The sequence below is a fragment of the Streptomyces sp. NPDC003943 genome (genome assembly GCF_053605265.1).
The window spans coordinates 1-57,374 of sequence record NZ_JBSGIW010000035.1; the positions used below are offsets into that span (position 1 = coordinate 1).

Here is a 57,374-nt window from a genome sequence, read left to right on the forward strand (position 1 = left end):
ACCTCCCACCCCCGCCCCCCCCCCCGTTTTTCCCCCCCCCCGCCCCCCCCCGCGGGGGGGGGGGGGGGCCCCCCTGGGGCCCCCCCCCCGCCCTCCGGGGCGGCCACTGCTCGCCGTGCCACCACCGACGGCGTCGCCGTCCCCCGGCGTCGGCCACTTCGCGTAATTCCGTTGCCCATCCGGGGCGGGCGGCGGAACATGGGCCCGCTCACCGCGACCCCGCCATGACTCCGCTATCGACAGGCGCACAGTTGACTCCGCACGACGAACAACGCCAGACCTTCGCCGCCCCCGACGGCCGGCCGGTGCTCACCTACCTCCCGGGCACGCGCGACGGCCATCCCTGGGCCGACCTCGCCGAGGTGGTCGGCCCCGACCCGGTGCCGGCGATCCTCGCCGGGATGTCGGGCTGGGCCGTGTCGGGATCCGTGGAACTCGGCGAGGAGCTGATCCGGCACGGCGCGCGCACCATGCGGCACGCCCACAGCATGCGGCGCGAGCTGGTCGCGGCCGAGCTGCCGCCCGAGTGGGCGGACGCCCGGCTGCCGGACGGACTGCGGGCCGTGCCCTGCGGCCGGCCGGCGCCTGAGCTGTTTCCGGCCTGGCGCGCCGCCTTCGCGGCCGGCCATCCGGACCACTTCCCGGGAGCCGACGAGGAGGCCCTGGCGACCCAGCTCGTCCCGCTGCTGACCGGCGACATGCTGGGTCCGGTGCTGCCGTGCAGCGCGCTCGTGGTCGACGCGGAGGACCGGGTGGTCGCCGGTGTCGTCGCCACGGACCGGGGCGGGCTGCCGTGGATCGCGACCGTGTTCCGGCTGCCGGAGGCCGGCCGCGCCGGCCTGGGCTCGGCGCTGCTGCGCCGGATGCTGGCGGACGCCGCGTCCGACGGTCTCACGGAGATCGAACTGGCCGTGAGCGAGGGCAACCCGGCGCGTCACCTGTACGAGAAGCTCGGATTCCGGATCACCCACACGTCGCTCACCGTCGTCGTGCCCTGACGGCGCCCGGCCCCTGACCGGGCCCGACCGCACTCGCAGCCGTCCGCCCTCCGCCCTCAGCCCTCAGCCCTCAGGACGACTCCCGCACCACCAGCTCCGTCGGCAGCACATACCGCTCCCGTTCCGCCGCCTTCGCCGCATCCCCCGCGCCCGCCGGTCCGGCGATCTCGTCGAGGAGCATCCGCGCCATCGTGCGGCCCATCTCCTCGATCGGCTGGCGGACGCTGGTGAGCGGCGGGTCCATCAGGCGGGCGACGGCCGAGTCGTCGACGCCCACGAGGGCGACGTCGTCGGGGATGCGGCGGCCGGCCTCGCGAAGGACGCCGCGGGCGCCGGCCGCCATGACGTCGGAGGCGGCGAAGACGGCGTCGAGGTCCGGGGCGCGGTCGATGAGCTCGCGCATGGCGCGGCGGCCGCCCTCCTCGGTGAAGTCGCCCGTGGCGACGAGGAGTTCGTCGGGGCTCAGGCCCGCCGCCGCGACGCCCTCGCGGTAGCCGTCGAGGCGGGCGCGGGCCACGTACATGTCGAGGGGGCCGGTGATGGTGGCGATCCGGCGGCGGCCGCGCGCGGCGAGGTGGGCGACGGCGGCGCGGCCGGCGCCCTGGTTGTCGGAGTCGACGAAGGCGGCGGACTCGTCGGCGCCGCGGCGGCCGCCGAGGACGACGGGGAGGCCGAGCTCGCGGACCCGGTCGGGCAGCGGGTCGTCGGCGTGCACGGAAGCGAGCAGCACGCCGTCGACCCGGCGGGCGGCGAGGTACTGCTCGAAGCGCAGGCGCTCGCGTTCGGTGCGGACCAGGGTGAGCAGCAACTGCTTGTCGGCTTCGCCGAGTTCCACACTGACCCCGCGGATGAGGTCGAGGAAGTACGGCTCGGCGAAGAGCCGGGACTCGGCCTCGGGGATGACGAGCGCGATGGCGTCGGTACGGTTGCCGGCCAGCGCCCGGGCGGCCAGGTTCGGCACGTAGCCGAGCTCCTCGACGGCCCGGTGGACCGCCGCGCGGGCCTGATCGCTCACCCGGGGCGAGCCGTTGATGACGCGGGACACGGTGCCCCGGCCGACCCCTGCCCGGGCCGCGACCTCTTCCAGTGTGGGTCTGCCCCTGTGCCGTCCGCTCACGCCCCTCGTTCTCCCCTCGTGCGGCCTCGCCTCGCCCGTGCGGCGACCTGGTCAAGATAGGCCACGATCCCACTCCCCTCCGAAGCGCCGTTCTGAGACGCAAACGCTTGGGAGCGCTCCCACAGTATCGGATCCGAAGTCGGACCGGCCCGCCGACGCACCTTTCGACGAATCCGTGTTCATGTCTTGACACCGCCGCCCGCCAGGCAGGAACCTTCCGGCAACGACGACGTGGGAGCGCTCCCATCCGTGTCCCCCAGAGGAGAGTGGAATGCGCACTACCAGCAGCAGACGGGCCGCCGGCCGCGGCCGTCCCACCGCACTCGCGGTCCTGGCGACCCTGACGGCCGGAACGCTCCTGCTCACCGGCTGCGGCAGCGGCGACGATGACGGCGGGGACGCCGGCGGCACGATCACGCTGCGGGTCGGGACCTTCGGTTCCTTCGGGTACGACAACAAGACCGGCGCCAAGCTCTACGCCGAGTACGAGAAGTCCCACCCCGGCATCAAGATCGTCGAGTCGAACGTCGCCGACGGCCAGAAGTACTGGGACACCCTCAAGCTGCGCCTCTCGCGGGGCAGCGGCCTCGCCGACATCCAGGCGATCGAGGTCGGCTACATCGCCGAGGCCACCGGCCCGTCGATGGCCGGAAAGTGGGTGGACCTCGGCAGGACGGGCGGCGCCGACACGAGCGCCTTCCTCGACTGGAAGGTCAAGCAGGCCACCACCGGCGACGGCAAGGTGATCGGCCTCGGCACCGACATCGGCCCCATGGCCATCTGTTACAACAAGGAGCTCTTCGCCAAGGCCAAGCTGCCCACCGACCGCACCGAGGTGGGGAAGCTCTGGGCGGGCGACTGGGCGAAGTTCCTGGAGACCGGCAGGACGTACCAGAAGAACGCCCCCGAGGGGACCTTCTTCCACGACTCGGCGAGCGGCCTGTTCAACGCCGTCGTCAACAGCGAACCGGAGCAGTACGCCGACGCCCAGGGCCAACTGGTCTGGGAGACCAGCCCCGGCGTGAAGAAGGCATGGGACACCGCCGTCGCCGCCGCGCAGAGCGGCATCACGGCCAAGCTGCGCCAGTTCGACGAGAAGGGCACCTGGAACGCCGCGTTCAAGAACTCGAAGTTCGCCACGGTCGCCTGCCCGAGCTGGATGACCGGAATCATCAAGGACCAGGCGGGCGCCGCCAACCAGGGGAAGTGGGACATCGCCGCCCCGCCGGTCGCCGGCAACTGGGGCGGTTCCTTCCTGGCCGTGCCGAAGTCCGGCAAGCACGTGAAGGAGGCGGCGGAGCTGGCCGCCTGGCTCACCGCGCCGGCCCAGCACGCCAAGGTGTTCGCGGTCAACGGCAACATCCCGTCCACGAAGCAGACCCTCACCTCCCCGGCGGTGACCGGCGCCAAGCTGCCGTACTTCGGCGACACCCCGGTCGGCGAGATCTACGCGGCCGCCGCGGCGAACATCCGGCCGGCCCCGATCAGCCGCTGGGACGGCCAGGTCAAGACCTTCCTCACCGACAACGGGATCCTCGACATCGAGCAGCGCGGCACCGACCCGGCCAAGGCATGGGAGAACGTCAAGAACCTGGTCGACGACAAGATCGACCAGTAGCGGGAGGCGGTGGGGCCCGCTCCCTGCCGGCGGACCCCACCGCGGCGCCCTCGCGACGCCACCACCACCCCGTTCCCTCGTATCCACTTCCTCCGCACACCTCCGGAAGGACGCCCCGTGGCCACCGCCCGGCGCTCCCGGCTCTACCGCTGGGACCTGAAGGCGACGCCGTACGTCTTCGTCGCCCCCTTCTTCATCACCTTCGCCGCCTTCGGGCTCTTCCCGCTGCTCTACACGGGCTGGCTCTCGCTCAACCGGGTGGAGCTCGGCGGCGATCCGCAGTGGAAGGGCCTGGAGAACTACACCGACCTGGCCGGCAGCGAGTTCTTCTGGAACGCGCTCGGCAACACCTTCACCATCGGCGTGATCTCGACCGTCCCGCAGCTGCTCATGGCACTCGGGCTCGCCCATCTGCTCAACTACCGCCTGCGCGGCCGCGGTTTCTTCCGGGTCGCGGTGCTCGCCCCGTACGCGACCTCCATCGCCGCGGCCACCCTGGTGTTCGCCCAGCTGTTCAACACCGACTACGGGCTGATCAACTCGGCGCTCGGCTGGGCGGGTTTCGACCCGGTCGACTGGGAGTCGTCCAAGTGGCCCGCGCAGATCGCCATTTCGGTGATCGTGACCTGGCGTTGGACCGGTTACAACGCGCTCATATACCTCGCGGCCATGCAGGCCGTGCCGCAGGACCTCTACGAGGCGGCGGCACTCGACGGGGCCTCGCGCTGGCGCCAGTTCGTCAGCGTCACCATCCCGTCCATCCGTCCGACGATCCTGTTCACCGTCATCGTCTCCACCATCGGCGCCACCCAGCTGTTCGGCGAGCCGATGCTGTACGGCGGCAGCGTGGGCATATCCGGCGGCAGCGGCAACCAGTACCAGACGCTCAGCCTGCTGATGTACGAGAAGGGCTGGGTCACCGGCGCCCTCGGCCAGGCGTCGGCGATCGCCTGGGTGATGCTGCTGCTCCTGCTCCTCATCGGCGGCGTCCAGTCGCTCGTCGCCCGCGCCGACCGCAGGAAGTCCGACCGCAAGAAGCTGGGGGGCTGAACCCGTGCGCACCCGTTTCCGCCCGTCGGCCGGCCGTCAGCACCACGCGGGGCCGCTGACCTACGTCCTGCTCGGCCTCGCCGCGCTGGTCTCGCTCTTCCCGCTCTACTGGAACCTGGTCGCCGCCTCGCACACCGGCGAACGCGTGGTCACCGCGCCCGCGCCGCTGCTGCCCGGCCCGCGCCTCCTCGACAACCTCTCCTTCGCCTGGAACCAGGTCGACATGGGCGAGGCCCTCGTCAACACGACCGTCGTGGCCTCGCTCGTGGCGCTGTCCACGGTCCTGTTCTCGACACTCGCCGGCTTCGCCTTCGCCAAGCTGCCGTTCAAGGGCCGCAACGTGCTGCTGACGCTGGTGGTGGCGACGATGACGATCCCGCCGCAGCTCAGCGTCATCCCGCTGTACCGGATCGTCACCGACCTCGGCTGGGTCGACCAGCTCCAGTCCGTGGTCCTGCCGTCGCTGGTCGCCGCGTTCGGCGTGTTCTTCATGCGCCAGTTCCTGATCGAGGCGCTGCCGGTCGAGCTCGTCGAGGCGGCCCGGATGGACGGGGCGCACTCGCTGCGCGTCGTCTGGCACGTGGTCTTCCCGGTCGCCCGGCCCGCCATGGCCGTCCTCGGCATGCTGGTCTTCGTCCAGGCGTGGAACGACTTCTTCTGGCCGTTCATCGCGCTCACCCCCGACGGCAATCCCACCCTCCAGGTGGCCCTCGCCGGCCTCGGGGCCGGCGACCACACCGTCGACCAGGCCGTGGTGCTGACCGGCGCGCTGATCTCCACGGTGCCGCTGCTGCTCGTCTTCGCGGTGCTCGGCAAGCACATCGTCGGCGGCATCACCGCGGGCGCGGTCAAGAGCTGACGCCCCGCCCCGTCCCCTCGACCGCCCTCGGTTCGTTTCCCGTACGGCAGTCAACGCCTCAGTCCTTCGTTCTCCGTCCTTATCTGTGTGGGGAGTGCCCTTCCATGACCGCGTCCGACACCCGGCCGCTCACCGCCGTCCGCCGTTTCCCGCCCGAGTTCCTGTGGGGCGCGGCCACCGCCGCGTACCAGATCGAGGGGGCGGTGGCGGAGGACGGCCGTACGCCGTCGATCTGGGACACCTTCTCGCACACGCCGGGGAAGGTCTTCCAGGGCCACACCGGTGATGTCGCCGTCGACCACTACCACCGCTTCCGCGAGGACGTCGCGCTGATGTCGGAGCTGGGGCTGAACGCCTACCGCTTCTCGGTGTCGTGGTCCCGGGTGCAGCCGACCGGGCGTGGCCCGGCGATCCAGAAGGGCCTCGACTTCTACCGGCAGCTGGTGGACGAGCTCCTCGCGGCCGGGATCGAACCGGCGCTGACGCTGTACCACTGGGACCTGCCCCAGGAGCTGGAGGACGCGGGAGGCTGGCCGGAGCGGGCGACGGCGGAGCGGTTCGCGGAGTACGCGGCGCTGGTCGCCGACGCTCTGGGCGACCGGGTGAGCCGTTGGACGACGCTCAACGAGCCCTGGTGCAGCGCGTTCCTCGGGTACGGCTCCGGGGTGCACGCCCCGGGGCGTACGGAGCCGGTGGCCGCGCTGCGCGCCGCGCACCATCTGAACCTCGGGCACGGGCTCGCCGTGCAGGCGCTGCGGGCGGCGCTGCCGGCCGGGGCGAAGCTCGCCGTGTCGCTCAACCTGCACGAGGTGCGGCCGCTGACCGCGTCACCGGCGGACCGGGAGGCGGCCCGCCGGATCGACACCGTCGGCAACCAGGTGTGGCTGGGCCCGATGCTGGAGGGCCGCTATCCCCGGGAGCTGTTCGCGGACACCGCGCGGCTGACCGACTGGGGCTTCGTCCGGGACGGGGACGAAGCGACGGCCGGGCAGCCGCTGGACTGGCTGGGCATCAACTACTACACCCCGACGGTCGTCTCGCGGGTCGGCGAGGGCGAGGTGAAGCCGCAGGACGACGGGCACGGCGACAGCGCCTTCTCGCCGTGGCCGGGTGCGGACGACGTCGCCTTCCACCAGGCGGACGGGGAGCGGACGGCGATGGGCTGGCCGGTCGACCCGTCGGGCCTGCGGGACCTGCTGACCCGGCTCTCGGTCCGCTACCCCGGGCTCCCGCTGGTGGTCAGCGAGAACGGGGCGGCCTACGAGGACGAGGCGGCGGCGGACGGCTCGGTGCACGACCCGGAGCGGGCGGCCTACGTCCACGCGCATCTGGAGGCGGTGCACGGGGCGATCGAGGCGGGCGCCGACGTCCAGGGCTACTTCCTGTGGTCGCTGCTCGACAACTTCGAGTGGGCGTACGGCTATGCGAAGCGGTTCGGTGCCGTGCGCGTGGACTACGACACGCTGCGGCGCACGCCGAAGTCCAGCGCGCGCTGGTACGCGCGGGTGGCCGGATCCGGTGAACTGCGCGCCCCCGGCGCGGACTTCTGACCGAAGATCGTCAGGAGGTACGGTGCGAGGGCGGCCCACCCGCACGTGGACCGGAGCGTACCGTCACGGAGGAAGTGCACAAGGATGTCTGTCATTCACAGGACCACCATGGCTCCGACCAAGCTGGAGCTCCTGACGGCCTGGCTGCCGGCCCGCCCCTGGTACCGGGGCGGAGCCGACGCCGTGCCCGAGCTCGAGCGGGCCGGCGGGTTCCGGCTCGACGACCCGGAGGGCGAGGTGGGCATCGAGTTCATGGTGGTCACGGACTCCGCCGGCGACGAGGTCCACTCCTACCTGGTGCCGCTGACCTACCGCGGCGCGCCGCTGGAGGGTGCCGAGCGCGGGCTGATCGGCACGTCCGAGCACGGGGTGCTCGGTACGCGCTGGATCTACGACGGGGCGCACGACCCGGTCCTGGCGGGCGAGTTGGCCGCCCTCCTGGAGGGCCGGGCGGTGCCGCAGGCGCAGAGCGTGTCGGACACCCCGGACCCGACCGTCGAGGCGTCCTTCGACGGCACGGGCTCGTGGGACGCGTCGGCCACGCCGGTCGTGGAGGAGGGTGCGTACGGCACGGACGTACGGCTCGGTGCCGGCGCGCCGGTGCTGCGCGTGGCCCGGGTGCTCGACCCGAAGGCCACGGGCGCGCGGGGCCAGGTGATCGCCGGCTGGCGGATGCCGGACGGCGAGGAGCGCCGCGCGGCATACGTCCTGGTCTTCGACTCGGCGGTCTGAGCCTCCGCGCCGTGGCTAGCCGGCCCTGACCGGCCCTCGCGGGGGATCCGGTCAGGCCCCCTCGCGGAGGATCCGGTCAGAACACGGACAGCCCGGTGATCGTGGTGAACCGGTCGAGGGCGGTGACGCCCGCGACCGAGTTCCCGCGTTCGTCCAGGCCGGGGCTCCACACGCACAGCGTGCAGCGGCCCGGGACGACCGCGATGATGCCGCCGCCTACTCCGCTCTTGCCGGGCAGTCCGACCCGGTAGGCGAAGTCGCCGGCGGCGTCGTAGGTGCCGCAGGTGAGCATGACGGCGTTGATCTGCTTGGCCTGGCTGCGGGTGAGCAGCCGGGAGCCGTCGGCGCGGATGCCGTGCCGGGCGAGGAAGCCGGTGGCGAGGGCGAGGTCGGCGCAGGACGCCTCGATGGAGCACTGGCGGAAGTACTCGCGCAGCAGGGTCGGCACCGGGTTGGCGATGTTGTCGTAACTGGCCATGAAGTGCGCGAGGGCGGCGTTGCGGTCGCCGTGCGCGCTCTCGGAGGCGGCGACGTCGCGGTCGAAGTCGAGGTCCTGGTTGCCGCTCTCGGCGCGCAGGAAGTCGAGCAGCACGCCGGAGGCGTCGCCGGTGATGCGGTGCAGCTGGTCGGTGACGACGAGGGCGCCCGCGTTGATGAACGGGTTGCGCGGGATGCCGTTCTCGTACTCCAGCTGGACCAGCGAGTTGAAGGGGTTGCCGGACGGCTCCCGGCCGACGTGGTCCCACAGCGGATCGCCCTTGCGGGCGAGGGCGAGTGCCAGGGTGAACACCTTGGTGACCGACTGGGTGGAGAAGGGCTGCTGCCAGTCCCCCACGCCGTACACGGTCCCGTCGAGCTCGGCGACGGCCATGCCGAAGCGGCCGGGGTCGGCGGAGGCGAGGGCCGGGATGTAGTCGGCGGGCCGGCCGCGCTCGGTGAGGCCGGCGATCTCCTCGGCGATCCGGTCGAGGACGGGTTCGAACGTCAACAGCATGATCACATCATGCGACGACCGGTCACCGGGCGCTGCCCCCACCCCCCTCTGGCGGGGCCTTCGGTGGAAGCGTCAACCATCCGTTGCATCGCTTCCGGGGCCTGCCTAGCGTGGAACCAAGGGGAAGCAGTTCTCCGGAGGAGCACATCATGTCATGGAGCATGTCCGGCAATTATCTGGCCGGTTGTTCGTGTGCGCTGCTCTGCGGCTGCGCGGTCGACGCGCAGCCCCGGGACAAGGCAGGCAATGAGCAGTGCGTGGGTGTGGGCGTCTTCCACATCGCCGAGGGGCATCTGGACGAGACGGACCTGTCGGGGGTCGACTTCGCGCTCTACAACCAGTTCCCGAGCCATCTGACGGCGGGTGACTGGAAGATCGGCATCGTGGTCGACTCGGGCGCCACCGACTCGCAGGCGGAGGCGGTCGACACCATCGTGTCCGGGCGCGAGGGAGGTCCGTTCGAGCAGCTCTCGCAGTTCTTCGGCGACTACATGGGCATGGAGCGCGCGGAGGTCGGCATCTCGGACGGTGACAAGCCCAGGCTGTCCGTGGGCGGCCGGTCCGAGATCGAGGTCACCGCGCTGACCGGCCCCGACGGGGGCCCGACGACCGTGAAGAACGCCATGTTCGGGTTCGCGCCGGAGTTCACGCTCGGCACCGCATCGGGCAGCTCGGAGGCGTTCGGGCTGACCTTCGAGGGCTCGTACGGAGAGATCGGCGACTTCGCCTTCGCGAGCGATCAGGCGGAAGGCGCCGCCACCGGCCGCGGATGAACCGAGCGGCACGGGGAAGTCAGGGCGCGCCCGTCCCGCTCATCGGGGCCATGGGCGCGCTCGGTGCCGTGAGGCCGGGCAGCAGCCAGTCCTGCGCCGGGCCGACGAGGCAGAGGACCGCGAGGACCAGGAAGGCTATCCCGGCCACCCGGCTCAGCGCCGGGCCGTGACGCCACAGTTTCTCCAGGAAGATCACGCCCGCGACGGCGGCCATCGCCGCCACGTTCATCACGCCGAGCGGGATGAGCACGATCATCAGGCCCCAGCAGCAGCCCAGGCAGTACATGCCGTGGTGCAGGCCGACCCGGAAGTCGCGGGCGCGGGGGCGGTAGCCGGCGTAGGTGATCAGCTGGGACATCGGGCTGCGGCAGTGCCGCAGGCAGACGTTCTTCAGCGGCCCGAGCTGTTGCAGCCCGGCGAGCGCGAACGCCGTGGCGCCGATCCACCGGCCGGCGCCGGGGTGGTCCTGGACGAGGTCGCCGGTGAGGGCGAGCAGCCCGTAGGCGACGAGGCCGAAGGCTGTCCAGACGACCAGGTAGCCGGAGACGAAGGCGGTGGTGCGGCCGGCGCGGACGAGTCCGGTGGACTGGCGGGCGATGCCCTTGGCCCAGGTGATGGCGACGGGCGCGACGGACGGGAACATCATCGCGATCATCATCACGAGCCACAGCGCGAGGAAGAGCGGCACGGCCAGGCCCATGGTCCCGGGTTCCACTCCCATGTCCCTCGCCTGGGCCACGGTCAGGGTCCAGGCGAGGGCCGCGAGGACGACCATCAGGAGCCAGGCGACGGCCAGGTCCCGGGCCGGCAGCAGCGCCGGGGCGCGGCCGGAGGTACGTGTCTCGCCCACCCCTCCAGCACAGCACACCCTGCGGCCGGGTCAACTCGTGGCGCGGCCCCGGGCACCCGCAAGTGGCGAACCCGGGCCGTCCGGGCGAGGGTGGCTCGTGGGGGCCCGTACTGGTGGTGAGTGAGGTGAGCCGGGTGCCGTTGAGCGCGGATGAGCCGGGCGCGCCGTGCTGGCTGAGTCTGGCGGTGCGTGACCTCGGCGCGGCGGAGGAGTTCTACGGGGCCGTCCTCGGCTGGACGTTCCGGCACGGCCCGCTGGGCCAGGGTTTCTCGGTCGCCGAGCGGAACGGCGTCCCGGTGGCCGGGATGGGCGAGGTGGCCGAGCGGATGGCGGTGCCGGTGGCGTGGACCTCGTTCTGGGCGGTCGCCGACGCGGACGCGGCGGTGGCGCGCATCCAGGAGCGCGGCGGCACGGTCGGCGTGGGCCCGGTGGCGTATCCGCCGCGCGGCCGGGCCGCGCTCGCCACCGATGTGGAGGGCGCGGCCTTCGGCGTCTGGGAGGGCCGGATCTCCTCCCGCTGGCGTCTTGGCGAGTACCACGCCCCGGTCTGGCTGGAGCTGCACACCCGCAACGCCTTCGACGCGGCGCTCTTCTACGGCGGCGTCCTGGAGTGGCTCGACAACGGGGAGGACGACAGGCCGCAGCGCTTCGAGGTCTCCTACGAGGACGAGCAGGTGGTGCTGCGCCGCCACGGCGAGGCGCTGGCCCGGCTCAACAGCGGCCCGGTCGAGGCGTCCTCGTCGCAGCCGCAGTTGCGCCCGCGCTGGCTGGTCCACTTCCGCGTCCCGGATCTGGCGCAGGCGACCGCCACCGTCCTGGCGCACGGCGGCTCCCTCGTTCCCGAGGCCGACCAGGGCTGGCGCGCCCCTTCGGGGCAGCGGGCGACGGTGCGCGACCCGCAGGGCGGCCTCTTCACGCTGGACGAGGCGCCGGGCGTCTGAGGCCCGTGCCCGCAGCGGCCCGGCACGGCCGGCCGGCCCTTACTCCCCCTGCTCCGGCGCCTTCAGCCCCAGCTCCCCCGCCGCGCGCGGTGCGAACCAGCGCTCGGTGTCCTGCTCGGTCACCTCGGCGAGCGTGGCCGGGCTCCAGTGCGGGTCGCGGTCCTTGTCGACGACCTGGGCGCGGATGCCCTCGACCAGGTCGGGCGAGGCGAGGGCGGCGCAGGAGAGGCGGAACTCCGTGTTCAGGACCGCTTCCAGGCTGTCCTGTGCGCGGGCGCGGCGGAGGGCCGTCAGGGTGGCCTTGAGGGCGGTGGGCGAGCGGGTGAGGAGGACGGTCGCGGTCTCCTTGGCCTCGGGGATGCCGGAGTCGGTGAGCCGCCCGACGACGGCTTCGACGGTGTCGGTCCCGTCGGTCTCCGCGTAGCAGTCGTCGATCCAGGCACGGCGCCCGGCGAGCTCGCCGGGCGGGGCCGGGCGGGCGAAGCGGGCGACGGCCTCGGCGGCGGGCTCGCGGGTGAGGGCGGCGGCGAGCGCGGGCAGGTCGGCGGAGGGCACGTAGTGGTCGGCGAGGCCCGCGAGGATCGCGTCGGCGGCGCCGGCCTGCGCGCCGGTGAGGGCGAGGTGGGTGCCGAGTTCGCCGGGCGCGCGGCTGAGCAGATATGTCCCGCCGACGTCCGGTACGAAGCCGATGCCGGTCTCCGGCATGGCGATCCGGGAGCGTTCGGTGACGATCCGGACCGAGCCGTGTGCGGAGACGCCGACGCCGCCGCCCATGACGATGCCGTCCATGAACGCCACGTACGGCTTGGGGTAGCGGGCGATCCGGGCGTTGAGCCGGTACTCGTCGCGCCAGAAGTCCGGGGTGGCGGTGCCGCCGGCGCGGGCGTCGTCGTGGATGGCGCGGATGTCGCCGCCGGCGCACAGGCCCCGCTCCCCCGCGCCGCGGATGACGACCGTCTCGACGGCCGGGTCGTGCTCCCAGGCCGTGAGCGCCTCGTCGACGCGGCGCACCATCGCGTGGGTGAGGGCGTTGATGGCCCGGGGCCGGTTGAGGGTGAGGAATCCGGCGCGGCCCTCGGTGTGGACGAGGACCTCGGGCTGGGGCCCGGAGTCGGGCGCGGGGAGGTCGGCGGTGACCGACATGCTGTTTCCTTCCGGCGTACGGAGTCGGCCTGCGCGGGGCCCGGGGTGCGGCCCCGGCTCGGCCGGCGAAACGATCTTCCGTCCACCGTAACCGGCGGGACGCCCCGCGCACAGGGCCTTCGGTCGGCTAACGTACCCGCCGGTAACACGACGAGCGGGGCAGACCGAGGGGAGCGGACGTGGCACGGCAGTGGAGTCTGGAGGAGTCGGTACGGGTGGAGGGCGCGGATCCGGCCGCCCTGTACGGCCTGGTGGCGGACCTGCGGAACATGGGTCGCTGGAGCCCGGAGTGCCGGCGGGTCCTGGTGGGGCGGCCACCGGTGCGCACCGGCACCCGGTTCATCGGCCTCAACAAGCGCGGCCTCTTCCTCTGGTTCACCACCGGCCGGGTCACCACGGCCCGCCCGGGCGAGGAGTTCGTCTTCGACGTCGGCGTCTTCGGGCTGCCGATCGCACGCTGGGGTTACCGCTTCGAGGCCGAGGCGGACGGCGCCGGGACCCGGATCACGGAGAGCTGGCAGGACCTGCGCAGCGGCCGCGGCTCGAAGCTGACGACGCTCCTCGGCACCGTGTTCGCGGGCACCTCCCCCGAACGGCGGATCGCCGTGAACCGGCAGGGAATGCGCACGACGCTCGCCCGTATCGCGCAGGCGGCCGGCCGGCGGGCCTGACGGCCCGCGCCCGCAGTACCTCGCCGTCCGGTCCGCGCCGCGCCCGCCTTCCTCTCCCGCGCTTTCCGCGCGTTCCCGGTCGCCCTCCGTGCCCGTCCCCGTTTCCCCTGCCCGGGGCGGCGGGGGCAGCATGGAAGGAAGCCCCGGCGGCGCGGCCCCGGCCATCAGCCGCCGGAGCGGCCCTCGGGCGGGAAGGAGGCGGCGTGGCGCGAGGCGCGGACCGGTCGGCCGGTGGCAAGCGGCGGCGGCCCTCCGGGCTGCGGAGTCTGGCGGGGCAGGTCTTCGCGCTGCAGGCGATCGTCGCCCTGCTGATCGTCGCGGCCGCCGCGCTGGCGCTCGTCCTCCAGGGCGAGTACGACAGCGAGCGCGACGCCCGCAACCGCTCGCTCGCCGTCGCCGAGGCGTTCGCCCACTCGCCCGGGATGGCGGAGGCGCTGCGCTCGCCGGATCCGACGGCGGTGCTCCAGCCGCGCGCGGAGGCGGCCAGGGCCGGCTCCGGTATCGACTTCGTGGCCGTGCTCGCCCCGGACGGTGCCCGCTACACGGACTCCGACCCGTCGCTCATCGGGCAGCGGGCCAGCGGCGACATCGCGCGGGCGCGCAACGGCGAGTCGTTCACCGAGATCTACCACGGGGCGCCGAAGGACGCCGTGCGCGCCGTCGTACCCGTCCGGGACGCCCACGGGACCGTGGTCGGCATGGTGAGCAGCGGCATCGAGGTCGAGACCGTGGGCCAGGCCGTGCGGGGCCGGCTGCCGCTGCTGCTCGGCGCGGCTGCGGTCGGCGTGGCGGTCGCGGTGGGCGGCACGGCGCTGGTGAGCGCCCGGCTGCGGCGGCAGACGCACGGCCTCGGCCCGGCGGAGATGACCAGGCTGAAGGAGCACCACGAGGCGGTGCTGCACTCGGTGAAGGAGGGCGTCGTCATCGTCGCGGGCGACGGGCGGCTGCTGCTCGCCAACGACGAGGCGCGCCGGCTGCTCAAGCTGCCGCCGGACGCGGAGCGGCTGCACGTCCAGGAGCTGGGCCTCGATCCGCGTACCACCCATCTGCTGCTGTCCGGGCGGGCCGTGACCGACGAGGTGCACCCGGCCGGGGACCGGCTGCTCGCCGTGAACGTCCGGCCGACCGGGGACGGCGCGGCCGACGGCGGCGTCGTCATGACGATGCGCGACACGACCGAGCTCGCCGCGCTCACCGGCCGGGCCGAGGTGGCGCGGGGCCGGCTGCGCCTGCTCTACGAGGCGGGGACGCGGATCGGGACGACGCTGGACGTCGTACGGACGGCGGAGGAGCTGTCGGAGGTGGCGGTCCCGCGGTTCGCCGACTACGTGACGGTGGAGCTGCTCGACCCGGTGGTGCGGGGGGAGGAGCCCTCGGGCGCGTTCACCGAGATGCGGCGGACGGCGCTGAGCGGGGTGCGGCCGGAGACTCCGCTGCAGCCGGTGGGCGATCTGATCCGGTTCGTGGTGCCGACCACGCCGATGGCCTCGGCCCTCGACGAGGGGCGGGCGGTGATCCAGCCGGACCTGGCCGCGGCGCAGGGCTGGCGGGAGCAGGACCCGGAGGGCGCGGCGCAGGCACTCGCGTACGGGCTGCACTCGCTGCTCACGGTGCCGCTGCTCGCCCGCGGGGTGGTGCTGGGGATGGCCAACTTCTGGCGCGGGACGGACACCCCTGAGCCGTTCGGCGAGGAGGACCTGTCGTTCGCGGAGGAGCTGGCGGCGCGGGCCGCCCTGGCGATCGACAACGCGCGGCGGTTCACCCGCGAGCACTCCATGGCGGTGACGCTGCAGCGCAGTCTGCTGCCGCGGGTGCTGCCGGAGCAGAACGCCATGAAGGTCGCCTTCCGCTATCTGCCGGCGAAGGCCGGGGTCGGCGGCGACTGGTTCGACGTGATCCCGCTGCCGGGGGCTCGGGTCGCGCTGGTGGTCGGGGACGTGGTGGGGCACGGGCTGCACGCGGCGGCGACGATGGGCCGGCTGCGCACGGCGGTGGCGAACTTCTCGACGCTCGACCTGCCGCCGGACGAGCTGCTCGGCCATCTCGACGAGCTGATCGACCGGCTCGGCGAGGAGACCGAACCGGGCGGGGAGAACGGCGCGGAGGGCGACGGGAACCGCGGGGCGGAGGGCACGGCCGGCGCGACCTGTCTGTACGTCATCTACGACCCGACGTCCGGCAGCTGCACGATGGCGAGCGCCGGGCATCCGGGGCCCGCCCTGGTGCGGCCGGACGGGAGCGTGGAGTTCCCGGCGGTGCCGGCCGGACTGCCGCTGGGGCTCGGGCTCGGAGACCGCCCGTTCGCGTCGACGCGGCTGAAGCTGGAACCGGGAAGCAAGCTGGTGCTGTTCACCGACGGTCTCCTGGAGGACCGCCGCCGGGACTACGACACCGGTCTTGAGCTGCTCCGCAAGACCCTGGCGCGACCGAACCGCTCCCCGGACCAGACCTGCACCGACGTCCTCACCACACTGCTGCTCCCGGTGCCGGCCGACGACATCGCGCTGCTCGTCGCCAGCGCCCGGCGGATCGAGCCGGACCGGATCGCGGAGTGGGAGGTGCCGAGCGATCCGTCGGCGGTCTCCCCGGTGCGCACGCAGGCGGCGGCGCGGCTGAGTTCCTGGGGCCTGGAGGACGTGGGGTTCACGGCGGAGCTGGTGCTCAGCGAGCTGATCACCAACGCGATCCGGTACGGCCGGCCGCCGGTGCGGGTCCGCCTGATCCACGACCGGGTGCTCATCTGCGAGGTGTCCGACGGCAGCAGCACCTCGCCGCACCTGCGGCACGCCACCGACACCGACGAGGGCGGCCGCGGCCTGTTCCTGGTGGCCCAGTTCGCCCAGCGCTGGGGCACCCGCTACGCCCGCCGCGGCAAGACGATCTGGGCCGAGCTGCCGGTCTCCCCGGACGGCCCGGGAGAGGAACTCGGGGGCCCGTTCGTCGACCCGGACGCGCTGGAGGATCTGGCCTGGTGAGGGCGGGCGAGGGGGTGGTTACGCTCGGTGCGGCACGAATCCCCGAGTGCCCCCTGAGGAGCGCACATGCCCAGCCCCGCCGTCACCGGCGCCCTGCACCACGTCGAGCTGTGGGTCCCCGACATCGGGCGCGCCACCGCCTCCTTCGGCCCCCTGCTCGAAGCGCTCGGCTACCGGCCCTTCCAGCACTGGGACCGCGGTCGCAGCTGGCGGCTCGGCGCCACCTATCTGGTGTTCGAGGAGTCCTCTGCGCTGAGCGCCGGCACCCACGACCGGCTGCGGCCGGGGCTCAACCATCTGGCGTTCCACGTGGCGACACGTGCCGAGTTCGACGGGCTGGTCGACCGGGCGGTACGGGGCGGCTGGCGGCTGCTGTTCCCCGACCGGCATCCGCACGCGGGCGGGGAGCAGACGTGCGCGGCCTACCTGGAGAACGCGGACGGGTTCGAGGTGGAGCTCGTCGCAGCCGAGTGGTGACCGGCCGACCCCACTCCATCCGTAGTACTCTCCCCGGAGTGCATACGGTGCCTCGGCGGCGGGAGTGAAGACGGTGGCGCGCAGCAATCCGGAGCGCAGGGCCGCGCTCGTCGACGCGGCGATCGAGGTGCTCGCCCGGGAGGGCGCCCGGGGGCTCACCTTCCGGGCCGTGGACACCGAGGCGGCCGTCCCGCCCGGCACCGCGTCCAACTACTTCGCCAACCGCGACGACCTGCTCACCCAGGCCGGCGCCCGCGTGTACGAGCGGCTGCAGCCCGACGAGGAGACGATCGCGCGACAGCGGGCGGCGAGCCCCGACCGGGAGACCTACACCCGGCTGATGCGCGAACTCGTCGGACGCGTCAGCGCCTTCCGCACCGGCTATCTGGCCCTCCTCGAACTCCGTCTGGAGGCCACCCGCCGCCCCGAGCTCCGCGCCGTCCTGACCGAGCGCGTCCGCGCCGACGTCGACGCCAACGTGGCGTACCACGAGAGCTCCGGCCTGCCGGGCGACGCGACCGCCGTCAAGCTGCTGATCCTCGCCTTCAACTGGCTGATCGTGGAGCAGCTCACGCTGCCGGGCGTCTACTCCGAGGAGGAGCGCGACGCCCTGATCGCGGCGGCGGTCGACCGGATCGTCGGCGCGTCCGCGACCTGAATCGTCGGCGCGTCCGGGCCTGAGTCGTCGGCGCGTCCGGGGCCTGGTCAGAGCCGGTCGGCGAACCACGCCGCCGCCAGCGTGCCCACCTCCTCCAGGGTGCCCGGCTCCTCGAAGAGGTGGCCGGCGCCCGCGACCGTGACCAGGCGGTGCTCGCAGCGCAGCAGGCGTTCGGCCTGCCGGTTGAGGTCGAGGACCAGCGAGTCGGCGCCGCCGACGATGAGCAGGGTCGGCGCGGTGACCTGGGGCAGGCGCTCGGCCGCGAGATCGGGGCGGCCGCCGCGGGAGACGACGGCGCCGACGGTGCTGCCGGGCTCGGCGGCGGCCCACAGCGCGGCGGCGGCGCCCGTGCTGGCCCCGAAGTAGCCGGTGTGCAGCGCCCCGGTGCCGGGGCGGGCGGCCAGCCAGGCGGCGGCCTGGGTGAGCCGCTCGGCGAGCAGCGGGGTGTCGAAGACGTTGGCCCGGTCGGCGGCCTCGTCCTCGGTCAGCAGGTCGAAGAGGAGCGTGCCGAGCCCGGCGCGGCCCAGGGTCGCGGCGACGGCCCGGTTGCGCGGGCTGTGCCGGCTGCTGCCGCTGCCGTGTGCGAAGAGCACCACGCCCGTGGCGCCGTCGGGCACGCTCAGGTGCCCGCCGACCTCCAGGCCGCCGAGCGGGATCCGCACCTCGGTGTCCTCCCCCCGCGCCCCGCGCCGCAGCCGCAGCGCGGCCACGACCTCCTCGTCCGCGGTCTGCGCGAAGTCCCGGTAGAACTGGCCGATGGCGTAGAAGTCCGCCGGCTCGTGCACGCAGTACGTCTCGTCGGCCACGCGCGCCACCCGGTCGGACCAGCCGCGCGGCGCCACCGGCACCGCCAGCACGATCCGGGCGGCGCCCCGGGCCCGTACCACCTGGCAGGCGGCGAGCGCGGTCGCGCCGGTGGCGAAGCCGTCGTCGACCACGACCGCCGTGCGGCCGCTGATGTCGGCGGGGGCGCGGTCGCCCCGGTAGCGCCGGGTCCGCTCCTCCAGGACGGCCCGTTCGCGCTCCTCCGTCGCGGCGAGGTCGCGGTCGGAGACGCCGGTCTGGGTGATCACGTGCTCGTTGAGGACCCGGACGCCGCCCTCGCCGATCGCGCCCATGGCCAGTTCGGGCTGGTAGGGCACGCCCAGCTTCCGTACGAGACAGATGTCGAGTGGCGCGTCGAGCGCGTCGGCGACCTCCGCGGCGACGGGCACTCCGCCGCGGGGCAGCCCGAGGACCGTCAGGTCCTGCCCTTTGAGGCCGGTGAGCCGGGCGGCGAGCTGCCTGCCGGCGTCGATGCGGTCGGTGAAGTACATGTCCTGCTCGCCTTCCTGCCCGCCGCCCGCGCGCCCGGCCCGGCGGGCCGTCACACGGGCCGGGCCGTCAGGGCCGGTCCGCCGTCGCTGCCGTCCGCGGGGTCGATCCGCATCCCGTAGGGGTGGCTGATCCGGCCGAGCACGTCGTGGAGCCACCGCGCGTCCGCCTCCGGGGCCCGCTCCAGGCGCAGCCGGCGGCTGCGCAGCGGCACGAGCCGCACCTCCGCCAGCGCGCCGTCCTCGTCGTGGACGGTGACGAGGTAGAGGAGCCGCAGGTCGTCGCGGTAGCGCTCCTGTCCGCTGATGCCCTCGTAGTCGTTGACGAGGTCGCCGCAGCCGTGCAGGACGAGCCTGCCCCGGTACGCCTCCAGGGGCCGCGGGTGGTGCGAGGAGTGGCCGTGCACGATGTCGGCGCCCGCGTCGACGAGGGCGTGGGCGAAGGAGACCTCGGTGCGGTCGGGGGCGTAACCCCAGTTGGAGCCCCAGTGGACCGAGACCACGACCAGGTCGCCGGGCCTCCGGTCCGCGCGCAGCCGGGCGGTGAGCCGGGTCGCGGCCTCGCCGTGCGGCCCGGCGCCGTAGTGCACCCCGCCGTGCCGGGCCGTCGCCACCCAGTCGCGCGGCACGCCGCTGGAGGCGAGGCCGAGCGCGTGGACGAGCAGTCGGCGCCCGCCGGGCAGTGGCACGACGGCGGGCCGCCGCGCCTCCTCGGCGTCCCGCCCGGCGCCCGCGGTGCGCAGCCCGGCGGCGGCCAGCGCGTCGAGGGTGTCGTCGAGCCCGCGCCGGCCGTAGTCGAGGGTGTGGTTGTTGGCGAGGACGACGACATCGGGCCGTACGACGCTGAGCGCGGCCAGGTTCTCCGGGGCCATCCGGTAATGCACGGCCTTGCCGGGGAAGGGCACGCCGTGCCGGGTCACCGAGGTCTCCAGGTTGACCACACGGGCGTCGGGCCGGGCCGCGTCGATCAGACCGAGCGCCTCGCCCCAGGGGTAGCCGGGAGCCACCTGCCGGGGCACGGGCCCGGAGACGGCTTCGGCGAGCGTCACGTAGTCGCGGGCGTCCCGCACGTACCGCTCGGTGAGGGCGGGGTCGACGGGACGGGGGAGGATCTGGTCGATCCCCCGGCCGAGCATCACGTCTCCGCAGAGGAACAGTCCGGTCAGGCCGCTGCCGCCCATACGCCCAGGGTAGTCCGCCGGACGTCGCCCGATGCGGCGCACCGGGTCGGCCGGACAGCCGGTGGACCGGGATCGGTCAGGATTCGAGAAGCGCCGGACGGCACGCCGGAAATAGCGTGATCGTCATGACCTCACTCGCACTCCTCACCCTCGAAGTGGCCGATCTGACGGCCGCCGAACGCTTCTACGCCGCCTCCGGCCTCGGCGCCCATGTGCGCCTGCGGGCCGCCACGGACGAACCGTCGGACGGCTTCCGCGGCTTCGCGGTCTCCCTCACCGTGGACCGGCCGGCCGACGTCCGCACCCTGGTCGACGCCGCCGTCGACGCCGGCGCGACCGTCCTGAAGCCCGCCGCCAAGTCCTTCTGGGGCTACGGCGGCGTCGTACGGACGCCGGACGGGACGATCTGGAAGTTCGCCTCCTCGGAGAAGAAGGACACCGGGCCCGCGACCGGGCGGGTCGACCGGGTCGTGCTCCTGCTCGGCGCGACGGACGTGGTCGCCACCAAGCAGTTCTACGTGGCGCAGGGCCTCACCGTGGCCAGGAGCTTCGGCCGCAAGTACGTCGAGTTCGCCGGCTCCGAGGGCGCCGTCACGCTCGCCCTGTACGGCCGCCGGGCGCTCGCCAAGGACGTCGGCGTCCCGGCCGACGGCACCGGCTCCCACCGGATCGCGCTGGGCGGCGACGGCGGCGCGTTCACGGACCCGGACGGGTTCGCGTGGGAGCCCGCGACGGTCACGACCGCGGGCTGACGCGACACCCGGCCGCCTTGCCCGCCTCTGGCCGTGGAACACGGCAGCGCGACCGGCTCCGGTCCGCCGTGGAGCAGCTCCGGGACGGTTCCGGGCGCACTTCGCCCTGCACGACCACAGCAGGCGCAGCGGCCGGCGGCGGGAGCGGAGCGGGGCGGGGCGGCCGTCATGCGCGGGCTCCCGCACGCGTCTGGTCGGCGAGGGCGTCCTCGTACCCGGAGCCCCTCTTCCGGCACACCGTCGACGACATCCTGGCGGCCCTCGGCGACGGCGCCCGCTGAGCCGGCCGCCCGCGTCCGCCCGGGATCCGGACGCTCTAGCGCCCCGCCCGGGCCGCGCGGCGGATGGTGGCGTCCACCAGGGCGAGCGCGTCCTCCGCGGTCCGGCCCGGGGCGCGGTTCCAGGGACCGATGAGGTCGTGCCAGCCACGTGAGCGGAGCTCTTCGAGCATCCAGGCGCCGGCCTCGTTGAGGGTGGCGGCGCTGCCGTGGCCGAGGCGGTGGGCGGTGAGCATGGCGCCGCAGACGCAGCGGGCGCCGCGGACGTCGCGGAGCTTGTACGGGGTGTTCTGCCAGCCCCACTCGGTGAGGACGCGCCGGGCGTGGCCGAGATGGACCGAAGGAAGCACGTCGGGGCTGCCGATGCGGCGCCACATGTGCAGCCGGTCCGGCAGGATCGCGCCGAGGCGGCCCGGGAGCGGCCGTTCGGCGGGCCGGGGCGCGGGGTGGGGCGCGGGGTGGGGGTCGAGGGCGGCGAGGGCGTCGGCGACGAGCTGGTCGACGGGGACCGAGAGCAGCCGCCGCCAGTCCGGGGCGGCGGGTTCGTCCCGTACCGGCTCCGGCAGCTCGGCCCAGCGGGCCGTCATCTCCTGCCAGGCCGCCGTCTCCAGAAAGGCGGCGGCCTCACGGTCGAGGTCTTCGACGGTCGCGACGGCGGTGAGGGTGGTGACGGTGGTGCTCGGCATGCGGGCGACTCCACGAGTGATTCGTGCCTACTTTGTCCTGATATCGGTAAGAATGTCGGCTTCGATGCACTCGGACTTGAGCCCTGTGAAGGAGCGTGCCCATGAGGATCGCCGTACTCGGCACCGGCGAGGTCGGCCGGCGGCTCGGCGGCAAGCTGGTGGAACTCGGCCATGAGGTGACGCTCGGGTCGCGCTCCCCGGACCATCCGGGCGCGACGGAGTGGGCGGCACGGTACCGGGCCGCCCACGGCACGTTCGCGGCGGCCGCGGGCGGCGCGGAGCTGGTGGTGAACGCGACCGGCGGCCTGGTGTCGCTGGCCGCGCTGGAGTCGGCGGGCGCGGAGAATCTGGCGGGCAAGGTGCTCGTCGACGTGTCGAACGCGCTGGACTACTCGCACGGCATGCCGCCGCGGGTGGTCACCCCGGACGGCGGGAGCGTGGCCGAGCAGATCCAGCGGACCTTCCCCGCCGCCCGGGTGGTGAAGACGCTGAACACCCTGACCAACACGGTGATGGTCGACCCGGGCCGGGTGCCGGGCGAGCACGTCGTCTTCGTCTGCGGCGACGACCCGGCGGCCCGGGCCGTGGTCACGGACCTGCTGCGGTCCTTCGGCTGGCCGGACGGCCGGATCCTCGACCTCGGCGATCTGACAGCGGCCCGCGGGACCGAGCTGCTGCTGCCGCTGTGGCTGCGTCTGTACGGCACGTTCGGCACCGCGGAGTTCAACTTCGCGGTGCCGAGGGCGCCGGGGGCGTGATCAGGGGATCAGACGGTCCGGTGATGCGGTGACCAGGCCAGGTGATCCGGTGATCTGGCGATCAGGCATCTGCCGATCAGGAGCTCAGCACGCCACCGAGCTCACCCGGGGCGCCGGTCAGGTGCTCGGGGGTGAGGAGCTCGGCGAGCCGCTCGGGCGGGAGCAGGCCCTTCTCCAGGGTGAGTTCGGCGACCGAGCGGCCGGTGGCGAGGGCCTCCTGCGCGATGGCGGTGGCCGCGGTGTAGCCGAGGTGGGGGTTGAGTGCGGTGGCGAGGCCGATGGAGTTCTCGACGCTCGCGCGCAGGTGGTCGACGTTGGCGGTGATGCCGGTGACGCAGCGCTCGGCGAGGGTCAGGCAGGCCGCCTTCAGGGAGGTCAGGCTCTTCGACAGGGCGTGGAAGATGACCGGCTCGAAGGCGTTGAGCTGGAGCTGGCCGCCCTCGGCCGCCATGGTGATGGTCATGTCGTTGCCGATGACCTCGAAGGCGACCTGGTTGACCACCTCGGGGATGACCGGGTTGACCTTGCCGGGCATGATGCTCGAACCGGCCTGGACGGGCGGCAGGTTGATCTCGCCGAGGCCGGCGCGCGGGCCCGAGGAAAGCAGCCGGAGGTCGTTGCAGGTCTTGGAGAGCTTCACGGCGATCCGCTTCAGGACGCCGGAGAGCTGGACGAAGGCGCCGCAGTCCTGGGTGGCCTCGACCAGGTTGGCGGAGGTGACCAGGGGCAGGCCGGTGATGCCGGCGAGGTGGCGGCGGGCGGTCTCGGCGTAGCCGGGGGCGGCGTTGAGGCCGGTGCCGATGGCGGTGGCGCCGAGGTTGATCTCGTGGATCAGCTCGATCGCCTCGGCGAGGCGGCTGCGGTCCTCCTCCAGCATCACGGCGTACGTGGAGAACTCCTGGCCCAGCGTCATGGGCACGGCGTCCTGGAGCTGGGTGCGGCCCATCTTGACGACGCCGCCGAACTCGACGGCCTTCGCGGCGAAGGCGTCCTGGAGGACGGCCATCGCGCGCAGCAGTTCGCGGGCCGCGCCGATGGCGGCGATGCGGATGGCGGTCGGGTAGACGTCGTTCGTCGACTGGCCGAGGTTGACGTCCTCGTTGGGGTGCAGGTGCGCGTAGTCGCCCTTGGCGTGGCCGAGGAGTTCGAGGGCCCGGTTGGCGACGACCTCGTTGGCGTTCATGTTGGTGGAGGTGCCCGCGCCGCCCTGGACGACGTCCACGACGAACTGCTCGTGCAGCGCGCCGTCCCGGATCTCGCGGCAGGCGGCGACGATGGCGTCCGCCTTGGCGGCGGGCAGCAGGCCGAGCTCCTCGTTGGCGAGGGCGGCGGCCTCCTTCACTGCGGCGAGCGCGTCGATGAGCGGCGGGTAGACGGAGATCGGGATGCCGGTGATGGCGAAGTTCTCCGTGGCGCGCAGGGTGTGCACCCCCCAGTACGCCTCGGCGGGGACGTCCCGGTCGCCGAGCAGGTCGTGCTCGCGGCGGACGGGCTGCTCGGTGTCGGTGTTCTGCTGTGCGGGGATCACGGTGATGGGCGCCTTACGCGTGGGAGGGGGCGGCGTGGTGGGGGGCGGCGTGCGAGAGGTCGGCGGGGCGGGTCGGGCACCCGGGGGCGGGCCAGGCACCGGGGCTCGGCGTGGCGGTCGGGCACCGGGGGGGGGCGGGCCGGGCACCGGCTCGGCGTGGACGGGCGGGCCGGGCACCCGGGGGCGGGCCGGCGGGGGCGCACCGGCGCCCGCTCGGTCAGTGGGCGGCGGCGAGCGCCGGCTCGGGGCGGACCGGGCCTTCGAGGAGGGTGCGGAGCAGGGCGGTGCGGCGCTCCGGCGAGGGCGTGTCGGTGAGCAGGGCCGCGAGCAGGGCTATGCGGGCCTGGCCGGGGCGCAGGGTGCCGGCCAGGATCGCGCCGGCGGCGGCCAGGTCGACGGCGCCGCCGCCCGTGTAGACCTCGGCGACCGGGCCGGAGGCGACGCGGGTGGAGAGGACGACGTGGACGCCCTGGTCGACGGCGCGGGCGACGGCCTCGGCGATCTCGGGGGTGGCGTTGCCGGCGCCGGTGCCGACGAGGACGATGCCGCGGGCGCCGGCGGCGACGGACGCGTCGAAGAGCACGGGGTCGGCGTCGGAGTGGTGCGTGACGATGTCGACGCGGGGCGCCGGGCAGCCGTCGGCGGGCAGCGGGAGCGGTGCCGGGCGCTCGGGCTCGCGCTCGACGTCGACCCGGCCGAAGCCGAGGCGGCCGACGCGCTCGCCGGACGGGTCGGCGAAGGGGTCGGCGGCGAGCGTCCTGGTCTTCACGGTGCCGCGGGCGGCGTGGACCAGGCCGTCGAAGACGACGAGGACGCCGAGGCCGTGGACGGTGGCGGCGACCTGGAGCGCGTCGTAGAGGTTGGCGGGGCCGTCGCCGTCGCCGGTGCCGAAGGGGCGCTGGGCGCCGGTGAAGACGACCGGCCGCGGGTCGGAGTGGTGCAGGTCCAGGAAGAAGGCCGACTCCTCCAGGGTGTCGGTGCCGTGGGTGACGACGATGCCGTCGACGCCGGGGTCGGCGAGCGTCTCGTGGACCGTGCGCAGCAGGGCCAGCTGGCGGTCGGTGGTCATCCGGGAGCTGTTCACGTTGAACAGGTCGACGACCTCGACGCGGACGTTCTCGGGGACGGCGGCGGTGGCGACGACGTCGTCGCCGGAGGCGTCGGCGGCGTATCCGCTGCCGGTCCAGCGGCTGGCGATGGTGCCGCCGGTGCTGATGACCACGATGCGGCGCTGCCGGTCGTCGCGCGTCCACTTCATGACTGTGCTGTCCTTCCCTGGGGTGCGCGGCAACGATAGGTCAAGGGTCGCGCTACGCGATTGCGAAATCACCCCACTCTTGTTTCATGCGTGGTGGATAATTGCGCCATGGACAGGATCGATCTCCATATCTTGCGCGAGCTCCAGCAGGACGGCCGGCTGAGCAACCAGGAGCTCGCCCAGCGCGTGGGCCTCAGCCCCTCCCCCTGCCTGCGCCGGGTGCGCCAGCTGGAGCAGGACGGCGTGATCCAGGGCTATCGCGCGGTGATCGCCCCGGAGGCGGTCGGGCGCGGCTTCGAGGTGCTGGTGTCGGTGGAGGTGAAGCGGGACCGGGAGACGGTGGAGGCGTTCGAGGAGGCGCTCCAGGACATCCCGGACGTGATCGAGGCGTACCGGCTCTTCGGCAGCCCCGGCTGTCTGCTGCGGATCGCGGTCGCCGACCTCGCGGCGTACGAGCGGCTGTGGATCGAGCGGCTCACGACGCTCGCGGGGGTCACCGAGGTGAATTCGCAGATCATCATGAAGCGGGTGAAGGAGCCGCGCGGGCTGCCGGTCGAGCGCTGACCTGAAACCGCCCTCCGAGCGAGTCTCCGGCGGACCTCGCGAGGTGAACGGAAGCGGAACGGACGGGAGCGCAAAAGCGCAGTTCAACACGTATACAACGAGGCTCCGTTCGCCCCGTCGCGGTGATCAAAACGGACAAGGCCGCCCACACCGCCAAGGTGGCTTGACCCCACCTGTCCGACCCTGCATCGTTCCCGACCGTATGCCCGCCGTCAGACCGGCGGGCCCGTGCGAGGGGACACTCGAACCGCATGTCAGACATAGCCGCGAGACGCCGGACCTTCCGGCCGTCCCGCGTCCGTACGAAGGGCGTCGCCGGCCGGGGGGCGGTGGCACTCGCCACCGCGCTGGCGCTCGGCATGACCGCCGCACCGCTCGCGGTCGCGGCGACGCCCGCCGCCACCGGCGGCACCGCGGCGGCCATCGCCGCCCGGGGGAACGCCCAGCAGCCGAAGGCCGCCACCGGCACCGACAAGGCCGTGCAGGACGCCCTGCGCAAGGCCAAGGAGACCGGCAAGCCCGTCCCGATCGACGCCCTGACCACGGAGTCGTCGGAGACGGTCGCCAGCCCGAACGGCCACCGGCTCATCACGAAGACCCACGCCCAGTCCGTACGGGTCAAGCGCGCCGGCCACTGGCGCACCCTGGACCCGACGCTGCACGCGGGCCCCGGAAACACCGTCACGCCGAAGGAGACCGGCGCCCGTCTGGCGCTGTCCGGCGGCGGCACCGGCCCACTGGCCACCATCACCACGGACGACGGCAAGCGGTTCGCGGTGACCGCGCCGTTCGCCCTGCCGAAGCCGACGCTGAGCGGGGCCACCGCCACGTACGCCTCGGTGCTGCCCGACGTGGACCTGAAGATGACCGCGCTCGCCGACGGCGGCTGGCGCGAGGTCGTCGTCGTCAAGACGGCGAAGGCGGCGGCCGATCCGCGGCTCAAGCAGCTCAGGTTCCCGGTGCGCACCACCGGCCTGAACCTGTCCGCCGACCGCGCCGGCAACATCGTCCTCAAGGACGCCCGCGGCAAGGCCCGGCTGCATGCGCCGACCCCGTTCCAGTGGGACTCCAGCTACACCGCTCCCGCACCGCGCTGGACGAAGACGGCACAGACCTCCGGCGCTCGCGCGGCCGCTCCCGTGGCGGGTGTGAGGTCCTCGGCCGAGCAGCCGGGTGACGGGGCGAACGTCTCGACCATGAAGGTCGCGGCGAGCGCCGACGCGCTCGTCCTGACGCCCGATCCGAAGACCTTCGGCAAGGGCACCGGCCCCTGGTACCTGGACCCGACGATGAGCGCCCAGGCCAACCGCCAGGTCAACGCCCAGGTCCAGGAGAACCACCCGACGACGTCGAACGTCAACACGCTCTCCAGCCTGGGCGTGGGCTACTGCGGCTACTCGGACTGCACCGGATACGGCCGCTACCGCTCGTACTTCCAGCTCGGCATCCCGTCCCAGCTGTACGCCGACGGTTCGCACGGCACCGCCCAGATCGCGAGCGCCACGCTGACCGCCTCCGTGGTCAGCTCCTCCGCTCCCGGCACCAACAAGGGCATCGCCCTGTTCAACACGCCGATGATCCCCGGCGGCGCCACCTGGAACAACCAGCCTTGCGGCACCGGCTACATGAACGGCTGCGACAAGGTCGGCACGGCGTGGATCACCGGTAACGGCAACATCTACTACGACGTCAAGTGGTGGGTGCAGCGCGCCGCCGACCAGAAGTGGTCGAACTGGACAGTCGGCTTCGCCGGCGACGACGAGTACAACATGTACTACCGTCACCACCTCGGCGCTGACCCCGCCATCGCGATCGAGTACGACATCGCGCCCACCATCTGGTACCCGCGCACCGTCCCGACGCCCGGTTTCGCCGACAGCGGCAGCTACAACGACTGCCAGACCCCCGGCGGCAACCCCTGGTACAACCCGGGCTGGGTCGGCGCCAACCAGTACGTCAAGCTGCGCGTCAACACCTGGTCGCCGATCGGCTACAACCAGCTCTACACCAACTTCCACATCTGGGACGACAACGACTCCAACTGGAGCGTCCGGCAGGACGTCGGCCCGACCGGCAGCTACGGCGAGGTCGAGTACTGGGCCGGCACCTTCACGGACGGCCACCAGTACGGCTGGACCGCCAACGTCAGGGACGGCTGGCTCTCGTCCGGTGACACCGCGTGGTGCTACTTCCGCGTCGACAAGACCCCGCCGGCGGTCAGCGTCAGCTCCACCGACTTCCCGGCGAGCGGCACGGTCAACGTCGTACCGAAGCTGAAGATCAACGACACCGGCACGTTCCAGGTGAACGTCACCGACCCGGCGCCGGGCAGCGGCCTGAACGCCTCGGGCGCCGCCTGCTTCCGCTGGACCACGGACCCGACGCCGGTCACCGGCTGGAAGTGCTCCGACCCGGGCGTGGTCCGGGGCGCGAGCGGCAGCTTCTCGTTCACGCCGCGGATCTGGGGCACCAACGTCCTGTTCGTCCAGGCGATGGACGTGGCGGGCAACTACAGCCAGCCCTTCCCGTACACCTTCTACGTGCCATGGGACCCGGCGAAGGGCGCCGCCGTCCCCGGTGACCTGGACAAGGACGGCCGCGGCGACATCCTCAAGCCGGACGCCGCGGGCAACCTGATGCACATGACGGCGGACAGCGATCCGACCATCGCACAGGCCGCCCTGCTCGGTCTCGCGCCGCAGGGCACCACGTGGAACGACGTGCAGACCACGCACCGCGGCGCGCTGCGCTCCATGGGCGTCGACGACGTCTTCGCGCACACCACGGCCAACCCGGCGCTGAAGGGGAACCTCTACCTCTACCCCAACAAGGGCGACGGCACGTTCAACACCTACACGACCGTGGACAAGCCGACGACCTTCGCGGCGCCCGACGGCACCCCGCTCGACGCGCCCCCGGCCGGATGGGTGCCGGACTGGTCCGAGGCCACCCAGGTCCTCGCGCTCGGCGCGCCCAAGGCGGCGCTGAACGACTTCGACGGCGACCTGGCCGCCGACCAGACGGCCGTGCTCGCGGTCGAGCGCGGCAACCTCTGGCTGTACCGCTCCAACAGCATCAACAGCCTCGACGCGGACGCCGTCCTGGTGTCCAACACCGGGAACTGGGGCAACTTCGAGCTGCTCAACCCCGGTCCGGCGAGCGGCAAGGCGCAGCCGACGCTGTGGACCCGAAGCCTGACCGACGGCACGCTCCGCTCGTACCCGATCGGGACCAGGGCCGACGGCCGGCTCGACCTGTCCGGTCTCGCCAGCCCCACGGGCCCGGCCTCGTCCGTCATCGGCAGCGGCCTGACGCCCGCGGCCTTCCCGAAGGTCGGCACCGTCGGCGACGCCACCAAGGACGGCATCGCTGACCTGTGGGCCGTCGCCGCCGGCAGCGACCAGCTGATGTTCTGGCGCGGCAAGACCGCCGGCGGCACCAGCGCGACCGCCGTCACCGGCTTCGAGGCCCCGGCCAACCTGGGTGACACCACCGCGCCCGTCGACCGCATGCGGCTCTCCGCCGCGGTGGCCGGCAAGACCCCGGACGCGTACGGGAAGTTCCCGGGCACGGTCAAGGGCGGCGTCACCTTCACCAGCGACACCGTCAACGGCGCGCCGGCCACGGTGGCGACGTTCAACGGCACGGACGGCGAGATCGACTCCGACGGGCTCAAGGTCGACACCACCAAGTCCTTCTCGATCTCGCTGTGGACGAAGGCCAACGCGTTGACGGACGGCGTGGTCATCAGTCAGGACAATACCCAGGCCAGCGGCTTCATGCTGTGGCCCGCCACCCTGGGCAACGGCTACGTCAACTGGCACCTCGGCATGGCCACCGCCGACAACGGCGGCTGGCCGTACGACCAGACGGACGTGCGCAACAGCGCGGCGCGGGTCCAGCTCGGCGCGTGGACGAAGCTGACCATCAGCTACAACGCCACGACCGGCCAGATGACGCTGTACGTCAACGACGCCCTCGCCTCGGCCGGCATGCACACCACGAAGCTGGCGGCCGCGGGTTCGCTGGTCCTGGGTCGCTACAAGTACCAGGGCCGCGCGAACAACTTCTACAACGGCTCGATCGCCGACGTGGTCGTCCACGACTACGCGGTCGACCCGGCGAGCGTGGCCGGCCCGGTCGTCTCCGACATGGCGGCGGGCGTCTGCCTCGACGTCGACGGCGGCGTCTCGGCCGACGGCCGCGCGGTCCAGGCGTGGACCTGCAACGGCACGGCCGCGCAGGCATGGCAGGCCGCCGGCGACGGCAGCCTCCAGATCCTGGGCCGCTGCCTCGAGGTCGGCGGCAACGGCCCCTGGGCCAACGGCACCCAGGTCCAGCTCTGGTCCTGCAACGGCGGCGCCAACCAGAAGTGGTCCGTCCGCCCGGACGGCTCGCTCTACCACCCGGCCTCGGGGCGCTGCCTCGACCTCCCGGGCGGTGCGACGGCGAACGGGACGCGGCCGCAGCTGTACGACTGCAACCAGACGCGGGCGCAGAGGTGGCACACGGTCGCGGTGACGTGAGGCCGGCTCCCCGGAGCGTCTGACGAATGAGATGTGCCCTGGTGGAGCAAGGCTCCACCAGGGCACATCGCTGTCGTGGGCGCGACTATCGAGCCGTCAGAAAGGCGGCGAGCCCTTCCAGTACGCCCTCGAATTCGGCCACGGGCATCGTGCAGTCCTCGAAGACGTCATAGAAATCGCTGATTTCCACTTCGTCGGACGAGATCCGCCTGACGCTCGCGCTTTCCGTTCCGAGGACGTGGCCGACGCCGGCCTCCCGGTACATCCGTCGCCATTCGCGCAGGTAGCTCCGCGCGGCTTCGGCGTCGAGCCCGAGCGGGACGATGAGGGTCTCCACGGCCAGCCGTAGATTCTCCGGCACGCCCGTGGGCGCCACCGGAATGACCTCTTCGTCCTCGTCGACCGCGAACGACCAGGTGGTCGTGTCCATCACTGACCTACTTTCCTAGCGGGAAGAACGTCGACAGGACGCGCGTACCGTCGGCTGCCTTCTCCAGGAACCCGGTCATCCTGACCCCCTCGTATATACCTGAGACCTGGGCTCCGCCCTTCTTGTAGGTACCGGTCGCGAGGAGATGCTCACCGGCGGCCACAACCTTCTCGGCCGACCAGTCCGCCGGGAAGAAGGTGTGCCCCGCCTTGGCCACCTTCGTGATGATCGAGCCGTCCGGCATGCGGGCACCGACCGTTCCGACGACACGGGCCGTACCATCGGCCTTGGTGACCAGGTCGCCGTTGATGAAGCGGTTCTCGGGGACGCCTCCGGTCTGGTCCGGGTGGAGGTGCCACCCCGCGAACGCGCCGTCCTTGTTGATCACACCCTTCAGCACGTGCTCCTGAGCCTCCGCGGAGACACCGCAGTTGTGGACGAGGACGGGCGCGGCCCCGGCCAGCACGTAGTACGTGTGCAGACGGTCGACCGTGAGGTCGTACGTGACCACGGCCTGGTGGTAGTTGCGGACCGTGGTGACGATGATCGGCGTGCCGTCGACCGTGCGCAGCTTGTGGCCCGCGGCCAGCTCACTCGCCTCGGTCCAGCGGTGCGCCGTGGCGTCCCAGAACGGGTGGTGCCACGTCGTCGTGAGGGTGCCGGTCGTGCCGTCGTCCGACGTGAGGACGAGGTCGGTGAACTCCTTGTCGTCCGGGGTCGTGATCAGCCGCTCGACCGTCTCCGCGCGGGTGACGCCCGTCTGCGGGTCGGTCGCGAGGACCTGGTCGCCCTCCTTGACCTGCTCGATCGGCTTGGTGGTGCCGTCCGCGAGCTGGACCGACGTGCCGGCCGGGAAGCTGTGCGGACCGCCGATGGGGCAGGTGCCGACGTCGTCGGCCGATTTGGCCGCGTCCTCGGCGGCCTGCTTCTCGGCCTGGACGGCCGCGTCCTCCGCCGCGGCCGCTTCGTCGGCGGTCTTGCGCGCCGTGACCAGCGCGCTCTCCGCCTCCCTGGCGATCTTCTGGGCGCCGCGGAAGGCGTCGTACGCCTTCTCCCCCTCCTTCCAGAGCTTGAAGGCCCGGATGCCGACCTTCACCGCCTTGAAGACCTTCGACCACGGGACGAAGTTCAAAGCGGTGTTGATGCAGCCCATGACGTCGCCCTTGGTGAAGCAGTCACGCGCGTCGTTGAAGCCGATCAGGTCGCCGACGACGTCGACGATCTTGCTCATCAGCTCTTCGCGTTCCTGCTTGGCCTTGGCGAGGGCCTCGTCGGCGGCCTGCTTCTGGCGCAGGGCCTCGGCCGCGGCAGCCTGCTTGGCGGCGTTGTCGTTCTTGGCCTGCTGGGTGGACGGGGTGCTGCCGGTGTCGGTGGGGGTGCCGCCGCCGTCACCGCCGCCGCCTCCGCCTCCGCCGCCGTCCTGCTGCTCGTAGTAGCGCTGCCAGGCGGCGGCGCTCATGCACCGGCCGCTGCCGTCGTCGGCAGGGATGCACGTACCGCTCGGGTCCGACTGATCGATCGGGTTGTTGTCGGCGTACGCATAGCCGTTCCAGGACTGCGGATCGCCTTCGTTGAACACCGGGTCGACCGACAGGAAGCGGCCCGTCGCCGGGTCGTACTGCCTGGCGCCCAGCGTGGTGAAGCCGGTTTCCTCGATGGTGCCGCCGACGAAGCCGCGGCTGCCCGCCCAGACACCCGCGCCCGGCTGGCTGCCGCGCGCGTTGCCGAAGGGGTCGCTCGGGCGGCGCGTGACGCTCAGGCTGCCGGCCTCGAACTGGACGCCGTTCGTGCCGTGCGGGTCGGCGGCCTGGTAGTAGAGCTTGCCCGCGCCGCTCTTGGTGACGCGGGTGACGGTGAGGCCGCCCGGCGCCGGATAGCTCCGGGTGTCGGAGACCGCGCCGGACGCCGTGTCCAGGACGATCTCGTCGGCGCCGAGGAACAGTGTCACCTTGCCCGGCGATCGACGGATGAGCTGGCCGCCGGAGGCGTCGTAGACATAGCTCGTCGGCCCCGCCGCAGCGGTGTCCGCGACGGACTCGATCCTGCCCTCGGTGTTCCAGTTGATCCGCTTGGTGCCGGACGTGTCGGTGATGGCGGTGGTGTTGCCGGACGCGTCGTACTGGTAAGTCGCCGTCTTCACGGTGGTGCCGACGGTCGACTTCGATGTCGCCAGCGCGTGCGGGCCCCCCGTGCCGCCGCCCGTGTCCGGCGCGGTGGTCGGGGTGTTGGGGCCGGTGGCGAAGGTCTGGTCGACCGTCTGGTCCTTGGCCGTGGCGCCCGTCGGGTCGTGCCGGACCAGCTTGGTGCGGTTGCCGGTCAGGTCGTACCCGTACGACTGCCAGTACGGCGACGGGCCACCGACCCGCGCGGCGGCGTCGGCCGCCGTCGGCTCGGTCGGGTTGGCGCAACCGCCGATGCCGGAGACCGACGGGGCGGGCGCCGTGGTGGTGCCGCCGTTGTCGGTCCAGGCAGCGGTGAGCCGGCCCAGGTAGTCGTAGGTGAAGCACTGCGTGTCGACGCTGGTGCCGTCCTGCACGTTGCGGGCCGAGGTGAGCGAGCCCGCCTTGTTGTAGGTGTAGGAGGTGAAGTCGACGTGCGTGCCGGCGAGCTGGCTGTCCAGGGTGGACTGCGTGACCCGGCCGGTGCCGACGTCGTACAGCTGGGTGGTGACCACCTGGGAGCCGTACGGACCCACCGTGGTGCGCGTGGGCCGGCCGAAGGCGTCGTACTGCACATCGGTGACCAGCGCGGACTTGCCACTGGAGCCGATGAAGTTGCCGTCGACGTCGTAGGAGTTGGTGAGCCGCTCGGCGGTCAGCCCCGCCCCGGTAACCGCGGGCAGGGTCACGGTCTTCGGCAGGCCGAGGACCGGCGTGTACGTCACCGAGGACACGTACGTGCCGGCGAGCACCCCCTCACTGGCCGGGATCGTCATCGACATGCCGGTGGGCCGGTAGCCGAAGTCGTATCCCGTCACGGTCGACTTGTACGCCGCTCCGTTGACGAAGCGGGTGGACGTGTCCGGCTTGCCCTTCGCCTTGGTGTCGTAGGTCCACTCAAGGCTCTTCTTGGCCGGGTCGCTGGTGTCCGTCCCCTCGTACGCGGCCGTCTTGCGGCCCAGCAGGTCGTATGTGAAGCTGAGCGACTTTCCGCGCGCGTCCGTGGCCGTGGTGATCCGGCCGCCTGCGTCGTAGGCGGTCCTGGCCGTGCCGGAGTCCGGGTCGGAGTTGACGGTCAGTTGGCCCAACAGGTCGTACGTGTAGTGCCACTCGTGGCCGGAGGAGTCCTTGCGGAGCACGACGTGGCCGGAGGCGTCGTAAGAGCTGGTGGTGGCGTCATAAGCACCCGTCGGCGTGCCCGACTTGTACTGCCTGACCTCCGTCGTCCGCCCCAGCGCGTCCGTGATCGACGAGCTCGCGAACCCGCCCGGCGGCGGCGTCACGTCGATCCGGTCGGCCCCCGCGTACGTCGTCGTCGTGCGCCACTGCTCCTGGCCGTACGACATGAACTTGCTGACCGTCACCCGGCCCAGGGCGTCGTACTCGTTCCAGGTCTGCGCCGGGATCTGCGCGTCCTGGGGGACGAAGACGACAGCCGTCGGACCCGAGTCGTTGTTGAAGTACGACGGGGTCGTCTGGACCTGGCGGCCCTGGGTGTCGAAGATCGCGTCCGAGATCAGCCGGCCGACGGAGCCGAAGGGCGGCTGCGCCTGGGTCTGGCGGACCCGGCCGAAGCCGTCGTGGATCTGGATGCTGGTGCCGTAGCTGCCGTCCTCGCGCAGGTTCTGCGTGGTGATGGCGGCCGGGCCGTCGCGGTTGATCTTGAGGTCGTAGGCGAACTTCTGGTTCGGGGACTGGGTGGCCTTGTCACGGCCGGGCTTCCACACCGCGACCAGGCGGCCGAGGGAGTCGTACTCCTCGTCCGTGAAGCGCCCGTTCTCGTCCACCGCGCGGGTCGGCAGGCCGCGGCCCGGGTCCATCGTGGTGGTGGACGTCCAGCCGAGCGGGTTGGTCACCGCCACGGAGGTCGGCAGCGCGCCCTCGGCCGGCGTGTACGCCGTCGTGGTCGTCGCGCCGTCCGGGTGCGCGGTGTCCTTGGTGTTCGGGTCGGTCGTGGAGACCTGGCGGCCGTACTTGTCGAAGGTGGCCTTGGCCGTGACCCGGTAGTTCGCCGAGCCGTCCGCGTTGTACGAGCTCAGCACCTCGGTGGAGGTCTGCAGCGCGCGGTCGCCGACCGTGCCCAGCGGCTGGTTGTCGTACAGGTTCCGGGTGTCCGCGATGGTGTTGGCGGCGTTCGGCGTGGCGCCGCACGGTCCGGCCAGCGTCAGGACCCGGTACGGGAGCTCGATCAGCATCGGGTTGGCGCCGGAGGCGTAGGACGTCTCGGTGCACTGGCGCTGCTCGGGCTTGGTGACGTCACCGTAGACGTCGACCTTCTGCACGCGTGCGGCGTGCGAGAGGTCGGGGTCGTAGGTGACCTCGCGCTTCGTCTCCCGCCAGCTGCCGTCGGCGAGCCGCGCCCGCTCCCGGACCTGGGCGGTGTTGATGAACCGGGCGGTGACCTTCGGCAGGCCGGACACGGACGGCGTGTGGGTGGAGGTGATCTCCGAGCGCCACGGGGTGCTCAGCTCGCCGCTGAGGACCTTGGCGTCCGCCGCGACCGACTCGAAGGTCTGGGTCTCGCGGACGAAGCCCGCGTACTCCTCCTCGTCGGTGATGGTGCCGCCCCAGGTGTCGGTCACCTGGCCGCCCATGCCGCGCAGGAAGGTGGCGACGGACTTGCTCTTGGGGCCGTCGGTGCCGTTGCCGGTGGTCGTGGTGACCGTGGCGTAGCCCCGGAAGTTGTCGTACGTCCGGGTGTCGTCGTCCGCGAACTCGGAGTCGTTGCGGTGCCAGGCGGCGCCGCCTCCGTACTCGTACTCGGTGACCCGGGCGACGCCGGAGGTGACCATGGACTCCTGGGTGACCGAGGCGACCAGGTACTTGTTGAACCAGTCGAGCGACGGCGCGGTGCCCGCCGGCGAGTTCGGCTTGACCCACTTGACCGGCATGCAGGCCATCGTGTTGGTCTCGGGCGAGGCGGGCATGGTGCCGGCCTTGCGCGAGCACTCGACCTGCTTGTAGCCGATGTTGATGCGGCCGCCGGTCTCCGTGACGATCGCCGTCATGCGCGGCCGGTTGAACCGCGAGGCGGTGACGGTGACCTCGTCGACCCGGTTGGGCATCTGTATGCCCGTGAAGGTGACCGGGGGCAGGTCGAGCGCGGCGAGGCCGTTGGAGCCGGTGCGCTTGATCGACTGGAGCCACATGGTGGGGCTCTCGGTGGTGTCCTCGGGGTAGGACCAGCCGTGGGTCAGCGTCCAGTTGTCGACGGTGCGGTAGCCGGTGCCGACGAGGACCTCGGTCTTGACCTCGGCGAGCCGCTTGGAGGTCCAGAAGGTCGGGCCGTAGACGGTGCAGGTGCCGGTGTCGGCGCACTGCTGGTCGAGCGGCGTGTCCTTCCAGCGGCTCTGGTTCGCGAGGGTGCGGTCCGCCGGCTCGCAGCCGGTCGTCTCGAAGCAGCGCTCCTTGGCCGTGAAGGTCATCACGACGGCGGCCTTGAGGCCGCCCTTCGCGGCGACCTGCTCGGGCAGGCGCTGGCCGTAGGAGACCGTGTGGGGCTGGGAGGCGCGCTGGTACTTGGTGGGGGTGCCGTTGCCGTTGTTCTGGCCGCCGCCCCGGGCGTACCAGTTGTCCTCCTTGTCGTACGTGTAGCTGATGAGGTTGCCGTGGAGGTCGACGATGTAGTCGAGGTTCCACTGCCAGCCCATCTGGCACCACGAGGCGAGCCCGGTGGAGGCGCTGTAGCAGGGGTCGCCGGACTTCGGGTGGTACACCGGCACGGTGTTCACCGAGTTCGAGGCCGTGTCGCTGCCGTCACCGCCGGGCAGGTGGTTGGCGCCGAAGTAGTAGTCGGTGCCCTCGGTCGTGGTGACCTTGAAGCCCTCGCCGTTCCAGGCGCCGTTGTTCAGCCCGGTGAGCGGGGTGATCTTCGTGCCGTCGTCGCCCTGGAGGCGCAGCACGCCGGTGGTGTCGTCCTTGACGACCTGGCCGGAGTGGCCGGCCAGGTTGAGGCTGAGCGTCTGGCCCGCCCAGCACTCGTCGCCGGACATGTCGATGCCGCTCTTCAGACACGGCTTGTACTGCCGCGAGATGAAGCCGGGGGTGTAGGCCCAGCCCTCACCGGCCCAGGACGCCTGGGAGTTGGAGGCGGCGGTCATGCCGTCGACCGTGGAGGAGTCGTAGCCGAGCATGACGCTGGGCGCGGCTCCGCCGATCGCGGTCGGCATGGAGAAGGTGTAGCTGTACGTGAAGTTGCCGGCGTTGGATCCGGCGCTCCACGATGCCGACGGCGAGAGCGGGGTGGCCGCGAAGGAGCCGCCGGAGCCCGAGGTGGCCGGTTCGGCGGACAGCACCATCGCGGTCGAGGTCTGCTGCGTGGCGAACGACTGCTGGGCGCCGGTGCTCCCGGTCTGCGTCGTGGCGGGCAGCGTGACGTCGGCGGTCAGCTTCCCGGTGCGCGGGTCCAGGGTGGCCGGGACGGGCGTACGGGTGCGGCAGCCGGCCTTCGCGGGGGTGGTCAGCGCGCAGGCGGGCATCCGTACGAGGCGGGCGCGGTCGCGCCAGGAGCCGGCGCCCTGCAGCGTGTTGACGTCGAGTTCGACGCGGACGGCGCGTCCGGCGTCGGTCGCGGGCGAGGCGCCGCGGACGGTGACCAGGTTTCCGAAGGCGCCGGCGGCCTTGCCCGCGGCGGCATCGCTGACGGTGACGCTGACGGAGGCGGCGCCGGCCGGGTCGGAGTCCTCGGCCGAATCTCCGGCGGCGCTGCCGGCGGCCTTCTTCGCACCCTTGGCGGACTTGCCGGACTTCGTGCCCTTGGCGGCCTTCGACCCGGACTTCGCGGACTTCGCGGGCTTCGCGGAGCCGAGGTCGGCGACGGAGACGGGCAGCTTGCCGGCGCGTATCGCGGCGGCCTTGCGGCCGGCGCCGGGCGCGTGCGGCAGGGCGACGGTGGCCGAACCGGTCGGCACCGGCTTGTGGACCGACCGCCAGCGGCCGGCGACCCCGGTGCGGGGGTCGACGGAGGCGCCGAGCTCGCCGGGGTCCGTCGTGCCTTCGACGGACTTCGTCTTGTCCAGCTTGGTGTTCGGCGGCGTCCACACCTTGGGGTGGGGTCCGCGGGCGGCCTGCGCCTCGGGGACCGTCACCAGGGACAGCAGGACCGCGAGCACCGCGGTCAGGATCACCGACAGTGATCTACGTCTGTGTCTGGACCACATCGGTGGGTGGGCATACCACGCCCTCATAACAACTCCAGAGACTTCAGGGCAGCACAAAACGACGCCCGGCCGGATCCGGCGGGCGTCACCGCGTGCGGGGACGCGACGCGGTCATCCGCACCCTAGGGATCAACCGGCCTCCAACACCACGTTCTACCAGCGGATTTGACGGTGCCTTTACTTTGCTGAAAGTGGTCGATCAAGGGATATCCCGGGAATGCCCGGCTTCCTCTCCGGCGGCCCCGATCCACCGAGCCGCCCGCCATCCCGGATCAAGCCGTTCCAGCCACACCGTCTCGTCATGTACGGTTCAAGAACACGTGCGCCGGGCGTTCGATCCCCGACGTTCTACGCGCGCAGAATTGGCTCCCGCACCGCCTTCCCCCCTCACCCCCTCACGGAGGTCTGACGGATGCTCGGACTCAGAAGGTCCACCCGCCGCTTCGCCACCCTGACCGCGTGTGGCGCTCTCCTCGCCGCTGCCGCCGCTCCCGCGCTGAGCGCCCCCGCGGCCGCCGCGCCGGACGCCACGACGGCCACGACCGCCACCACCGCCACGACCACGCCGCTGCGCGTGCTCTTCGACAACTCCAAGGCGGAGACCGCCGGAAACGCCGACTGGATCATCGGAACCGGCCAGCCCGACCCGCTCACCCAGAACCCGTCGCCCTCGGTCGAGACCGACTGGACCGGAGCCATCTCCGCCTGGGGCGTGGCACTGCAGAAGACCGGGCGCTACTCGCTCAAGACGCTGCCGTCGGGCGGCACCATCACCTACGGCACCACCGCCGCGACCGACCTGCAGAACTTCGACACCTTCGTGCTGCCCGAGCCCAACATCCGGCTCAGCGCGAGCGAGAAGACCGCGGTCATGAAGTTCGTCCAGAACGGCGGCGGTCTCTTCCTGGTCTCCGACCACACGGTCGCCGACCGCAACAACGACGGCTGGGACGCCCTCGCCATCATCAACGACCTGATGAGCGACAACGGCGTCGACAACACCGACCCGTTCGGCTTCAGCCTCGACGTCCTGAACATCCAGACCGACAACCCGCGGGCGATCGCCGACACCACCGACCCGGTCCTCAACGGCGCCTTCGGCAAGGTGACCGGCAGCATCATCCGCAACGGCACCACCGCCACCCTCAAGCCGGCCGACAACCCCTCCGTCAAGGGCCTGATCTACCGCACCGGCTACTCCGGAAACACCGGAGCCTTCTTCGCGACCAGCACCTTCGGCAGCGGCCGGGTCGCGATCTGGGGCGACAGCTCGCCGATCGACGACGGCACCGGCCAGTCCGGGAACACGCTGTACGACGGCTGGAACGACACCGCCGGCACCAACGCGGCCCTCGCCCTGAACGCCACCGACTGGCTCTCCAAGGCCACCACCGGCGGTGGCGGTGGCGGCGGCACCACCTGCACCGCGGGGCAGCTGCTCGGCAACCCGGGCTTCGAGTCCGGCGACACCGTCTGGACCGCCTCGTCGGGCGTCATCACCAACGACCCGGCGCGCCCCGCCCGTACCGGCTCGTACAAGGCCTGGCTGAGCGGCTACGGCTCCGCGCACACCGACACGCTGTCCCAGACGGTGACGATCCCGGCCGGCTGCACCACGGCCACGCTCGGCTTCTACACCCGGATCGACACCGACGAGACCACCACGACCACGGCGTACGACAAGCTCAAGGTCGAGGTCCTGAACAGCTCCGGCGCGGTGCTCTCCACGCTGGCGACGTACTCCAACCTCAACGCGTCGAGCGGCTACGTCCAGCGCAGCTTCAACCTCGCCGCGTACGCGGGCCAGACCGTGACGCTGCGGTTCACCGGCACGGAGGGCTCCACGCTGCAGACCTCCTTCGTGATCGACGACACCTCGCTCACCGTCGGCTGACCATCGGCTGACCGTGGTGCGGGCAGATCGCCCGCACCAATCGGTCGGGCGCGCCGTGCCGGCCGGCGGCCGGCGCGGCGCGCTCCTCGCAGGCTGGGAGGGCCACCCCACTCTGCGAGGAGCCGGTCGATGCCCACCAGCCCGTACCGCTACGACGACCTCAGCACGCGCCGGCGCTCCACGCCCAGGTGATGGCCGCGGACATCCTGGAGCTCTGCGTGCCGATCTGATTCGGGAATCCATGTCATCGGTGCGGGGCCATGCGGCTGATCGGGTGGCCGACTGCGTGACCGTTGGCGCGGCGACCGGTCCTTCCACCCGGCGAGGCGAGACAGTAGACCGGATCTTCGGCCGGACCAACCCGGGGCCCTATCGACGTCGGCAGCCGGGCGTGTTGCGCCGCCCGACCACCCACTCGTCCGCAGGGGAACGCATCGATGACCGAAACCGGCACGTCCTACCGTGATCTCCGCGCCCTGGTGATCAACTGCACCCTCAAGCGTTCGCCGGAGCGCAGCCACACTCAGGGCCTGATCGACATCAGCACCGGCATCATGGAGCGCCAGGGGGTCGAGGTCGAGGTGCTGCGGGCGGTGGACATCGACATCGCGACCGGTGTCTGGCCGGACATGACGGAGCACGGCTGGGAGACGGACGAGTGGCCCGTCATCTACTCGAAGGTCATGGCCGCCGACATCCTGACCCTGGCGGGGCCGGTGTGGCTGGGAGACAACTCCTCGGTCATGAAGCAGGTGATCGAGCGCCTGTACGCCTGCTCCTCGATCCTCAACGAGCGCGGCCAGTACGCCTACTACGGTCGCGTGGGCGGCTGCCTGATCACCGGCAACGAGGACGGCGCCAAGCACTGCGCGATGAACGTCCTCTACAGCCTCCAGCACCTCGGATACGTCATTCCGCCGCAGGCGGACGCGGGCTGGGTCGGCGAGGCCGGCCCGGGCCCGTCGTACCTCGACCCCGGCTCCGGCGGGCCGGACAACGACTTCACCAACCGGAACACGACCTTCATGACCTGGAACCAGCTCCACCTGGCGAGGATGCTCAAGGACACCGGTGGCATCCCCGCCCACGGAAACCAGCGCTCCGAGTGGGACGCCGGCTGCCGGTTCGACTTCGAGAACCCCGAGCACCGTTGAGTGCGGGCCGGACCGGTCGGAGGTCCGGTGGAAGCCGGCTCCGGATCGAGCAGGTCCATCGCGCGACAGTGCCCGCGACGACAGCGGCCTCAGCTGAGGTCCTGCCTCGGGGCCGCGCCGAACAGCTTCACGCGAGTGCATGCTCCACCGGGCCGTTCCTGCCGGGCGAAGCACACGGAGCGGGAGACAACCGAGGGGAATGGGTGGGCGCCGGGCCCCCTCGCAGAGAATGTTAGCGCTAACATTTTCCGTGGAGAAGCCTCTCCAAGGCTTCCCCGGTGAAATCTCCATCAGGCGAAGCGTGTTGTCAATACTCCGCGCACGGACCGCCCCGAGGCGGTGGCCGGGGCGTGTTCCTCCGCTCTCGGTGGCCGGCCCATGTGCGGCGTTCACCGCGCATCGCGGGCTCCTGGGCCGGTCGTCGGCGTATCCGCACGTGGGCGGAGCGGGCCCCGGACGGGAGTGACCGTCGCGGGCTGCCGGGCGCACGCCCGGCGGCCCGACCGGCCACCGTGAGGTCTTGGCACGGTTGTTGACGGAAGCGGTGGACCGGCACGAGTATCGGTGGCGTTGTCTCCGTGGTGGCGCCGGAACCTCCTCACGCTCTTGGCAATCCCGACGGAGAGGTCCCATGTCCCGATCCCGCTCGCTCGCGGCCCGGCTGCTCGGCATCATCACCGTGCTCGGCCTCGCGCTCGGCCTGAACCTGCAGGCGGCCCCACGGGCCGCTGCCGCGTCGCTGGTCCAGATCACGAACTTCGGCACCAACCCGACCGGTCTGCTGATGCACCTGTACGTGCCGGACCACGTCAAGCCCAGCCCGCCGATTCTGCTCGCACTGCACGGCTGCCAGGGGACGGGCCCCTACATGTACTCGAGCACCGACTTCGCCTCCCAGGCAGACAAGTACGGGTTCCTCGTCATCTACCCCTCGACGAGTCCGAGCGGAAGCTGCTGGGACGTCTCCTCGGACCAGGCGCTGACCCGCAACGGCGGCAGCGACCCGGTCGGGCTCATGTCGATGATCACCTACGCGCAGCAGCGCTACGGCGGCAATCCCAACGCCGTGTACGTGACCGGGGAGTCCTCGGGCGGCATGATGACGAACGTGATGCTCGCCGACTACCCCGACGTCTTCAAAGCGGGCGCGGCGTTCATGGGAGTGCCCTACCACTGCTTCCACACCGGCTCGGTGCGCGGCTGGAACTCGGCCTGCGCCCAGGGCCAGGTGTCCATGACGCCGCAGCAGTGGGGCGGCCTGGTGCGGAACACCGGATACCCCGGCTACACCGGCCCGCGGCCGCGGGTGCAGCTGTGGCACGGGACCGCCGACACCATCCTGAGTCACAACAACCTCGGCGAAGAGATCAAGCAGTGGACCGACGTCCTCGGCGTGAGTCAGACGCCGTCGGCCACCGACACCCCCGCGACCAACTGGACCCGGACCCGGTACAACAACAGCGTCGGCACCCCCCAGGTCGAGGCGTACAGCATCGCTGGGGCGGGACACCAACTGCCGGTCCAGGGCACGGAGATGGCCGCCGACGCGGTCCACTTCATGGGACTGGACGCAGGCTCCTCCGGTGGCACGACGGGCGCGCTGCGTGCGGTGGCCGCAGGCAAATGCCTGACCGACGCGAACGCGACGCCGGGCACGCAGCAGCAGATCTACGCCTGCAGCGGCGGCGCGAACCAGACCTGGACGCGTACGGCGTCGAACCAGTTGACCGTGAACGCCGGTGGCGGCGTGCTCTGCCTGGACGCCAGCGCCAAGGGGACCACCGATGGCACCAAGGTGATCGTCTGGTCCTGCAACGGCCAGTCCAACCAGCAGTGGAAGTTCAACCCGAACGGTACCGTCACCGGGGTGCAGTCAGGGCTCTGCCTGGACGTGGCCGGTCTGGGAACCACCGACGGCACGCCCGTCCAGCTGTGGTCCTGCAGTGGCGGCACGAACCAGCAGTGGACGATGGGGTGAAATCAGCGGCCGGCCCGCAGGGGCACCCCGGGTGAAGCGCTCTTGCGGGCCGGCCGGACGACGGGAGCGCCAGGGCGTGCAGGTCGAGGTGCTCAGGGCGGTGGCCCCGACCGCGGTGGAGATGCGGCGACGGTTCGGTCTCAGGAAGGGCCCGGCGGTCCGTACACACCGGCCAGCTCAACGGCCAGACGTGCGAGCCGCTCCCTTGCCTCCGGCGGGTCCAGCACCTCGATGCGTGCCCCCAGCCCGGCCAGCTGTGTCGCGACGACCTCCGGCGTCGGCCCGTCGACCCGTATCTCCGTCCACCCGTCGGGGAGCGTCGGACCGACGTGCAGGCGCCCGTCGAACAGCCGCTCCAGGATCGCCATGGCACCCGGCTCGGCCCGGGCCCGAACCGTCGCCGCGTACAGCCGCTCCTCCAAGCGCGCGGCGAACGAACGCCAGACCGTCGGAAGGTCGAAGCCGGGCGGCCGTACGACGGGCTCGCCGGTTGCCTGGACCGAGGCGACCCGGCTGAGCCGGAAGGTTCGCAAGCCCCGCTCCGTCTCGGCGACGAGGTAGTCGTGACCGGCCTTGGTCACGAGCCCGAGCGGATGGACGGTTCGCACGCCGACGGGCTTGCCGGGCCCGGCGTACCCGAGCCGCACCTGGATCCCGTCCACCACGGCCCGCCGGAGCTCGTCGAGGTGCGGCCCGGTGGTCGTGACGTCGGCGCGTGACCAGTTCGTGCCGTCGGTGAGGCCGGCCCGCGACGCGGCCTCGGCGCCCGCCCGCAGGGGCGCGGGCAGCGCCCGTACCAACTTGCGCAGTGCCGTACGGAGTTCGGGCGTGGTCGCCGAAGGCCCCGCGAGCAGGAACAGTGCCCGGATCTCCTCGGCGGTCAGCCCGGTGAGGTCCGTACGGGCGCCGCCGACCAGCGACCATCCGCCGCCGCGGCCACGCTGCGAGTAGACGGGGACGCCCGCGGTGGACAGGGCTTCCAGGTCGCGGCGGGCGGTCCGTGGCGACACTTCGAGTTCGGCGGCGACCTCGGCCACGGTCACACGGGTGCGTGTTTGGAGGAACAGCAGGGTTGCCACGAGGCGGTCGGCTCTCATAGCGGCCATTCTCTTCCGGAAAGAGGCCAGGAGATGACCTGTTTGGCTTCCAGGATGAGGTCATGACACAGATTGAGAACACCCCGCAGTCCACTGTCGCCCCTGACCCGACCCACGACCCTCGCCAGGGCCTGCTGAAGGCAATCGCGCTGGCCGGACGCACCGTCGCCGCGGTCCGGCCCGAGCAGTTCGACGGGCCCACGCCCTGCACCGAGTTCACCGTCCGGCGGCTGGCCGGACACCTGGTCGCCGTGCTGCGCCGGATCGCCGTCGCCGGGCGCGGCGGCGACGTGATGAGCCTCCCCACGGTCGCCGACGACCTCGCGGGCGCCGAATGGCAAGAGGCGTGGGACGCCGCGGTGCGTGAGGTCGAGGCGGCGTGGGCGGATCCCGCGGTCCTGGGCCGGATACTGACACTGCCGTTCGGCAGCCTTCCGGGTGCTGCCGCCGCGGCCGTCTGGACCTCGGAATTCACCGTGCACACCTGGGACATGGCCACCGCGACCGGACAGTTCCCGGACTGGGACCCCGAACTCGTGGCGATCTCGTACGCCGCCATGAGGCGCGGGCTGCCCACCGGGCCGCGTGACGGTGCGCCGTTCGGGCCGGCGGTGGACGTCGACGCGGACGCGCCGGCCATCGACCGCCTCGTGGCGTGGTGCGGACGCAAGCCGTAACCAGCATCCGGAACAGGGAGGACGGCCCCACTGCTGGGGCCGTCCTCCCTGCACGTTCGGACAGGACGGCGCCACGCCCCGGCGCCCGGCGGCGACGTTGAACCCGGGTCGGTGACTTCAGGACGCGGGCAGGGTCGACACGACCTTGCCGGAGGCGTCAACGGCGAGATAACCGCTGGCCCGGTAGTCGTTGCTGAGGTAGAAGCGCAGTGTCGGACGGTCGTCGTTGAAGGTCCAGCGGTCGACGACGACGTAGCGCATCGTGGGGTCGTCCACCTTGAGGTCGCGTTCGCCGCGCTTCATCAGCGCGGGGAGACTGTCCCAGGGCATCGTGGACACGTCAAAGGGCTGCTCGTCGGCGTCGGCGCTGATGGTGCCGCCGGGGCCGGTCTTCCTGGCCACGCCGGCCCGGTACTCGTACGCGTCGTAGGTCTTCGCGCCGGGCCGGGTCGGGATGTTCGCCAGGGCGTACTCCTCGTAGACCGTCAGGTCCTTGATCGTCGTGGTGCCGCTCGCCCGGCGGAACTCCGCGATGACGGCACGGACGTTGGCGGTGGTGAGGAGGCTGCCGCGGACCGCTGGCGTGGGGGCGGAGGCGGTGGCGGACGAATCCGTGCCCGTGCCCGAGCCCTGGCCGGGGGTGCGTACGGCGCCGGTCGGCGAGGCGCCGCCCTTCGCCCCGGAGGTCCCGCCGCTGCCGTTGTCGCCGTCGTTGCCGTCGGGGAACAGGTTCACGACGCCGATCACGGCGGCGGCCGCCAGCGCGAGGCCGACGGCGACGCCGGCGGCGCGCTTGCGCGGGCTCGAGGGCGCGGGGGTGGGCAGCGTCGGCCGGCCGAAGCCCGCGCCCGGCGCGGCGGGTGGGCCGTAGGCAGGGTGCGGGTACGGCGCGGGCGCCGGCGGGTACGGGCCGGGGGTGACGGGGACGGCGACGGGCGCCGAAGGAACGGCGGGAACAGCGGCGGGAGCAGGAGCCGCGGCGGCGGCGGCGCCCTCAGCCTCCGCCAACAGCCGGTCCAGGAGCGCGCCGTCCGGCCGCTGCGCCGGATCGCGGACCAGGAGCCGGGTCAGTACGGGACCCAGTGCGCCGGACCGCACCGGCGCGGGGATCGGGTCGTCGAGCACCGCGACCACGGTCGCGAGGCCGGTGGCGCGGCGCAGCGGGTGGTGGCCCTCGGCCGCCACGTACAGGAGCATGCCGAGCGACCACAGGTCGGAGGCCGGATTGCCCTCCTCGCCGCGGACCCGCTCCGGGGCGATGAACTCCGGCGAGCCGATCAGGTCGCCCGTGGAAGTGAGCCGGGAGGTGGCGCCGTCGAACGCGGCGATGCCGAAGTCGGTGAGCACGGCCCCGCCGTCGTGGCGGAGCAGGACGTTGGCGGGTTTGACGTCGCGGTGCTGGATGCCGGCGGCGTGCGCGGCGCGCAGTGCGGAGAGGACCTGGCGGCCGAGGGCGAGCACCTCGGGGACGTGCATCGGGCCCACGGCGAGCCGGTCGTACACGGAGCTGCCCTCGACGAGCTCCATCACGATCCACGGGTGCGAGCCGTCCTGCGGCTCGATGATGTGGTGGATCGTCACGACGTGCGGGTTCGACAGCCGGGCCAGGGCGCGGGCCTCGCGGACGGCGCGTTCACGCAACTGCGCGGCGAAGCCGGGGTTGGCGTCCTCGACGGCGGGGTCGGGCGGGCGGACCTCCTTGAGGGCGACGTCGCGGTCGAGGGCGATGTCGCGGGCGCGCCAGACGGTGCCCATGCCGCCGCTGCCGAGTCGGGAGATCAGTCGGAAGCGTCCGTCGACCAGGGGTCTTCGGTCGTCATTCGTCGTCATGGGCGATCATCGTAGGCGGTTCGACTGAGAGGCCGGAGCGGGCCCGGTCTGTCCCGGAACCTGATGCATCTGGCCGCGATGGTCGAACGGGCCGGCGGGATCCCCACGCACGGCGACCGGCGTTCGGCCTGGGATGCCGGCTGCCGACCCGAATTCGCCAACCCCGAGCACCGCTGAACGACCGGCCCGCCGACCGAGAGCCGACCGGCAGGCTGATCGTTCTGCGGCGTGTCGCGGTCAGTGGTGGTGGGCGTGGAGGGCGGCGTGGCCGCCTCCTCGGCCGATCATCCACTTGTTGACCGGCAGGGTGGTGGTGAACGCCACGACGAGGGAGAGCGCGAGGGCGGTCCAGAAGACCGCCTCGCCCAGAGTCGCGTTCATGGCACCGGGGAAGACGACCATGGTCAGGTTGTCCGCGACCTCCATGACGGCGATCGACAGGGTGTCCGCTGCCAGCGCCACGCCGATCGCCCGTCTCAGTCCGACTCCGGACTTGAGGACGCTGCGCACGGTCAGCGAGTACCCGAACAGGAAGGCCAGGCCGACGGAGAGCGCGACGGAGCCGGCGTTCCCCCAGTGGAGTGCGGTGGACAGCACCATGCCGAGGACCTCTCCGATCGCGCAGCCGGTCAGGCAGTGCGCGGTGGCCCGCGCGGCCGTCCCCCAGCCGACACGGCCGGGGTTGTCGCCCCGGTGGGAACCGTGGGCGGCGGGATGATGGTGGCCGCCATGGTCGTGATCGGCGTGGTGATCGGAGTGGTGATCGGCGTGGTGGTCGGGGTGGTGGACGTGTTCCGTCGTCGTCATGAGCGGGCCTCCATCGGCAGTGCCTGTTCGAAGCGCAGGTAGCGGTCGACCGACCGGGCCAGGACCTGGTTGCCGTCGCTGGTGACGACGCGGTCCCACCATGCCCCGTAGATCCGCTCGAAGCGGTAGCCGGCGAGCAGTTCTCCGGCAGCGCGCACGGCGTCGGGCCGCTCGGGGATGTGGTTGGCGTAGCTGTACATGATCGTGACCCAGCGACGGTCCGGGCAGACGTTGACGACGTCGCCGGTGAACAGGGCGCCCGCCCCGGTGTTCCAGTGCATGACCGTGCTGCCCGGGAAGTGGATGCCGGGGTTGATCAGCGTCAGTTCGTCGGTCAGCCGGTGGGTCCGCCCGTTCCAGAAGTGCAGGGCGGGGTCGGGGCGGCCGACCCACTGCCGGTCGGCCTCGTGCAGGTACACGGGCGCGTCGAAGGCATGCGCCCACTCGACCATGGCGGAGTAGAAGTGCGGGTGGCTGATGACGATCGCGCTGATCCCGCCGGCCTCCTGCACCTCGCGGATCACCGCGTCGTCCAGGTAGGGCACGCAGTCCCACAGCACGTTGCCCTCGGCCGTGCGCAGCAGCAGGGCCCGCTGGCCGATGGCGAAGTCGGGCGTGCAGCCGATGCCGAGCACGTCCGGGCCCTGCTCCTCGAAGCGCCCCTCGTGGCCCTCGGCGCGCAGTTCGGCGAGGCTGGTCCACTGCTGGCCGCCGGCCCCGACGTACTGGCGTTCGTCCAGGCAGACCGGGCAGTCGGGGCGGGCGGCGGCGTACTGGGTGCCGCAGGTGCGACAGATCGGCAGGGTGGAACCGATGAGGTCAGCCACGGTCGCCTCCGGCCAGCTCGGTCAGGACGTGCGGGCGGCCGGGCCGCCAGCCCAGGTCGGTGACGGCACGGCGCGCGGACACGACCTGGTTCAGCGCCAGGGCCTCGGCGAACGGGGCACCCACGGCCTCGGCGGCCTGCTCCAGCGGCCAGGGCTCCGCCCGGCCGGTGCCGCCCGCGGCGAGGTCGGCGGCCGCGGCGAGCGCGGCTACCGGCACCGCCTCGTGGGCCACGCCGTGCAGCACGGTTCCCGCCTCGGCCTTGGTCAGGGCCAGCACGAAGAGTTCGGCGAGGTCGTCCACGTGCACCATCGGCCAACGGGTGGCGGGCGAGCCGACGTACCGGCCTGTGCCGTGCTCCTTGGCCCATCCGGTCATCAGGCCGGGTATGCCGCCGCCGTGGCCGTACACGATGCCGGGCCGCAGCACCACGGGCCGCACGTCCTCAGCGGCGCTCGCCAGGACGCGCTGCTCGATGCGCGGGCGGTAGCCGACGATGGCGATCGCGTCCGTGGCGGCGTCTTCGCCGACCGCGGTGTCCCCGGTGGCGCCGAGCACCCACACACCGCTGGTGTACACGAACGCCCGCCCGGTGCCGCGCAACCGCTCGGTCAGCGCGTCCACGGCCGCCGCGTCGACCGTCTCGTCGCCGGTCGGCGTGGCGAGGTTCAGCACGGCGTCGATGTCGTCGGTGACGGCGGCCCGCAGCGAGGCCGGGTCGGCCAGATCACCGACGCGCGACGCCACGTCGGGACCGAGCCGATCGGCGTCCTTGACGAAGTGGACCACTTGGTGGCCGTCCGCCACCAGCCGCCGCACCACGGCGGATCCGATGTAGCCGGTGGAACCCAGCACAAGTACGTTCACGTCTGTTCCTTTCGAGTGTTTGACAACATTCGAGTGCTTGACAACAGGGGCAAGAGGAGCAAGAGGGGCAACAGCAAGGGCGAACAGGCCGTCGCCCGGCGGGTCCGGTGCCGTTCAGGCGGACACGGGCCTCTCTTGCGGGCCGACCGCGTCGAGCAGCAGCTTCGCGGCCACCGCCGCCCCGTCCGTGCGGATCGCGGCCGCCAGGTCTCGCGCCCGTGAGCGGATGCCGGGGGTCAGGGCCGTCGCGAGCGCGGCGGACAGGGAGTCGAAGGTCGGTGTCGGGCCGTCGTGGGCCACACCGATGCCCAGCTCGGCCACCCGGCCGGCCCAGTACGGCTGATCCGCCATCTGGGGTACGACGATCTGGGGCGCGCCGGCCCGGGCGGCCGTGGTGGTGGTGCCGGCGCCGCCGTGGTGCACGACGGCGGCCACCCGGCCGAACAGCGCTTGGTGGTTGACCTCGCCGACCGGGAAGCAGTCGCCGTCCTCGTCGGTCAACGCCAGGTCGGCCCAGCCGCGGGAGAGGAGGACGCGGTGTCCCCGGGCACGGACCGCCTCGACGGCCGCCCGGGCGACGTCGTGCGCGTCGCGTACGGGCATGCTGCCGAAGCCCACGTACACGGGTGGCTCGCCGGCGTCCAGGAAGGCCTCCAGCTCGGCCGGGAGCGGCCGTTCGTCCGGCCTTGTCCACGCGCCCGTCTGCACCACGTCGAGGTCCGCCGGCTGCGGCCATGGGCTGAGGAGCGGGTCGGCCGCCAGCCATGGGCGGTCGGTGAAGACGTGGGCGCGGACGTCGTCCACCGGCGGCAGGCCGATGGCCGACCGGTGGGTGTTGATCGCCTCGCCGAACAGCGCGTTCAGGTGCTCCGCGTTCTGCTCCCACAGCACCCGGTTGTCGGTCACGTCCGGCGGGAGCGGCCGGCCCGGCCACGCGAGCGGCGGGTGGTGCGGCGACGGCAGGTAGGTCGGGAAGTAGGCGACGAACAGGTAGGGGATGCCCAGTTCCTCTGCGGCGGACCGGGCGGCGGCCGCCGCCGGGACCAGACCGGTCGCCACCACCGCGTCGCATCCCTCGGCCGCCGTGACGACGGATTCGTACGTGGTGGCGACCATGCGGGCCGCGCGCTCCGGCAGGCTCTCCACCGGGGGCTTCGCCGTCTCGGACACCGCCTTGGCCGCCATTTCGCGCAGTGACGGGCCGAGCGCGACCAGGGGGATGCCGACGCCGTCCAGCAGCTCCGCGAAGTCCGGTGGGGCGCACACCCGCACGTCCGCACCGAGTGCCCGCAGGGCCGTCCCGAGTGCGAGCATCGGCTCGACGTCCCCGCGCGAGCCGTACGCCATCAACAACACACGCATGTCATGACTCCCGATGATGTCCATGGATTCCGGCCTCGGCCGGCTGCCTGTCGTACGGGTCTTGCTGTAGCCGAGGCACTCGACGATCAAGCCGTCCCGGACGAGCGTGAGGGTCACGCCGCGGACCGTGTCGGCCGGGCCGTCGCCGAAGCGGCACCGCCAGCGGACCGTCGCCCGTTCACCGGTGATGACGACGGCCTCCGGTTCGTACTTCACGGTGCGGTCCTCGACGAGCGCACGGCAGAACTCCAGGCACGCGGCGCGGCCTTCGTACCGGGCCCCGTCCGGGGACGGCTCTTTCGCCTCCATCACGCAGTCGTCGGCGAGCAGGTCGGCGAGCAGCGAGGCGTCGTGGTGAATGAAGGCGCGGTTGAAGCGGTGGACGACCTCGGCCGTGGCGAGGAACGACATGTCGCTGCCTCCCGGGCCGTCAGGCCGGGCCGGCGATGGCGTGTTCCGCGGCCCGGCTGACGTGCTCCCAGGCCGACCAGGTCTCCGCCCGGGTGCGGGCGATGTCGAAGGCCAGGTCGTAGACCATGCTGCCCAGGAGGAGGCGCAGCGGCGGCTCGTCGCTGTCGACCAGCTCGAGCAGCGCGGCTGCGGCGAGTTTCGGGTCGCTGTCGACCGAGCCCTCGGCGAACTGCCGGGCCAGCTCCTCGCGGAGCGGAGCGTACGCCTCCAGGGGGTTCGTGCTGCGCATCGCGGTGTAGAGGTCGGTCCAGTAGCCGCCGGGCTGGATGATGCTCAGCTTGACCCCGAATCCGGCCGCCTCCAGGGCGAGCGCTTCGCTGAGGCCTTCCAGGGCGAACTTACTCGCGCTGTAGAGGCCGGTGCTGGGGAAGCCGCCCAGGGCGGCGATGCTGGAGACCTGCACGATGTGGCCGGAGCCCTGTTCGCGCAGCACGGGCATGACGGCCTGGCTCACCCAGAGCGCGCCGAAGAAGTTGACGTCCAGCTGGGCGCGCGCCTCGGACTCGACGAACTCCTCGACCATGCCCATCGAGAGCATCCCGGCGTTGTTGACGACGATGTCGAGCCGTCCGAAGTGGCCGACCGCCTCGGCGACGGCCGCGAACACGGCGCCGCGGTCGGTGACGTCCAGCGTCAGCGGCAGGACTCGGCCCGGATGGGCGCTCGCGAGCTCCTCCAGCGCGGTCGTGGTCCGGGCGGCGATCACGACGCGGTCGCCGGCCGTCAGGGCCGCCTCGGCGAATGCGCGGCCGAGGCCGCGGCTGGCGCCGGTGATGAACCAGACGCGGCTCTCGGGTCGGGCTGGGGTGTTCATGTGCGGTGCTCCTGTTCGAGGGGTCGTCGTAGCGGTTTGACCTGCTGACGATCCTTCAGGCCGGTGCCACGGCCATCAACGCCCAAGATCAGTAGGATTCGATAATCCAGGCTTATGACGGGGGTTCGGCAGCATGGAAATGCGCGAGATCGAGATCTTTCTGACCCTGGCGGAGGAGCTGCACTTCGGCCGGGCGGCCGCCCGGCTGCACCTCACGCAGGCGCGTGTCAGCCAGGTGATCGGCCGCCAGGAGCGACAGCTCGGCGGTCTGCTGTTCGACCGGTCCAACCGCCGCCAGGTCAGGCTGACCCCGCTCGGCCGGCAGCTGTGTGCCGATCTGCGGCCGCTCCACGCGCACCTGCGGGACAGCCTCGAACGTGCCCGGCTGGCGGCCCGCGGCAAGACCGCACGCCTGCGGGTCGGCATGATGCCCTTCAACGTGCCCGACCTGCACCGCTACTGGGAGGCGTTCCGCTCCCGCCACCCCGAGTGGGAGCTGCAGATACGCAGCGCACCGTACGTCGAACCGTTCGCCAGGCTCCGCGACGGCGACATGGACGTCTTCGTCACCTGGCTACCGGTCGACGAACCCGATCTCACCGTCGGCCCGGTCCTCTTCCACGACCCTCGCGTGCTGGCCGTCGCCGCGGACCACGAACTCGCCGGAAGACGCGAGGTCCCGTTCGAGGCCCTGGCTGACTTCGCCCATGCCATGATCCCCGACATGGCCGACTACTGGGAGGACGCCTACCTGTCCTTCTACACCCCCCGGGGCAAGACGATCGAACGCGTCGACTGGGTCACCAACTCCGACGAGCTGATCAACCTCGTCATCAACGGCGAGATCGTCCACCCCTTCCCCTCCCACGTCACCCGCTACTGGTCCATGTCCCACGTGCGCTTCGTGCCGGTACCCGAGATGGGGACGATTCCCTACGCCCTGGTCTGGCGCCGCGACGCCGAGAACGAGCTGGTCCGGGCCCTGGCCGGGACCGTCCGCGACATCGGCGCGCTGCACTTCTGAGTACATCCGCGGCCAGGCGACGAAGAGCCGCGATTCCTCGAAGAGCGGTCAGTCCTCGAAGAGCAGCCGGAGCGCGACCCGTCGGTAGTAGCGCACATGGGCGAGCGCCAGCTGGGCGGCGGCCTCCGCGTCGCCCGCGCCGATCGCCTCGAACAGCAGCCGGTGCTCGTCCCACAGCGGCCCGGGCTCGTCGACCTGCTGGAACAGCCAGCGGAGCCGGCCCTCCAGTGACTCGAGAGCGGTGACCAGGAGTTCGTTGCGCGACATGCGCACGATCTGGGCGTGGAAGGCGGCGTTGGCGCGCGACAGGCGCTCGGGGCCGCCCGCGGTCGTGGCGGCGCGGGCCTCGGTGAGCAGCCGGCCGAGGGTGTTGAGCTCGGCGTCGGTGCGGCGCTCGGCGGCGCGGCGCACGGCGAGGACCTCCAGGGCCTCGCGCATGTCGAAGAGGTTCTCGACGTCCTGGCGGGTCATCTCACGGACCACGATGCGGCGCTGGGAGACGGCCTGCAGGAAGCCCTCGCCGATGAGGATGCGGATGGCCTCGCGGACGGGCACCCGGGAGACGCCGAACTCCTCGGCGACCTCACGTTCGACCAACCGGTCCCCCGGCTTGAGCCGTCCGGTGATGATGCGGTCGCGCAGTCCCTCGCAGACCTGGTCGCGGAGCCAGCCGCCGCCGTGGCCAGGTGCGGTGCCCGTTCCTGGGCCGGTCATCGGTCCTCCCGCCGTCGATCACCTCACGGTATGCCACCCCGGCGGATGCTCCGGGCCCCGGGGCGTGCGATACCCGTCACGGTCGACCCGACGCACACCCGTGCGATACTTAGCTTCGCCTTACCTAAGTTCCAGCTCCACCCGGGAAGACCTCCGCCATGCAGACCACAGCACCCGAGGAACCGCTCCGTCAGGACCTCACCCCCGGCTGGCTCCTCACCGCCGCGGGCGTGCTCGCGGCCGGTGCGCTCGCCGTCTGCTGCTGGACCGCCGGGCACGTGCGGGCGGACCTGACGCTGCAGACCGCGGCCCGTTTCCTGCACGTGGCGAGCACCGTCGCGGGGCTCGGCGCGGTGCTCGCCGTCGACTGGTTCGCGGTGCTCTGGCTCTCCGGCCGCCGCCCGCTCGCGAGCGTCCTCGACACGGCGTGCGCGCTGCAGACCCCGATCTGGGCGGGCCTCGGCGGACTGACCGTCACCGGTCTCTTCCTCCGCCCCGATCTCGGCTCCCCGCTCACCGTGGTCAAACTCGGCCTGGTGCTCGCCGTCACCCTCAACGGTCTGTACGCGCACCGGCTCGGCCAGCTGCTCGCCCGCTTCCGGGACCGCGCCGAGGTGCCCCGCGGGCTGCTCGTACGCTCGGGCGCCGCGGCCTCCGTCAGCCAGATCGGCTGGTGGGGCGCGGCCCTCATCGGCTTCCTCAACAGCCACTCCTGACCCTCGTTCAAGCTCCTTGTCCGGCCCCGTTTTGGTTCTTCGGACGATCCTCCCTACGATCCTCCGATGATCACGAGAAAACGGCTGGCGACCGGCGCCTGCGCGCTCATCGCCGCCCTGAGCGTCGGGTTCCTCCCGACCAGTGCCGCCGCCGACGACGGACCGGCGGCCGCGGACTCCGCCAAGGAATCGCCCAAGGTCGAGCTGGTGCTCGACGTCAGCGGCTCGATGCGCGCCCGCGACATCGACGGACAGTCCCGCATGGCCGCCGCCAAGCAGGCGTTCAACGAGGTCCTGGACGCGGTCCCGCAGGAGGTGCGGCTCGGCATCCGCACCCTGGGCGCCGACTACCCGGGCCAGGACCGCGAACGCGGCTGCAAGGACACCCGGCAGCTCTATCCGGTCGGCCCGCTCGACCGCACCGAGGCCAAGACCGCCGTCGCCACCCTCGCCCCCACCGGCTGGACCCCGATCGGCCCGGCCCTGCTCGGCGCCGCCGACGACCTCAAGAAGGGCGAGGCGGCCAAGGGGGCGGACGGCCAGGGCGGCGGGGCGACCAAGCGGATCGTGCTCATCACGGACGGCGAGGACACCTGCGCCCCGCTCGACCCGTGCGAGGTCGCGCGGAACATCGCCGCCCAGGGCATCCACCTGGTCATCGACACCCTCGGCCTGGTCCCGGACGCCAAGACCCGGCGCCAGCTGACCTGCATCGCCGAGGCCACCGGCGGCACCTACACCTCCGTGCACCGCACCGAGGAACTCTCCGGCCGCGTCCGGCAGCTGGTCGACCGCGCGGCCGACCCCGTCGTCACCCCGGTCGCCACGAACGGCGCCGAGCGCTGCGCCGACGCGCCGACGCTCAAGCCGGGCCTCTACACCGACCGGCAGGTCTTCGGCGCCCACCGCTTCTACAAGGTGGACGTGCTGCCGGGCCAGGAGCTGCGCGCCTCGGTGAGCATCTCCGCCGACCGCGCCGTCAACAACGACTACGGCGTGCTGCTGCGGGCCGTCACCACGCACGGCCGTGAGATCGTGCGCGGCTCCGAGGCGGGCGACGGACGCACCGACGTCATATCGACCGGCCTGCGCTACCCGAAGAAGGACGACTCGGCCGCGCTGGACGACGACACCAAGTCCGCCGCCGAGACGGTCTGCCTCCAGGTCAGCAACTCCTTCTCCGCTCCCCCGTCGGTCAAGACCACGCCCGGCATGCCGGTCGAGCTCGCGATCGACGTCGTCGACGGTCCCGGCGCGGCCTCCGACGTGGCCTCCTTCGGCCGCGGCTGGTGGCTGCTCGGCGCGCTCGTGCTCGCCGGCTTCCTCGGCGGCCTGTTCTTCGGCTGGCTGTCCCGCTGGCGCGTCGCCGTCTGGAGGACCAACTGATGGAGCGCACCATGAGGAAGACCACCCGCACCCTCCGCCGGCTCACCGCGGGCCTCGTGCTCGCGGGCGCGGCCCTGCTCGGCCCGGCCGCCCCGGCGGGCCTCGCCGACACCGCGACGCCCACCCCGAGCGGCAGCGCGAGCGGCGCCGCGGCGCAGGCCGGGCCGACCGAGGCCGGCACCTCCTTCCGTACCGCCGCGTTCTTCCGGCAGGGCCGGCAGGCCACCGCGCAGGCGTCCACGGGTGACTACCTGTACTGGCAGTTCCCCGCCGACTCCGGCGAGCGGCCCACCGTCACCGCCACCGTCACGCTGCCCGACGCCGCGCTGCGGCACGGTTCCTCGGCCTGGCGGATCGACGTGTACGACGGGCTGCGCCGCCGCCAGCCGTGCATGTACGGCATGCAGTCCCGGCTCGCGGCGAAGGACGCCGCGACCGTGGAGCTGGCCTGCACGCTGCGTCCGGTCCGGACCGCCGCCGACACCTGGTCGAACGACCCGCTGCCGGGCAGCTACTTCGTCCGTCTGACGGTCACCGGGCTGCCCGAGGACGACCTGGGCCAGCCGTTCTCGGCACGGATCGGGGCGACCTCGAAGGACGTCGGCGGGGCGTACGCGGCGGACGGCGCGCTCGCCGTCCCGCTGGTGCCCGGCGCCACCACGCCGGAGACCGTCGAGGCGCGGGCGCCCGAGAACGGCTGGTCCTCCGGCTGGTGGTCCGACCGCTGGCTGTGGACCGCCGCGGGCGGCGTGCTCGCCGCGCTCGCGGGCATCGGCGGCTACGTCCTGACGCGCGGCTCCGGCCGCCCGTCCCGGGTCCCGCCGGGCGTCTGAGCCCCTGTGCCGAACCGGCCCCTGTCGCCCCGGCGGCGGGGGCCGGTCGTGTGTCCGCCCCGGGTGGGTGCCGGGCCCTACTGCCCGCCGGGACGGACCAGACCGCTCTCGTACGCGTGGACCGCGGCCTGGGTGCGGTCGCGCAGGGCGAGCTTGGTGAGGATGCGGCTCACATAGGTCTTCACGGTCTGCTCGGCGACGACGAGCCGGGCGGCGATCTCGGCGTTGGACAGGCCCTGCGCGATGAGCGTCAGGACCTCGGTCTCACGCTCGGTCAGCGCGCCGAGCCGGTCCATCAGCGGGACCCGCGGGGCGGGGCTGAGCCGGGAGAACTCCGCGATGAGCCGCTTGGTCACGTTGGGCGCGAGCAGCGCGTCGCCGCGTGCCACGACCCGTACCGCCTGGGCGAGTTCCTCGGCCGAGGCGTCCTTGAGGAGGAAGCCCGCGGCACCGGCGCGCAGCGCCTCGTACACGTACTCGTCCAGGTCGAAGGTGGTCAGGACGAGCACCTTGACGGTGGCGTCGGCGGGGGCGGTGAGCAGCCGGGTGGCCTCGATGCCGCCCATGCCGGGCATCCGGATGTCCATGAGGACGACGTCGGGGGCGAGTTCGGCGGCCCGCGCGACGGCGTCGGCGCCGTCGACGGCCTGGCCGACGACCTCGATTCCCGGTTCGGCGTTCAGCAGGACCGTGAAGCCCTGCCGGACCATGCTCTGGTCGTCCGCGATGAGAACCCGGATGTCGTCGCTGTCGCTGCTCATGAACCTGAGGTGTCCTTCACGGGGAGGGGGGCGGGGAGCACCGCGGTGATCTCCCAGCCGCCGTCGGGGGTGGGTCCGGCGGCGAGCTCGCCGCCGAGCATGGCGGCGCGTTCGCGCATGCCGAGCAGCCCGTGGCCGGGTTCGCCGGACGCGCGCGGGGCGGCGG

Annotated in this window: 45 protein-coding genes and 1 pseudogene (1 of these 46 running past the window's edge); 24 read left to right on the top strand and 22 right to left on the bottom strand. The window is 72.4% G+C overall.

Going from position 1 to position 57,374, the window contains the following annotated elements:
- Nucleotides 1-251 precede the first annotated feature (251 nt).
- Nucleotides 252-998 (top strand): N-acetyltransferase family protein, encoded by a 747-nt coding sequence (locus ACWEV0_RS16695; RefSeq protein ID WP_453150019.1) that lies wholly within the window; start codon nt 252-254, stop codon nt 996-998.
- Between the two features lie 70 nt (nt 999-1,068).
- Here the strand turns inward: ACWEV0_RS16695 and ACWEV0_RS16700 are convergent, their stop codons facing one another.
- Complete coding sequence (locus ACWEV0_RS16700) at nt 1,069-2,115, bottom strand: LacI family DNA-binding transcriptional regulator (protein WP_453150020.1); 1,047 nt, start codon at nt 2,113-2,115, stop codon at nt 1,069-1,071.
- Between the two features lie 271 nt (nt 2,116-2,386).
- Here ACWEV0_RS16700 and ACWEV0_RS16705 point away from each other — a divergent pair, with 271 nt between their 5' ends.
- From ACWEV0_RS16705 to ACWEV0_RS16725, 5 genes are all read left to right on the top strand, one after another.
- Entirely contained in the window at nt 2,387-3,733 is a 1,347-nt protein-coding gene (locus tag ACWEV0_RS16705; RefSeq protein WP_453150021.1) for an ABC transporter substrate-binding protein, read from the top strand.
- A gap of 81 nt (nt 3,734-3,814) precedes the next feature.
- Nucleotides 3,815-4,783 carry a carbohydrate ABC transporter permease gene (locus ACWEV0_RS16710; RefSeq protein ID WP_453150067.1) on the top strand — a complete coding sequence of 323 codons (969 nt, stop codon included), beginning with the start codon at nt 3,815-3,817 and terminating at the stop codon, nt 4,781-4,783.
- Between the two features lie 4 nt (nt 4,784-4,787).
- Nucleotides 4,788-5,642, top strand: coding sequence for a carbohydrate ABC transporter permease (locus ACWEV0_RS16715; RefSeq protein ID WP_453150022.1), 855 nt, complete (start codon nt 4,788-4,790; stop codon nt 5,640-5,642).
- A gap of 104 nt (nt 5,643-5,746) precedes the next feature.
- On the top strand, nt 5,747-7,192 hold the full coding sequence (locus tag ACWEV0_RS16720; protein ID WP_453150023.1) for a GH1 family beta-glucosidase: 1,446 nt from the start codon (nt 5,747-5,749) through the stop codon (nt 7,190-7,192).
- A gap of 84 nt (nt 7,193-7,276) precedes the next feature.
- Nucleotides 7,277-7,924 carry a maltokinase N-terminal cap-like domain-containing protein gene (locus ACWEV0_RS16725; RefSeq protein WP_453150024.1) on the top strand — a complete coding sequence of 216 codons (648 nt, stop codon included), beginning with the start codon at nt 7,277-7,279 and terminating at the stop codon, nt 7,922-7,924.
- A 76-nt stretch (nt 7,925-8,000) separates the two neighbouring features.
- On the opposite strand, the gene ACWEV0_RS16730 is transcribed toward ACWEV0_RS16725, so the two are convergent.
- On the bottom strand, nt 8,001-8,918 hold the full coding sequence (locus ACWEV0_RS16730) for a glutaminase (protein WP_453150025.1): 918 nt from the start codon (nt 8,916-8,918) through the stop codon (nt 8,001-8,003).
- A 161-nt stretch (nt 8,919-9,079) separates the two neighbouring features.
- Between ACWEV0_RS16730 and ACWEV0_RS16735 the strand changes: the two genes are divergently transcribed.
- Entirely contained in the window at nt 9,080-9,691 is a 612-nt protein-coding gene (locus ACWEV0_RS16735) for a DUF1326 domain-containing protein (protein ID WP_453150026.1), read from the top strand.
- Between the two features lie 19 nt (nt 9,692-9,710).
- Here ACWEV0_RS16735 and ACWEV0_RS16740 read toward each other — a convergent pair whose 3' ends face one another.
- On the bottom strand, nt 9,711-10,541 hold the full coding sequence (locus ACWEV0_RS16740) for a DUF2182 domain-containing protein (RefSeq protein ID WP_453150027.1): 831 nt from the start codon (nt 10,539-10,541) through the stop codon (nt 9,711-9,713).
- Nucleotides 10,542-10,675: 134 nt separating this feature from the next.
- Between ACWEV0_RS16740 and ACWEV0_RS16745 the strand changes: the two genes are divergently transcribed.
- Entirely contained in the window at nt 10,676-11,482 is an 807-nt protein-coding gene (locus tag ACWEV0_RS16745; protein ID WP_453150028.1) for a VOC family protein, read from the top strand.
- 39 nt (nt 11,483-11,521) lie between these two features.
- Here the strand turns inward: ACWEV0_RS16745 and ACWEV0_RS16750 are convergent, their stop codons facing one another.
- Nucleotides 11,522-12,625, bottom strand: coding sequence for an enoyl-CoA hydratase/isomerase family protein (locus ACWEV0_RS16750; protein WP_453150029.1), 1,104 nt, complete (start codon nt 12,623-12,625; stop codon nt 11,522-11,524).
- Between the two features lie 179 nt (nt 12,626-12,804).
- Here ACWEV0_RS16750 and ACWEV0_RS16755 point away from each other — a divergent pair, with 179 nt between their 5' ends.
- The 4 genes from ACWEV0_RS16755 to ACWEV0_RS16770 all read left to right on the top strand — a co-directional run bounded on the left by ACWEV0_RS16755 (nt 12,805) and on the right by ACWEV0_RS16770 (nt 17,406).
- A complete protein-coding gene (locus tag ACWEV0_RS16755; RefSeq protein WP_453150030.1) occupies nt 12,805-13,296 on the top strand; it encodes an SRPBCC family protein in 492 nt (163 codons plus the stop codon).
- A gap of 203 nt (nt 13,297-13,499) precedes the next feature.
- Nucleotides 13,500-16,271, top strand: a complete 2,772-nt coding sequence (locus tag ACWEV0_RS16760) for a SpoIIE family protein phosphatase (protein WP_453150031.1) — start codon at nt 13,500-13,502, stop codon at nt 16,269-16,271.
- 66 nt (nt 16,272-16,337) lie between these two features.
- Entirely contained in the window at nt 16,338-16,748 is a 411-nt protein-coding gene (locus tag ACWEV0_RS16765) for a VOC family protein (protein WP_453150032.1), read from the top strand.
- Nucleotides 16,749-16,821: 73 nt separating this feature from the next.
- Nucleotides 16,822-17,406, top strand: coding sequence for a TetR/AcrR family transcriptional regulator (locus ACWEV0_RS16770; protein WP_453150033.1), 585 nt, complete (start codon nt 16,822-16,824; stop codon nt 17,404-17,406).
- Between the two features lie 47 nt (nt 17,407-17,453).
- Here ACWEV0_RS16770 and ACWEV0_RS16775 read toward each other — a convergent pair whose 3' ends face one another.
- Nucleotides 17,454-18,722, bottom strand: a complete 1,269-nt coding sequence (locus tag ACWEV0_RS16775; protein WP_453150034.1) for a phosphoribosyltransferase family protein — start codon at nt 18,720-18,722, stop codon at nt 17,454-17,456.
- Nucleotides 18,723-18,772: 50 nt separating this feature from the next.
- Entirely contained in the window at nt 18,773-19,900 is a 1,128-nt protein-coding gene (locus tag ACWEV0_RS16780; RefSeq protein WP_453150035.1) for a CapA family protein, read from the bottom strand.
- 125 nt (nt 19,901-20,025) lie between these two features.
- On the opposite strand from ACWEV0_RS16780, the gene ACWEV0_RS16785 reads away from it, so the two are divergent.
- The gene (locus tag ACWEV0_RS16785) at nt 20,026-20,652 is read left to right on the top strand and encodes a VOC family protein (protein WP_453150036.1); all 627 of its coding nucleotides are present in this window, start codon (nt 20,026-20,028) and stop codon (nt 20,650-20,652) included.
- Between the two features lie 316 nt (nt 20,653-20,968).
- Here ACWEV0_RS16785 and ACWEV0_RS16790 read toward each other — a convergent pair whose 3' ends face one another.
- Entirely contained in the window at nt 20,969-21,616 is a 648-nt protein-coding gene (locus tag ACWEV0_RS16790) for a DUF6197 family protein (RefSeq protein ID WP_453150037.1), read from the bottom strand.
- A 101-nt stretch (nt 21,617-21,717) separates the two neighbouring features.
- Here ACWEV0_RS16790 and ACWEV0_RS16795 point away from each other — a divergent pair, with 101 nt between their 5' ends.
- Entirely contained in the window at nt 21,718-22,374 is a 657-nt protein-coding gene (locus ACWEV0_RS16795) for an NADPH-dependent F420 reductase (protein WP_453150038.1), read from the top strand.
- Nucleotides 22,375-22,450: 76 nt separating this feature from the next.
- Here ACWEV0_RS16795 and aspA read toward each other — a convergent pair whose 3' ends face one another.
- A complete protein-coding gene (aspA, locus tag ACWEV0_RS16800; protein WP_453150039.1) occupies nt 22,451-23,902 on the bottom strand; it encodes an aspartate ammonia-lyase in 1,452 nt (483 codons plus the stop codon).
- Nucleotides 23,903-24,119: 217 nt separating this feature from the next.
- Complete coding sequence (locus ACWEV0_RS16805; protein ID WP_453150040.1) at nt 24,120-25,160, bottom strand: asparaginase; 1,041 nt, start codon at nt 25,158-25,160, stop codon at nt 24,120-24,122.
- A gap of 108 nt (nt 25,161-25,268) precedes the next feature.
- Between ACWEV0_RS16805 and ACWEV0_RS16810 the strand changes: the two genes are divergently transcribed.
- A complete protein-coding gene (locus ACWEV0_RS16810) occupies nt 25,269-25,724 on the top strand; it encodes an Lrp/AsnC family transcriptional regulator (RefSeq protein WP_403787953.1) in 456 nt (151 codons plus the stop codon).
- Between the two features lie 251 nt (nt 25,725-25,975).
- Nucleotides 25,976-30,250 (top strand): ricin-type beta-trefoil lectin domain protein, encoded by a 4,275-nt coding sequence (locus ACWEV0_RS16815; protein ID WP_453150041.1) that lies wholly within the window; start codon nt 25,976-25,978, stop codon nt 30,248-30,250.
- A gap of 85 nt (nt 30,251-30,335) precedes the next feature.
- Here the strand turns inward: ACWEV0_RS16815 and ACWEV0_RS16820 are convergent, their stop codons facing one another.
- The gene (locus ACWEV0_RS16820; protein WP_453150042.1) at nt 30,336-30,680 is read right to left on the bottom strand and encodes a hypothetical protein; all 345 of its coding nucleotides are present in this window, start codon (nt 30,678-30,680) and stop codon (nt 30,336-30,338) included.
- Nucleotides 30,681-30,687: 7 nt separating this feature from the next.
- On the bottom strand, nt 30,688-37,965 hold the full coding sequence (locus ACWEV0_RS16825) for a polymorphic toxin-type HINT domain-containing protein (RefSeq protein ID WP_453150043.1): 7,278 nt from the start codon (nt 37,963-37,965) through the stop codon (nt 30,688-30,690).
- Nucleotides 37,966-38,410: 445 nt separating this feature from the next.
- Between ACWEV0_RS16825 and ACWEV0_RS16830 the strand changes: the two genes are divergently transcribed.
- The 3 genes from ACWEV0_RS16830 to ACWEV0_RS16840 all read left to right on the top strand — a co-directional run bounded on the left by ACWEV0_RS16830 (nt 38,411) and on the right by ACWEV0_RS16840 (nt 43,024).
- Nucleotides 38,411-39,892 carry a hydrolase gene (locus ACWEV0_RS16830; protein ID WP_453150044.1) on the top strand — a complete coding sequence of 494 codons (1,482 nt, stop codon included), beginning with the start codon at nt 38,411-38,413 and terminating at the stop codon, nt 39,890-39,892.
- Nucleotides 39,893-40,329: 437 nt separating this feature from the next.
- The gene (locus ACWEV0_RS16835) at nt 40,330-41,046 is read left to right on the top strand and encodes a flavodoxin family protein (RefSeq protein WP_453150045.1); all 717 of its coding nucleotides are present in this window, start codon (nt 40,330-40,332) and stop codon (nt 41,044-41,046) included.
- Nucleotides 41,047-41,677: 631 nt separating this feature from the next.
- A complete protein-coding gene (locus tag ACWEV0_RS16840; protein WP_453150046.1) occupies nt 41,678-43,024 on the top strand; it encodes an extracellular catalytic domain type 1 short-chain-length polyhydroxyalkanoate depolymerase in 1,347 nt (448 codons plus the stop codon).
- A gap of 140 nt (nt 43,025-43,164) precedes the next feature.
- Here ACWEV0_RS16840 and ACWEV0_RS16845 read toward each other — a convergent pair whose 3' ends face one another.
- Nucleotides 43,165-44,121 carry a helix-turn-helix transcriptional regulator gene (locus tag ACWEV0_RS16845; protein WP_453150047.1) on the bottom strand — a complete coding sequence of 319 codons (957 nt, stop codon included), beginning with the start codon at nt 44,119-44,121 and terminating at the stop codon, nt 43,165-43,167.
- A gap of 62 nt (nt 44,122-44,183) precedes the next feature.
- Here ACWEV0_RS16845 and ACWEV0_RS16850 point away from each other — a divergent pair, with 62 nt between their 5' ends.
- Entirely contained in the window at nt 44,184-44,798 is a 615-nt protein-coding gene (locus ACWEV0_RS16850; protein ID WP_453150048.1) for a TIGR03086 family metal-binding protein, read from the top strand.
- Nucleotides 44,799-44,915: 117 nt separating this feature from the next.
- Here the strand turns inward: ACWEV0_RS16850 and ACWEV0_RS16855 are convergent, their stop codons facing one another.
- From ACWEV0_RS16855 to ACWEV0_RS16885, 7 genes and pseudogenes are all read right to left on the bottom strand, one after another.
- On the bottom strand, nt 44,916-46,628 hold the full coding sequence (locus ACWEV0_RS16855; RefSeq protein ID WP_453150049.1) for a serine/threonine-protein kinase: 1,713 nt from the start codon (nt 46,626-46,628) through the stop codon (nt 44,916-44,918).
- Nucleotides 46,629-46,865: 237 nt separating this feature from the next.
- Nucleotides 46,866-47,435, bottom strand: a complete 570-nt coding sequence (locus ACWEV0_RS16860) for a DUF4396 domain-containing protein (protein WP_453150050.1) — start codon at nt 47,433-47,435, stop codon at nt 46,866-46,868.
- Nucleotides 47,432-48,262 (bottom strand): MBL fold metallo-hydrolase, encoded by an 831-nt coding sequence (locus tag ACWEV0_RS16865; RefSeq protein ID WP_453150051.1) that lies wholly within the window; start codon nt 48,260-48,262, stop codon nt 47,432-47,434. The genes ACWEV0_RS16860 and ACWEV0_RS16865 overlap by 4 nt, the downstream gene beginning before the upstream one ends.
- A complete protein-coding gene (locus ACWEV0_RS16870) occupies nt 48,255-49,127 on the bottom strand; it encodes an NAD-dependent epimerase/dehydratase family protein (RefSeq protein WP_453150052.1) in 873 nt (290 codons plus the stop codon). Before ACWEV0_RS16870 ends, ACWEV0_RS16865 begins: the two co-directional genes overlap by 8 nt.
- Nucleotides 49,128-49,241: 114 nt before the next feature.
- On the bottom strand, nt 49,242-50,489 hold the full coding sequence (locus tag ACWEV0_RS16875) for a glycosyltransferase (protein WP_453150068.1): 1,248 nt from the start codon (nt 50,487-50,489) through the stop codon (nt 49,242-49,244).
- 90 nt (nt 50,490-50,579) lie between these two features.
- A pseudogene (locus ACWEV0_RS16880) lies at nt 50,580-50,900 on the bottom strand (nuclear transport factor 2 family protein); the annotation flags it as partial.
- A gap of 19 nt (nt 50,901-50,919) precedes the next feature.
- Complete coding sequence (locus tag ACWEV0_RS16885) at nt 50,920-51,774, bottom strand: SDR family NAD(P)-dependent oxidoreductase (RefSeq protein ID WP_453150053.1); 855 nt, start codon at nt 51,772-51,774, stop codon at nt 50,920-50,922.
- A 139-nt stretch (nt 51,775-51,913) separates the two neighbouring features.
- Between ACWEV0_RS16885 and ACWEV0_RS16890 the strand changes: the two genes are divergently transcribed.
- A complete protein-coding gene (locus ACWEV0_RS16890) occupies nt 51,914-52,798 on the top strand; it encodes a LysR family transcriptional regulator (protein WP_453150054.1) in 885 nt (294 codons plus the stop codon).
- A gap of 48 nt (nt 52,799-52,846) precedes the next feature.
- Here the strand turns inward: ACWEV0_RS16890 and ACWEV0_RS16895 are convergent, their stop codons facing one another.
- On the bottom strand, nt 52,847-53,512 hold the full coding sequence (locus ACWEV0_RS16895; RefSeq protein ID WP_453150055.1) for a GntR family transcriptional regulator: 666 nt from the start codon (nt 53,510-53,512) through the stop codon (nt 52,847-52,849).
- 158 nt (nt 53,513-53,670) lie between these two features.
- Between ACWEV0_RS16895 and ACWEV0_RS16900 the strand changes: the two genes are divergently transcribed.
- From ACWEV0_RS16900 to ACWEV0_RS16910, 3 genes are all read left to right on the top strand, one after another.
- Nucleotides 53,671-54,228 (top strand): hypothetical protein, encoded by a 558-nt coding sequence (locus ACWEV0_RS16900; protein WP_453150056.1) that lies wholly within the window; start codon nt 53,671-53,673, stop codon nt 54,226-54,228.
- Between the two features lie 66 nt (nt 54,229-54,294).
- Nucleotides 54,295-55,614 (top strand): VWA domain-containing protein, encoded by a 1,320-nt coding sequence (locus ACWEV0_RS16905; protein ID WP_453150057.1) that lies wholly within the window; start codon nt 54,295-54,297, stop codon nt 55,612-55,614.
- An 11-nt stretch (nt 55,615-55,625) separates the two neighbouring features.
- On the top strand, nt 55,626-56,447 hold the full coding sequence (locus ACWEV0_RS16910; protein WP_453150058.1) for a hypothetical protein: 822 nt from the start codon (nt 55,626-55,628) through the stop codon (nt 56,445-56,447).
- A gap of 77 nt (nt 56,448-56,524) precedes the next feature.
- Here ACWEV0_RS16910 and ACWEV0_RS16915 read toward each other — a convergent pair whose 3' ends face one another.
- Both ACWEV0_RS16915 and ACWEV0_RS16920 read right to left on the bottom strand, forming a co-directional pair.
- Nucleotides 56,525-57,208, bottom strand: coding sequence for a response regulator (locus tag ACWEV0_RS16915; protein WP_453150059.1), 684 nt, complete (start codon nt 57,206-57,208; stop codon nt 56,525-56,527).
- Nucleotides 57,205-57,374: the 3' portion of a sensor histidine kinase gene (locus ACWEV0_RS16920; RefSeq protein ID WP_453150060.1), read on the bottom strand. 1,135 nt of this gene lie beyond the right edge of the window; the window shows 170 of its 1,305 coding nt (coding positions 1,136-1,305); the start codon falls outside the window, past its right edge; the stop codon is at nt 57,205-57,207. Before ACWEV0_RS16920 ends, ACWEV0_RS16915 begins: the two co-directional genes overlap by 4 nt.

Bases quoted from the DNA above. Each gene is read 5' to 3' on its own strand.
- ACWEV0_RS16705 (WP_453150021.1), top strand. From the start codon at position 2,387: ATGCGCACTACCAGCAGCAGACGGGCCGCCGGCCGCGGCCGTCCCACC.
- ACWEV0_RS16720 (WP_453150023.1), top strand. From the start codon at position 5,747: ATGACCGCGTCCGACACCCGGCCGCTCACCGCCGTCCGCCGTTTCCCG.
- ACWEV0_RS16725 (WP_453150024.1), top strand. From the start codon at position 7,277: ATGTCTGTCATTCACAGGACCACCATGGCTCCGACCAAGCTGGAGCTC.
- ACWEV0_RS16730 (WP_453150025.1), bottom strand. From the start codon at position 8,918: ATGCTGTTGACGTTCGAACCCGTCCTCGACCGGATCGCCGAGGAGATC.
- ACWEV0_RS16735 (WP_453150026.1), top strand. From the start codon at position 9,080: ATGTCCGGCAATTATCTGGCCGGTTGTTCGTGTGCGCTGCTCTGCGGC.
- ACWEV0_RS16750 (WP_453150029.1), bottom strand. From the start codon at position 12,625: ATGTCGGTCACCGCCGACCTCCCCGCGCCCGACTCCGGGCCCCAGCCC.
- ACWEV0_RS16765 (WP_453150032.1), top strand. From the start codon at position 16,338: ATGCCCAGCCCCGCCGTCACCGGCGCCCTGCACCACGTCGAGCTGTGG.
- ACWEV0_RS16775 (WP_453150034.1), bottom strand. From the start codon at position 18,722: ATGTACTTCACCGACCGCATCGACGCCGGCAGGCAGCTCGCCGCCCGG.
- ACWEV0_RS16780 (WP_453150035.1), bottom strand. From the start codon at position 19,900: ATGGGCGGCAGCGGCCTGACCGGACTGTTCCTCTGCGGAGACGTGATG.
- ACWEV0_RS16785 (WP_453150036.1), top strand. From the start codon at position 20,026: ATGACCTCACTCGCACTCCTCACCCTCGAAGTGGCCGATCTGACGGCC.
- ACWEV0_RS16790 (WP_453150037.1), bottom strand. From the start codon at position 21,616: ATGCCGAGCACCACCGTCACCACCCTCACCGCCGTCGCGACCGTCGAA.
- ACWEV0_RS16795 (WP_453150038.1), top strand. From the start codon at position 21,718: ATGAGGATCGCCGTACTCGGCACCGGCGAGGTCGGCCGGCGGCTCGGC.
- ACWEV0_RS16805 (WP_453150040.1), bottom strand. From the start codon at position 25,160: ATGAAGTGGACGCGCGACGACCGGCAGCGCCGCATCGTGGTCATCAGC.
- ACWEV0_RS16810 (WP_403787953.1), top strand. From the start codon at position 25,269: ATGGACAGGATCGATCTCCATATCTTGCGCGAGCTCCAGCAGGACGGC.
- ACWEV0_RS16815 (WP_453150041.1), top strand. From the start codon at position 25,976: ATGTCAGACATAGCCGCGAGACGCCGGACCTTCCGGCCGTCCCGCGTC.
- ACWEV0_RS16820 (WP_453150042.1), bottom strand. From the start codon at position 30,680: ATGGACACGACCACCTGGTCGTTCGCGGTCGACGAGGACGAAGAGGTC.
- ACWEV0_RS16830 (WP_453150044.1), top strand. From the start codon at position 38,411: ATGCTCGGACTCAGAAGGTCCACCCGCCGCTTCGCCACCCTGACCGCG.
- ACWEV0_RS16835 (WP_453150045.1), top strand. From the start codon at position 40,330: ATGACCGAAACCGGCACGTCCTACCGTGATCTCCGCGCCCTGGTGATC.
- ACWEV0_RS16840 (WP_453150046.1), top strand. From the start codon at position 41,678: ATGTCCCGATCCCGCTCGCTCGCGGCCCGGCTGCTCGGCATCATCACC.
- ACWEV0_RS16845 (WP_453150047.1), bottom strand. From the start codon at position 44,121: ATGAGAGCCGACCGCCTCGTGGCAACCCTGCTGTTCCTCCAAACACGC.
- ACWEV0_RS16850 (WP_453150048.1), top strand. From the start codon at position 44,184: ATGACACAGATTGAGAACACCCCGCAGTCCACTGTCGCCCCTGACCCG.
- ACWEV0_RS16855 (WP_453150049.1), bottom strand. From the start codon at position 46,628: ATGACGACGAATGACGACCGAAGACCCCTGGTCGACGGACGCTTCCGA.
- ACWEV0_RS16860 (WP_453150050.1), bottom strand. From the start codon at position 47,435: ATGACGACGACGGAACACGTCCACCACCCCGACCACCACGCCGATCAC.
- ACWEV0_RS16875 (WP_453150068.1), bottom strand. From the start codon at position 50,489: ATGCGTGTGTTGTTGATGGCGTACGGCTCGCGCGGGGACGTCGAGCCG.
- ACWEV0_RS16885 (WP_453150053.1), bottom strand. From the start codon at position 51,774: ATGAACACCCCAGCCCGACCCGAGAGCCGCGTCTGGTTCATCACCGGC.
- ACWEV0_RS16890 (WP_453150054.1), top strand. From the start codon at position 51,914: ATGCGCGAGATCGAGATCTTTCTGACCCTGGCGGAGGAGCTGCACTTC.
- ACWEV0_RS16895 (WP_453150055.1), bottom strand. From the start codon at position 53,512: ATGACCGGCCCAGGAACGGGCACCGCACCTGGCCACGGCGGCGGCTGG.
- ACWEV0_RS16900 (WP_453150056.1), top strand. From the start codon at position 53,671: ATGCAGACCACAGCACCCGAGGAACCGCTCCGTCAGGACCTCACCCCC.
- ACWEV0_RS16905 (WP_453150057.1), top strand. From the start codon at position 54,295: ATGATCACGAGAAAACGGCTGGCGACCGGCGCCTGCGCGCTCATCGCC.
- ACWEV0_RS16910 (WP_453150058.1), top strand. From the start codon at position 55,626: ATGAGGAAGACCACCCGCACCCTCCGCCGGCTCACCGCGGGCCTCGTG.
- ACWEV0_RS16915 (WP_453150059.1), bottom strand. From the start codon at position 57,208: ATGAGCAGCGACAGCGACGACATCCGGGTTCTCATCGCGGACGACCAG.